At 63.7% G+C, this 57,671-nt stretch carries 50 protein-coding genes and 1 tRNA gene (1 of these 51 running past the window's edge); 34 read left to right on the forward strand and 17 right to left on the reverse strand.

The features are described 5' to 3' along the window. Positions 1–157: 157 nt before the first annotated feature. Positions 158–1,351, reverse strand: coding sequence for a M20 aminoacylase family protein (locus tag AWB80_RS26775; protein WP_061177793.1), 1,194 nt, complete (start codon positions 1,349–1,351; stop codon positions 158–160). Positions 1,352–1,512: 161 nt separating this feature from the next. On the opposite strand from AWB80_RS26775, the gene AWB80_RS26780 reads away from it, so the two are divergent. Next, the gene (locus AWB80_RS26780) at positions 1,513–3,594 is read left to right on the forward strand and encodes a molybdopterin-containing oxidoreductase family protein (RefSeq protein WP_061177700.1); all 2,082 of its coding nucleotides are present in this window, start codon (positions 1,513–1,515) and stop codon (positions 3,592–3,594) included. A 128-nt stretch (positions 3,595–3,722) separates the two neighbouring features. After that, positions 3,723–5,396, forward strand: a complete 1,674-nt coding sequence (locus AWB80_RS26785) for a long-chain fatty acid--CoA ligase (RefSeq protein ID WP_061177701.1) — start codon at positions 3,723–3,725, stop codon at positions 5,394–5,396. A gap of 149 nt (positions 5,397–5,545) precedes the next feature. Here AWB80_RS26785 and AWB80_RS26790 read toward each other — a convergent pair whose 3' ends face one another. Then, the gene (locus tag AWB80_RS26790; protein ID WP_061177702.1) at positions 5,546–6,712 is read right to left on the reverse strand and encodes a porin; all 1,167 of its coding nucleotides are present in this window, start codon (positions 6,710–6,712) and stop codon (positions 5,546–5,548) included. Positions 6,713–7,126: 414 nt separating this feature from the next. Between AWB80_RS26790 and coq7 the strand changes: the two genes are divergently transcribed. From coq7 to lpxC, 18 genes are all read left to right on the forward strand, one after another. After that, positions 7,127–7,777 (forward strand): 2-polyprenyl-3-methyl-6-methoxy-1,4-benzoquinone monooxygenase, encoded by a 651-nt coding sequence (gene coq7 / locus AWB80_RS26795; protein WP_061177794.1) that lies wholly within the window; start codon positions 7,127–7,129, stop codon positions 7,775–7,777. A 388-nt stretch (positions 7,778–8,165) separates the two neighbouring features. After that, the gene (gene mraZ / locus AWB80_RS26800; protein ID WP_061177703.1) at positions 8,166–8,594 is read left to right on the forward strand and encodes a division/cell wall cluster transcriptional repressor MraZ; all 429 of its coding nucleotides are present in this window, start codon (positions 8,166–8,168) and stop codon (positions 8,592–8,594) included. A gap of 16 nt (positions 8,595–8,610) precedes the next feature. Beyond that, on the forward strand, positions 8,611–9,564 hold the full coding sequence (gene rsmH / locus AWB80_RS26805; RefSeq protein WP_061177704.1) for a 16S rRNA (cytosine(1402)-N(4))-methyltransferase RsmH: 954 nt from the start codon (positions 8,611–8,613) through the stop codon (positions 9,562–9,564). Continuing rightward, on the forward strand, positions 9,561–9,905 hold the full coding sequence (gene ftsL / locus AWB80_RS26810; protein ID WP_061177705.1) for a cell division protein FtsL: 345 nt from the start codon (positions 9,561–9,563) through the stop codon (positions 9,903–9,905). The genes rsmH and ftsL overlap by 4 nt, the downstream gene beginning before the upstream one ends. After that, a complete protein-coding gene (locus tag AWB80_RS26815; RefSeq protein ID WP_061177706.1) occupies positions 9,902–11,758 on the forward strand; it encodes a peptidoglycan D,D-transpeptidase FtsI family protein in 1,857 nt (618 codons plus the stop codon). Before ftsL ends, AWB80_RS26815 begins: the two co-directional genes overlap by 4 nt. Next, positions 11,755–13,299 (forward strand): UDP-N-acetylmuramoyl-L-alanyl-D-glutamate--2,6-diaminopimelate ligase, encoded by a 1,545-nt coding sequence (locus tag AWB80_RS26820; protein ID WP_061177707.1) that lies wholly within the window; start codon positions 11,755–11,757, stop codon positions 13,297–13,299. The genes AWB80_RS26815 and AWB80_RS26820 overlap by 4 nt, the downstream gene beginning before the upstream one ends. Further along, a complete protein-coding gene (locus AWB80_RS26825) occupies positions 13,296–14,726 on the forward strand; it encodes a UDP-N-acetylmuramoyl-tripeptide--D-alanyl-D-alanine ligase (RefSeq protein ID WP_061177708.1) in 1,431 nt (476 codons plus the stop codon). Before AWB80_RS26820 ends, AWB80_RS26825 begins: the two co-directional genes overlap by 4 nt. A gap of 23 nt (positions 14,727–14,749) precedes the next feature. Continuing rightward, positions 14,750–15,919 (forward strand): phospho-N-acetylmuramoyl-pentapeptide-transferase, encoded by a 1,170-nt coding sequence (gene mraY, locus AWB80_RS26830; RefSeq protein WP_061177709.1) that lies wholly within the window; start codon positions 14,750–14,752, stop codon positions 15,917–15,919. A gap of 48 nt (positions 15,920–15,967) precedes the next feature. After that, positions 15,968–17,479, forward strand: coding sequence for a UDP-N-acetylmuramoyl-L-alanine--D-glutamate ligase (murD, locus tag AWB80_RS26835; RefSeq protein ID WP_061177710.1), 1,512 nt, complete (start codon positions 15,968–15,970; stop codon positions 17,477–17,479). Then, positions 17,476–18,753 (forward strand): putative lipid II flippase FtsW, encoded by a 1,278-nt coding sequence (ftsW, locus tag AWB80_RS26840; RefSeq protein ID WP_061177711.1) that lies wholly within the window; start codon positions 17,476–17,478, stop codon positions 18,751–18,753. Before murD ends, ftsW begins: the two co-directional genes overlap by 4 nt. Beyond that, the gene (gene murG / locus AWB80_RS26845; protein ID WP_061177712.1) at positions 18,750–19,868 is read left to right on the forward strand and encodes an undecaprenyldiphospho-muramoylpentapeptide beta-N-acetylglucosaminyltransferase; all 1,119 of its coding nucleotides are present in this window, start codon (positions 18,750–18,752) and stop codon (positions 19,866–19,868) included. Before ftsW ends, murG begins: the two co-directional genes overlap by 4 nt. A 2-nt stretch (positions 19,869–19,870) precedes the next feature. Beyond that, positions 19,871–21,271: a UDP-N-acetylmuramate--L-alanine ligase gene (gene murC, locus AWB80_RS26850; RefSeq protein WP_061177713.1), complete on the forward strand. Its 1,401-nt coding sequence runs from the start codon at positions 19,871–19,873 to the stop codon at positions 21,269–21,271. Positions 21,272–21,296: 25 nt separating this feature from the next. After that, entirely contained in the window at positions 21,297–22,238 is a 942-nt protein-coding gene (locus AWB80_RS26855) for a D-alanine--D-alanine ligase (RefSeq protein WP_061177714.1), read from the forward strand. Between the two features lie 34 nt (positions 22,239–22,272). Then, complete coding sequence (locus tag AWB80_RS26860; protein WP_061177715.1) at positions 22,273–23,025, forward strand: cell division protein FtsQ/DivIB; 753 nt, start codon at positions 22,273–22,275, stop codon at positions 23,023–23,025. Positions 23,026–23,052: 27 nt separating this feature from the next. Further along, positions 23,053–24,285, forward strand: a complete 1,233-nt coding sequence (ftsA, locus tag AWB80_RS26865; RefSeq protein ID WP_008342980.1) for a cell division protein FtsA — start codon at positions 23,053–23,055, stop codon at positions 24,283–24,285. Positions 24,286–24,395: 110 nt separating this feature from the next. Beyond that, complete coding sequence (ftsZ, locus tag AWB80_RS26870; RefSeq protein ID WP_061177716.1) at positions 24,396–25,604, forward strand: cell division protein FtsZ; 1,209 nt, start codon at positions 24,396–24,398, stop codon at positions 25,602–25,604. A gap of 272 nt (positions 25,605–25,876) precedes the next feature. Further along, positions 25,877–26,380, forward strand: coding sequence for a peroxiredoxin (locus AWB80_RS26875; protein WP_061177795.1), 504 nt, complete (start codon positions 25,877–25,879; stop codon positions 26,378–26,380). A gap of 263 nt (positions 26,381–26,643) precedes the next feature. Next, positions 26,644–27,561, forward strand: a complete 918-nt coding sequence (gene lpxC, locus AWB80_RS26880) for a UDP-3-O-acyl-N-acetylglucosamine deacetylase (protein ID WP_061177717.1) — start codon at positions 26,644–26,646, stop codon at positions 27,559–27,561. 51 nt (positions 27,562–27,612) lie between these two features. On the opposite strand, the gene AWB80_RS26885 is transcribed toward lpxC, so the two are convergent. After that, the gene (locus AWB80_RS26885; protein ID WP_061177718.1) at positions 27,613–28,098 is read right to left on the reverse strand and encodes a DciA family protein; all 486 of its coding nucleotides are present in this window, start codon (positions 28,096–28,098) and stop codon (positions 27,613–27,615) included. A gap of 288 nt (positions 28,099–28,386) precedes the next feature. On the opposite strand from AWB80_RS26885, the gene secA reads away from it, so the two are divergent. From secA to AWB80_RS26905, 4 genes are all read left to right on the forward strand, one after another. Continuing rightward, complete coding sequence (secA, locus tag AWB80_RS26890; protein WP_061177796.1) at positions 28,387–31,200, forward strand: preprotein translocase subunit SecA; 2,814 nt, start codon at positions 28,387–28,389, stop codon at positions 31,198–31,200. 157 nt (positions 31,201–31,357) lie between these two features. Beyond that, on the forward strand, positions 31,358–32,599 hold the full coding sequence (gene argJ, locus AWB80_RS26895; protein WP_061177719.1) for a bifunctional glutamate N-acetyltransferase/amino-acid acetyltransferase ArgJ: 1,242 nt from the start codon (positions 31,358–31,360) through the stop codon (positions 32,597–32,599). Positions 32,600–32,624: 25 nt separating this feature from the next. After that, positions 32,625–33,488 carry an ATP-binding protein gene (locus tag AWB80_RS26900; RefSeq protein ID WP_061177720.1) on the forward strand — a complete coding sequence of 288 codons (864 nt, stop codon included), beginning with the start codon at positions 32,625–32,627 and terminating at the stop codon, positions 33,486–33,488. Next, positions 33,485–33,928 carry an NUDIX domain-containing protein gene (locus AWB80_RS26905; protein WP_061177721.1) on the forward strand — a complete coding sequence of 148 codons (444 nt, stop codon included), beginning with the start codon at positions 33,485–33,487 and terminating at the stop codon, positions 33,926–33,928. Before AWB80_RS26900 ends, AWB80_RS26905 begins: the two co-directional genes overlap by 4 nt. A 13-nt stretch (positions 33,929–33,941) precedes the next feature. Here AWB80_RS26905 and AWB80_RS26910 read toward each other — a convergent pair whose 3' ends face one another. The 9 genes from AWB80_RS26910 to AWB80_RS26950 form a co-directional block, all read right to left on the reverse strand. After that, entirely contained in the window at positions 33,942–34,133 is a 192-nt protein-coding gene (locus AWB80_RS26910; protein WP_061177722.1) for a DNA gyrase inhibitor YacG, read from the reverse strand. A gap of 52 nt (positions 34,134–34,185) precedes the next feature. Further along, on the reverse strand, positions 34,186–34,941 hold the full coding sequence (gene zapD / locus AWB80_RS26915) for a cell division protein ZapD (protein ID WP_061164498.1): 756 nt from the start codon (positions 34,939–34,941) through the stop codon (positions 34,186–34,188). Positions 34,942–35,111: 170 nt separating this feature from the next. Beyond that, the gene (gene coaE / locus AWB80_RS26920) at positions 35,112–35,717 is read right to left on the reverse strand and encodes a dephospho-CoA kinase (RefSeq protein ID WP_061177797.1); all 606 of its coding nucleotides are present in this window, start codon (positions 35,715–35,717) and stop codon (positions 35,112–35,114) included. A gap of 17 nt (positions 35,718–35,734) precedes the next feature. Continuing rightward, positions 35,735–36,655, reverse strand: a complete 921-nt coding sequence (locus AWB80_RS26925; RefSeq protein WP_061177723.1) for a prepilin peptidase — start codon at positions 36,653–36,655, stop codon at positions 35,735–35,737. Positions 36,656–36,686: 31 nt separating this feature from the next. Further along, positions 36,687–37,883: a type II secretion system F family protein gene (locus AWB80_RS26930; RefSeq protein WP_061177724.1), complete on the reverse strand. Its 1,197-nt coding sequence runs from the start codon at positions 37,881–37,883 to the stop codon at positions 36,687–36,689. Continuing rightward, positions 37,883–39,100 carry a GspE/PulE family protein gene (locus AWB80_RS26935; RefSeq protein ID WP_061177798.1) on the reverse strand — a complete coding sequence of 406 codons (1,218 nt, stop codon included), beginning with the start codon at positions 39,098–39,100 and terminating at the stop codon, positions 37,883–37,885. Before AWB80_RS26935 ends, AWB80_RS26930 begins: the two co-directional genes overlap by 1 nt. A gap of 74 nt (positions 39,101–39,174) precedes the next feature. Next, on the reverse strand, positions 39,175–40,461 hold the full coding sequence (locus AWB80_RS26940; protein ID WP_061177725.1) for an HlyC/CorC family transporter: 1,287 nt from the start codon (positions 40,459–40,461) through the stop codon (positions 39,175–39,177). 144 nt (positions 40,462–40,605) lie between these two features. Further along, positions 40,606–40,682: transfer RNA gene (locus AWB80_RS26945), tRNA-Pro, on the reverse strand. Positions 40,683–40,722: 40 nt separating this feature from the next. Beyond that, positions 40,723–41,715: a polyprenyl synthetase family protein gene (locus AWB80_RS26950; RefSeq protein ID WP_061177726.1), complete on the reverse strand. Its 993-nt coding sequence runs from the start codon at positions 41,713–41,715 to the stop codon at positions 40,723–40,725. A 257-nt stretch (positions 41,716–41,972) separates the two neighbouring features. Between AWB80_RS26950 and rplU the strand changes: the two genes are divergently transcribed. From rplU to proB, 4 genes are all read left to right on the forward strand, one after another. Further along, positions 41,973–42,284, forward strand: coding sequence for a 50S ribosomal protein L21 (gene rplU, locus AWB80_RS26955; RefSeq protein WP_035511298.1), 312 nt, complete (start codon positions 41,973–41,975; stop codon positions 42,282–42,284). Positions 42,285–42,327: 43 nt separating this feature from the next. Continuing rightward, entirely contained in the window at positions 42,328–42,588 is a 261-nt protein-coding gene (rpmA, locus tag AWB80_RS26960; protein ID WP_008342952.1) for a 50S ribosomal protein L27, read from the forward strand. Positions 42,589–42,751: 163 nt separating this feature from the next. Further along, the gene (cgtA, locus tag AWB80_RS26965) at positions 42,752–43,837 is read left to right on the forward strand and encodes an Obg family GTPase CgtA (RefSeq protein ID WP_061177727.1); all 1,086 of its coding nucleotides are present in this window, start codon (positions 42,752–42,754) and stop codon (positions 43,835–43,837) included. A gap of 26 nt (positions 43,838–43,863) precedes the next feature. Further along, positions 43,864–44,982: a glutamate 5-kinase gene (proB, locus tag AWB80_RS26970; protein WP_061177728.1), complete on the forward strand. Its 1,119-nt coding sequence runs from the start codon at positions 43,864–43,866 to the stop codon at positions 44,980–44,982. A 69-nt stretch (positions 44,983–45,051) separates the two neighbouring features. Here proB and AWB80_RS26975 read toward each other — a convergent pair whose 3' ends face one another. Together AWB80_RS26975 and AWB80_RS26980 are read right to left on the reverse strand one after the other, a co-directional pair. Beyond that, positions 45,052–45,615: a CNP1-like family protein gene (locus tag AWB80_RS26975; RefSeq protein ID WP_061177799.1), complete on the reverse strand. Its 564-nt coding sequence runs from the start codon at positions 45,613–45,615 to the stop codon at positions 45,052–45,054. A gap of 144 nt (positions 45,616–45,759) precedes the next feature. After that, positions 45,760–46,410 carry an RNA pyrophosphohydrolase gene (locus AWB80_RS26980; RefSeq protein ID WP_061177729.1) on the reverse strand — a complete coding sequence of 217 codons (651 nt, stop codon included), beginning with the start codon at positions 46,408–46,410 and terminating at the stop codon, positions 45,760–45,762. Between the two features lie 260 nt (positions 46,411–46,670). Between AWB80_RS26980 and AWB80_RS26985 the strand changes: the two genes are divergently transcribed. After that, a complete protein-coding gene (locus AWB80_RS26985; RefSeq protein ID WP_061177730.1) occupies positions 46,671–48,407 on the forward strand; it encodes a proline--tRNA ligase in 1,737 nt (578 codons plus the stop codon). Then, the gene (locus tag AWB80_RS26990; RefSeq protein ID WP_061177731.1) at positions 48,407–49,006 is read left to right on the forward strand and encodes a MarC family protein; all 600 of its coding nucleotides are present in this window, start codon (positions 48,407–48,409) and stop codon (positions 49,004–49,006) included. The genes AWB80_RS26985 and AWB80_RS26990 overlap by 1 nt, the downstream gene beginning before the upstream one ends. Before the next feature lie 43 nt (positions 49,007–49,049). On the opposite strand, the gene AWB80_RS26995 is transcribed toward AWB80_RS26990, so the two are convergent. Both AWB80_RS26995 and ffh read right to left on the reverse strand, forming a co-directional pair. Next, a complete protein-coding gene (locus AWB80_RS26995) occupies positions 49,050–49,601 on the reverse strand; it encodes a hypoxanthine-guanine phosphoribosyltransferase (RefSeq protein WP_061177732.1) in 552 nt (183 codons plus the stop codon). Positions 49,602–49,725: 124 nt separating this feature from the next. Further along, positions 49,726–51,093: a signal recognition particle protein gene (gene ffh / locus AWB80_RS27000; protein ID WP_061177733.1), complete on the reverse strand. Its 1,368-nt coding sequence runs from the start codon at positions 51,091–51,093 to the stop codon at positions 49,726–49,728. Between the two features lie 110 nt (positions 51,094–51,203). Between ffh and AWB80_RS27005 the strand changes: the two genes are divergently transcribed. From AWB80_RS27005 to AWB80_RS27020, 4 genes are all read left to right on the forward strand, one after another. Beyond that, positions 51,204–52,118, forward strand: coding sequence for a cytochrome C assembly family protein (locus tag AWB80_RS27005; protein ID WP_061177734.1), 915 nt, complete (start codon positions 51,204–51,206; stop codon positions 52,116–52,118). Between the two features lie 27 nt (positions 52,119–52,145). Further along, the gene (locus AWB80_RS27010) at positions 52,146–52,484 is read left to right on the forward strand and encodes a PP0621 family protein (RefSeq protein WP_061177735.1); all 339 of its coding nucleotides are present in this window, start codon (positions 52,146–52,148) and stop codon (positions 52,482–52,484) included. After that, the gene (ampD, locus tag AWB80_RS27015; RefSeq protein WP_061177736.1) at positions 52,481–53,104 is read left to right on the forward strand and encodes a 1,6-anhydro-N-acetylmuramyl-L-alanine amidase AmpD; all 624 of its coding nucleotides are present in this window, start codon (positions 52,481–52,483) and stop codon (positions 53,102–53,104) included. Before AWB80_RS27010 ends, ampD begins: the two co-directional genes overlap by 4 nt. 573 nt (positions 53,105–53,677) lie before the next feature. Next, a complete protein-coding gene (locus tag AWB80_RS27020; protein ID WP_061177737.1) occupies positions 53,678–56,680 on the forward strand; it encodes a ribonucleoside-diphosphate reductase subunit alpha in 3,003 nt (1,000 codons plus the stop codon). A gap of 186 nt (positions 56,681–56,866) precedes the next feature. Here AWB80_RS27020 and AWB80_RS27025 read toward each other — a convergent pair whose 3' ends face one another. Next, positions 56,867–57,671, reverse strand: the 3' portion of a protein-coding gene (locus AWB80_RS27025; RefSeq protein WP_061177738.1) for an MFS transporter. It continues 593 nt past the right edge of the window; 805 of the gene's 1,398 nt are visible here — the last part of the coding sequence; the start codon falls outside the window, past its right edge; its stop codon occupies positions 56,867–56,869.

Consider the following 57,671-nt stretch of genomic DNA (forward strand, 5'->3'; position numbering starts at 1 on the left):
CCGATGATAGTGCGGAGCTCCCGTGTGAAAGTAGGTAATCGTCAGGCTCCTCATGCTACAAACAAAAACCCCACCCCGCAAAGGTGGGGTTTTTGCGTTTGGGCCGGCGATGCAAAGCGTATAGCTTCGAACGAAGCGGTAGCGTTCGCCGCCACGGTTATCCGCGCGTCAGGAATCGCTCGGCCAGACGCACCCAATACGACGCCCCGATCGACAGTAAGTCATCGTTGAAATCGTAGCTGGCGTTATGCAGCATGCACGGCCCCGCGCCGTGCCCCTGCTCGCGATGTCCCCCGTCGCCATTACCCAGGAACGCATAGCATCCGGGCTTCTCGATGAGCATGAACGAGAAGTCCTCGGCCCCCATCGTCGGTTCGACGGCGCTATCGACCTTATCTTTTCCCACAACTTCCGCCATGACTTCCGCCGCGAATCTCGCCTCCTCGGGTGCATTGATCGTCGGTGGGTAGTTTCTGTGGAAGTGCAACTCCACTTCGCAGTCATAGGCGGCTGCCGTCGCTTCGACGATCTTGCGCATGCGCGATTCGATCAGATCGAGCGTCGCCACCGTGAAGGTGCGTACGGTCCCGCCGAGCCAGGCCTGATCGGGCGATACATTCGCCGCCTCCCCCGCGTGAATCTGCGTAATGGACAGGACCGCGGTATCGATCGGCTTCTTGTTTCGCGTGATGATGCTCTGAAGTCCGTTCGCAATCTGGATCGCGGTGAAGATCGGATCGTGCCCGTTGTGCGGCAAGGCCGCGTGCGAACCGGTTCCGCGAATCATGATGCGAAACTCGTTGCTGGAGGCCATGATCGGTCCTGCGGTCACGCCAAAATGACCGGCCGGAATACCGGGCCAGTTGTGAATGCCGAAAACGGCGTCGACTGGAAAGCGCTCGAAAAGACCGTCCTTGATCATGGCCTTTGCGCCCGCGCCCCCTTCTTCCGCAGGTTGAAAGATGAAAACGATCGTCCCGTCGAACTTGCCGTGCGCGGCCAGATGCTTCGCGGCGCCGAGCAGCATCGCGGTATGACCGTCGTGTCCGCAAGCATGCATGCGACCGTCGTTCATCGACTTGTGGCCGAACGTATTCAGTTCCTGTATGGGCAGCGCATCCATGTCCGCGCGCAGCCCGATCGATGCTTTGCCAGTTCCCCGTTTCAACACACCGACGACACCCGTCTTGCCCAATCCCCGATGCACCTCGATTCCCCATCGTTCGAGGTTCTCGGCCACGAGTTTCGCGGTGCCGACTTCCTCATAGCGCAATTCGGGATGAGCATGGATCGTTCGTCGGAGCGTTTTGATTTCGTCGTGTGATGCTTCGATTTCCGGGATCAGATTCATTTGAACCGCTCTCACGTTTGAATTCGGATCGCGCGGATTGACCGCGCGTGACGCATTCATTCTACGCCGCCACTATTTGCTGCACCGGACGGTCGATCTCATAGCGCCCGTAATAGAATCCGTCATCTGCCGCTTTTTGTTTCGATTTACCGGACTTTCTGATGAACGCTCCAGCCGAGTTTGCCCGAGCCGTATGCCCCCACGATTGCCCCGATACTTGCGCGATGCGCGTAACCGTCAAAGACGGCAAAGCAGTGAAGATCAGCGGCGATCCCGATCATCCGCCGACGCAGGGGGTGCTGTGCACGAAGGTCACTCGATATGCCGAACGCACGCATCACAAGGATCGATTGCTGACTCCGCTGCGTCGCGTCGGCAAAAAGGGCGAAGACCGATTCGAACCGATAAGCTGGGACGCAGCGTTACAACTCGCCGCCGAGCGCCTCGGACCGATTGCACGACGCGCGCCCGAAGCCATCGTGCCGTATAGCTATGCGGGCACGATGGGTCTGGTGCAAGGCGAGAGCATCGCCGCGCGGTTTTTCAACGTGCTCGGAGCGTCGCGACTCGAACGCACCATTTGTGCCGCGGCGGGAGCGGCGGGGCTGCGCTACACGTACGGCGCGAGCATCGGCATGCACGCAGAGTATTACGAAGAGAGCGAGCTGATCTTGATCTGGGGAGCGAACCCGATCGCCTCCAGCCTGCATTTCTGGACTCGCGCGCAGGAAGCCAAGCGACGTGGCGCGAAGCTCATCGCAATCGATCCCTACAAGTCGCTCACGGCGGAAAAGTGCCATCAACACATCGCGCTGCGCCCGGGGACGGATGCAGCGCTGGCACTCGGCATGATCGATGTTCTCGTCCGTGAGAATTTCATCGATCACGAGTACGTACGCGCGCACACGGTAGGCTTCGACGAGCTCGCGGCGCGCGCCGCGCAGTATCCGCCGTCACGCGTGGCGCAGATCTGTGGCATCGACGAGAACGTGGTCGTCGAACTTGCGCGAGCGTTCGGATCGACGAAAAAGGCCGCGATTCGGCTCAACTACGGCATGCAGCGCGTGCGCGGCGGCGGCAACGCGGTCCGGGCGATCGCCTCGCTGCCGTCACTGACAGGGGCGTGGCGCGAGCGCGCAGGCGGCTTGCTGCTGTCATCGTCCGGATGGGCGCCAATCGACGGCAGCGCGCTCGAGCGTCCCGACCTGCTGCCCGACTGGCCGTCGAAGACACCGCGCGCGATCAACATGAACGCGATCGGCGACGCGCTGCTGCATCCGGGCGACGAAACCTTCGGACCGAAAATCGAAGCGATGATCGTCTACAACTCGAACCCGGTCGCGGTCGCGCCCGACTCGGCAAAGGTCGAGGCGGGTTTCGCGCGCGAGGATCTGTTCACGATCGTGCTGGAGCATTTCCAGACAGATACCGCCGACTACGCCGACCTGATCCTCCCTGCGACCACGCAACTCGAACATCTCGATGTCCATAAGTCCTACGGACACACGCATGTGATGGCGAACCTGCCGGCGATTCAGCCGGTCGGCGAGGCGCGCCCGAACACAGAAATCTTCCGCGGCCTCGCGCGCGCGATGGGCCTCGTCGAACCGGCGCTTTTCGAAACCGACGAACAGATCGCATCGAAGGCATTCCGCTGGGACGACCGCACGCTGCACGGCCAGAGTTGGGACACGCTGAAGGCGTCCGGCTGGCTGGAACTGGATATCGCCGAGGCGCCGCTTGCCGAGGGTGCGTTCCGGACGCCGTCGGGCAAATGCGAGTTCTACAGCGAGCGTCTGAGAAGCGAGGGTCTCGATCCGCTGCCGGACTACCTGCCGCCGTACGAATCCGCGGATGGCTCGCCGGAACTGGCTGCACGCTATCCGCTCGCGATGATCTCTCCGCCCGCGCGCAACTTTCTGAACAGCAGTTTCGTGAACATCGAAAGCCTGCGTGCGGCGGAGCGCGAGCCGCATCTGGACATTCATCCCTTCGATGCGAAAACGCGCGGCATCGGCGACGGCGCGCAGGTGCGCATCTTCAACGATCGCGGTTCGATGCAGGCCCGCGCGCGCGTAACGGAGCGCGCACGCGAAGGGGTTGTCGTCGGTTTGTCGATCTGGTGGAAGAAACTCTCGCCGGACGGCTGCAACGCCAATCAGGTGACGAGCCAGGCATTGACCGATCTCGGGCGATCGGCGACGTTTTACGATTGTCTCGTCGAAGTGGAGCCGATGCATTGACGGGTTTTGCAAGAGCCGGCTCGAACGAGTCTGGTGCATGGCGTCTAACCCAGTTGTCGGAGACCTGCCGAAAAGCTAGGATCTCGTTTCCGCACGACCATTCTAAAATCATATAAAGGAGACGCCGTATGGAAAAACCCTGGCTGAAGTCTTACCCGGCCGGCGTGCCTGCGGAAATCGACGCATCCGCGTATCGGTCCGTTTCCGAATTGCTCGTGGACAGTTTCCGTGCGAACCGCGACCGCCGCGCGTTTGTCTGCATGGGCCAGTCGATCACCTACGCCGAGCTCGACGCGATGTCGAGAAAGCTGGCCGCGTGGTTCCAGAAGAGGGGCATGCAGCCCGGCGCGCGCGTCGCGCTGATGATGCCCAACGTCCTGCAATATCCGGTCGCGATCGCCGCTGTGCTGCGCGCCGGTTACATCGTCGTCAACGTCAATCCGCTGTACACGCCGCGCGAACTCGAGCATCAGCTCAAGGACTGCGCAGCGGAAGCGATCGTCATCCTGGAAAACTTCGCGGGCACGCTGCAGGCTGTCGTCAGGAATACGGCCATCAAGCATGTGGTCGTTGCGTCGATGGGCGATCTCATGGGTCTGAAGGGCCTGTTGGTCAACTTCGTGGTCCGGCGCGTGAAGAAGATGGTGCCGGAGTGGAACCTGCCCGGCAGCATCCGCTTCAACGACGCGCTCGATGAAGGCGCGCGCGGCACGCTCCAGCCTGTCACCCAAAACCCCGACGATGTCGCGTTCCTGCAGTACACCGGCGGCACGACGGGCATCGCCAAGGGCGCGACGCTCACGCATCGCAATGTGATCGCGAACACCTTGCAGTCCGAAGTGTGGCTTGACCCGGCTCGCAAGCGCCGCCCAGATATCGACCAGTTCGTTTGCGTGGTTGCGCTGCCGCTTTATCACATCTTCGCGCTGACCGTGTGCGGGATGCTGACCATCCGGACCGGTGGCCTCGGCGTGCTGATTCCGAATCCACGCGACATCGCCGGGACGATCAAGGAACTGAAGGGCATTCCCATCAACACGTTCCCGGCGGTCAACACGCTCTATAACGCGCTGTTGAATCATCCTGATTTCAGCAAACTCGACTTTTCCAAGCTCATCGCGGCGAACGGCGGCGGGATGGCGGTTCAGGAATCCGTAGCGAAGCGGTGGTTTGCGGCGACCGGCGTGCCGATCATCGAGGGATACGGCCTGTCCGAGACCTCGCCGTGCGTCACCTGCAACCCGGTGACGGCGACCGAATACACCGGCACGATCGGCTTGCCGCTTCCGTCGACCGAAGTCTCCATCCGCGACGACGACAACAACGAAGTGCCGCTCGGCCAGTCCGGCGAAATCTGTATTCGCGGTCCGCAGGTGATGGCAGGCTACTGGAATCGTCCAGATGAAACGGCGAAGGTAATGACCGCCGACGGCTTTTTCCGCTCGGGCGACATCGGCGTGCTGGATGACCGCGGTTACGTGAAGATCGTCGATCGCAAGAAGGACATGATTCTCGTGTCGGGCTTCAACGTGTATCCGAACGAGATCGAGGACGTCGTCGCGATGTTGCCGGGCGTGTTCGAAGTCGCGGCGGTCGGCGTGAAGGACCAGACTTCGGGCGAAGCCGTCAAGCTTTTCATCGTACGCAAGGATTTGAGCCTGACCGAAGCCGATGTCATGGCCTACTGCAAGGAGCGGCTCACCGGCTACAAGCGTCCGCGCATGATCGAGTTTCGCAACGATCTGCCGAAGAGCAATGTCGGCAAGATCCTGCGGCGGGAATTGCGCGACGGGCGCGCGTAGCGTTCGCTTCGCCCGCATCGGGAAAAGCCTTCATGTCGTGAGACACGAAGGCTTTTTTGTTGGTCCCGCGCGACGCGGTTTCCCCGGCCAGAACGAAAAAAAGGCGCCCGGAGGCGCCTTTCAGGGAATACCGCTTTGTTACGATCTTATTAGAACTTGTGACGGATGCCGACCACAGCAGCAACCTGGTTCGACGTCGACGACGGCGACAGGCCGTTGATGTTCGCAACAGCCGAACGGTTCGTCGAGTCCGTGCCGGTCGCGTGCTGGTACACGCCGTCGATGTACACGTCCGTGCGCTTCGACAGGAAGTAGTCCGCGCCGAGCATGGCTTGGTGATACTTGGCGTCGCCCAGGCCGTAACCCTTCGTGTAGTCATACGCCACGCCCAGCAGCAGCGCCGGGGTCAGCTGATACTTGAAGTTGATTTCGGCGTTGTGGAACTTGCCCGTGCCGCCCGTGAAGCCGCCCGTCGGGGTCAGGCCGGTGCCCGGCTCCGAACCCAGATCCTTGAACTGCGTGTTGCTATACGTTGCGCCGACGGTCGCCGCGCCGAACGTGTATGCACCGCCAGCCGAGATCACTTGTTGCGTCTTCGCCGAAGCGTAGCCCGAGTACACGCGGCTGCCGGCCATGTTCGAGCCCGTCGTGCTCGACGACGGCGTGTTGCCGAAGAACGAGTAGTTCGGATCCTTGACGTTCAGGTAGCCGGCGCCCAACTGCAGGGGACCTTGCGAGTAGCCGAGACCAACCGACCAGATCTGGTTGCGGTTGAACTGGCCGGCGTTGCCGCCGAGGCTGTACAGGCCGCCGAACGTGAAGCCCGCGTAGTTCGCGCTCGTGAACTTGACCGCGTTGTTCACGCGATTCGAGTTGTTCATGTTGTCGAGGTCGCCCGGGTGCGCGCCGAAGTACGATGCCCACTGGCTACCGACTTCGAATGCGCCGGTGTAGTCAACCACGGAGTCGTACTGGCGACCGAGGGTGACCGTGCCGAATTGCGCCGTCGACAGACCGACATACGCTTGACGGCCGAACTCAGCGCCGCCTTGGCCCAGACGGCCATTGAACACGTTGAAGCCGTTTTCCAAAACGAAGATGGCCTTCAGACCGCCACCCAGATCTTCCGTGCCGCGCAGGCCCCAACGGCTGCCCTGCAGGTTGCCGCTGTTCATTGCATACAGCTTCTGGCCGCTGCTGTTGTTGTTATAGACAAAGCCAGCGTCGATGATGCCGTACAGCGTCACGCTGCTCTGCGCATGTGCGGCGCCTGCGAAAGTGCCCAATGCGGCGAGAGCGAGAAGCGACTTTTTCATTGAATAGATCTCCAGGGAGTGTTTGCGACTGTTTGGCAAGGTCACTGTTCTAGCGCCAGTGTGTTGACGGTCCCTGCCGGGCTTCTTAACGAAGTTGCCACGTAATGTAACAAAGAGCCTTTGATGGACAAAGGAAAAGGGGGCGGTCCGCCCAACGCATGTGACATTTACGCAACAGGCGCTAAAATGTTGGTTTTGCAGGATTTTTGCGACCCGTGTTTGCCCTAGTTACTAAAAAGGACTCCGTCGAAGGGCTGTTTTCCGTCCCTTTGGTCAGGTTCACGAGGGGGTGTTCGAGCGAGCCGACGCAGCCATCGACGCTCGGAGATGTGCGCTAAAATCCGCGTTTTCCGCCAAACGCCCGTACGGTTTGCAGACCGCGACGCGCCGGCGACCAAGATGAGAGGTGACAACATGACGCTCGATGAAGTCATCAGCGAGTTCGATCGAGGATTGCGGTCCATGACAGGCGTGAGCCGCATGTCGCGCCCCATTCCCGAAGCGACGATGTCCGGTGCGCAGGACGACGTCCTCTCCGACGAATCGCAACTCACCGAGAAAGAGCGCGCTCATTCGGCGGGCCTGATGCGCGTGAACCACGTCGGCGAAGTTTGCGCACAGGCTCTTTATCAGGCGCAAAAGCTCGCCACGCAGTCGCCCGAACTCAAGGCGAGCTTCGAGCAGGCGGCTCGCGAAGAGGAAGACCATCTCGCGTGGACATCGAAACGGCTTCAGGACCTGGAATCGCGGCCGAGTTTGCTGAACCCGCTCTGGTATGCGGGCTCGCTCGCGATCGGTTTCGTCGCGGGACGCTTCGGCGATCGCGCGAGCCTTGGCTTCATGGCCGAAACCGAGCGCCAGGTCGAGCAACACCTCGACGGTCACATGAAGACCTTGCCCGCGAACGATCACGCTTCTCGCGCGATCGTCGAGCAAATGCGTCTCGACGAAAGCGCGCATGCCGCTGCCGCGATCGGCGCGGGTGGGAGCGAAGTGCCTTTTCCGGTCCGCGCGTTGATGCGCGCAGCTTCGAAAGTCATGACCCGCACGGCGTATTACATATAGTGCGATGAACGTCCCGGCCGATCCGCACATGGTCGGCCGAGACCCCCGCGGCCGCATCCCACCTGTGGCCCACAAATCGGCCGTAAAGACCGTTACATTTCCCTCATTTTGACAGCTGATTTCACGTACTACCTTCACATCCGCCACTAGCTCTCTAATTCATAACGGTTTTCTCTTTTCGCGTCACTTCAAGCTCCTACGCTAAGTCCTTGTTCTAGCAAATAAAAATCGCTCGAAAAAAAGGTGCGCGTCTTGACCGAGGAAATACCTTCCTCTAAAGTGGGAGACAGTGTGAGAAAGTGGTCTTTTGTGTGATTCAGAGCCCATTTTCGAGCAAATCTGAGTGGGACGGACGTCACGGTGGGCGTCTGAAACGGGGAGAGGGCGAGTGTTCCAGGGGGCGTCGGCGCTGACGCTCGATGCGAAAGGACGGATGTCCATTCCGTCGCGCTATCGGGATGCGCTGCAAGGGCAGGCAGAAGGCCGGGTGACGCTCACAAAGAGCCCGGATGGATGCCTGTTGCTCTTTCCTCGTCCGGAGTGGGAAGTCTTTCGCGCGAAGGTCGCCGCGCTTCCGATGGAAGCCATGTGGTGGCGGCGCATCTTTCTCGGTAATGCAATGGATGTCGAACTCGACGGCAACGGGCGCGTGCTGGTCTCGCCCGAATTGCGCTCGGCCGCGTCGCTGGAAAAAGACGTGACGCTGCTCGGCATGGGCGCGCACTTCGAGTTGTGGGATTCGCAGACTTACGCGGCGAACGAAGCCGCGGCGATGGCGCAGGGCATGCCCGACGCGCTGAAGAACTTCACTTTCTGATGCGGCGCTGAAAAACATGGCGAAGTCGTCGGGAAATGAACTGCAGCATCGCACGGTGCTGCTGAAGGAAGCGGTGGACGGACTGATCACCCGCACGGACGGCATCTATATAGATGGCACGTTCGGACGCGGTGGTCATAGCCGGGCGATCTTGCAGCGGCTGGGAGAAGCGGGGCAGCTCATCGCCTTCGACAAGGATCCTCTCGCGATCGCCACGGCGCAACAGATTCAGGACGCGCGTTTTTCGATCGTGCATGACAGTTTCGCGGTGTTGCGCGACGCGGCGGCCGAGCGTGGGGTAGGGCGGGTGTCGGGCGTATTGCTCGACCTTGGCGTGTCGTCGCCGCAGGTGGACGACCCGGAGCGCGGCTTCAGCTTCCGCGCGCAAGGTCCGCTCGACATGAGGATGGACCCGACTCGCGGCGAGTCGGCAGCCGAGTGGCTCGCACGAGCCACGGTGCAGGAAATCACGGAGGTCATCAGAGATTATGGGGAAGAACGGTTTGCTTTTCAGATTGCAAAGGCGCTTGTTGCTCGCCGGGCAGAGTCCGACCGTCTTGGGCCTCTCGACAGCACGGGCGAGCTTGCCGAAATCGTGGGTCACGTCGTCAAAACCCGTGAAAAGGGCAAGGACCCGGCAACTCGCACCTTTCAGGCTATACGGATTCACGTCAATCAAGAGCTTGCGGAGCTGCAGGTAGTACTCGAATCGGCATTGGCATTGTTGGAGCAAGGGGGGCGGCTGGTCGTGATCAGCTTTCATTCACTCGAAGACCGGATCGTCAAGCGGTTCATGCAGGCGCACGCGAGCGCGCCAGCGGTGGATCGTCGCTTGCCGATCCGTGCGGTCGATCTTCCCAGCCCGCCGATGCGGGTGGTCGGCCGCGTGTTTCCGAGCGAAGCCGAAGTCGCCGACAACCCGCGCGCCCGGTCCGCGGTGATGCGTATCGCCGAGCGGATCGTGCCATGAACCGTCTCAATATCTTCCTGCTGATCGTCGTGCTCGGATGCGCGCTGTCGGTCGTCAGCTCCACCAATCAGCAACGGGAAATCTTCATCGAGTTGCAGCGGGCGCAATCGCAGGAGCGCCAGCTTCAGCAGGATTACGCGCAGTTGCAATACCAGCAGAGCGCGCTGTCGAAGACATCGCGTATCGAGCAGTTGGCCACTAACTCACTGAAGATGCAGCCCGTGACGACCGGCCGCACGCAATACCTCACTTACGACACGGCGACCAACAAGGCCGCCGACGCACCCATGCCGCCGCCGCTGCCGGCGTCGGCGCCGCCTGCACGCGGAGCCAAGCGATGAAAAAGTCCGCGAAGCAGAAAGACATCGCTCACGTACCGAACCCGCTCCTCGCCGTGCGCTTGCCCATGTGGCGCTCGAAGTTCGTCGTGTTCCTGCTATTCATGGCGTTTGTGGCGCTTGCCGCCCGCGCGTTCTGGATTCAGGGTCCGGGCAACGCCTTTTTCAAGAAGCAGGGCGAGAGCCGCTATCAGCGCACGCTCGAACTGCCGGCGACGCGCGGGCAGATCCGCGACCGCAACGGCCTCGTGCTCGCGACGAGCCTGCCGGTGAAGGCCATCTGGGCGATTCCCGAAGCCGTGCCGAACGATCTCGGCGCGGAAAAGTTCGCGCAGCTGTCGAAGTTGCTCGAGATGCCGGAAAAAGAGTTGCGCGCGAAGCTGTCGATGGACAAGACCTTCGTGTACGTGAAGCGCCAGGTGCCGCTCGAAGTCGCGCAGAAAGTCGCCGCGCTCGACGTTCCCGGCATTTATTCGCGCGGCGAATACAAGCGCTTCTATCCGGAAGGCGAAATCACCGCGCATCTGATCGGCTTTACTAATATTGAAGACAAGGGACAGGAAGGCGTCGAACTCGGCGATCAGCACGTCCTCGCCGGTACGCCGGGCATGCGGCGCGTCATCAAGGACCGCATGGGCCATATCGTCGAGGACGTCGACGAACAGGTCGTGCCGCACAACGGTGCGGATGTCGAACTCTCGATCGACAGCAAGATTCAGTACATCGCGTACACGAACCTGAAAGCCGCCGTCGAGAAGTCGAAGGCGAAGGCGGGCGCGGCGATCGTGATCGACACCAAGACGGGCGAAGTGCTCGCGCTCGTCAACTATCCCACGTACAACCCGAACGACCGCTCGCGCATGACCGGCGAGCAGTTGCGCAACCGCATTCTCACGGACACGTTCGAGCCGGGCTCGATCATGAAGCCGTTCACCGTTTCGCTCGCGCTCGATCTGCATCGCGTGACGCCGAACACGCTCGTGGAAACGGGCGGCGGCGTGTTCGTGCTCGACGGCGCGCGCATCACGGACGATTCCGGTTTCGGCACGCTCACTGTCGGCGGCGTGATTCAGAAGTCGAGCAATATCGGCGCGACCAAAATTGCGATGCAATTGCGTCCTGAAGAAATGTGGAACATGTACACGGGTCTCGGGCTCGGTCAGGCACCGAAGGTCGGTTTTCCGGGCGCAGTGACCGGCCGTTTGCGCCCGTGGAAAAGCTGGCGGCGCATCGAGCAGGCGACGATGTCATACGGCTACGGCCTGTCCGCCTCGCTGTTTCAGCTTGCGCGCGCGTACACGGCCATCGCGCACGACGGCGAGGTCATGCCGGTGTCGATTTTCCGCACGCCGGGCGATCAGCCCGTCATCGGCCAGCAGATTTTTTCGCCGACCACCGCGCGTCAAGTGCGCGCGATGCTCGAAACCGTCACGGCGAAGGGCGGCACGTCGCCGGATGCGGCGGTGCCGGGCTATCGCGTCGGCGGCAAGTCGGGTACGGCGTATAAGCACGGGGGCCACGGCTACGACAAGTCGAAGTACCGCGCATCGTTCGTCGGCATGGCGCCGATGCCGAATCCGCGCATCGTCGTGGCGGTTTCGGTCGACGAACCGACGGTCGGCAGCCACTTCGGCGGCCAGGTGTCGGGTCCGGTGTTCTCGGGCATCGTCGGCGATACGCTGCGCGCGCTCAACGTGCCGCCCGACATGCCGGTCAAGCAGATGGTCGTCACGGACGATTCGAATTCCGCAGCACAACCGGCCGCGCAGCAGCCGGCAAACCTGAACAACGCGAACGCCGCGAAGAAAGTCGCGGTGTCGAGCAATATGAAGACGCACCCGGGAGTCGTGCGATGAGCGCGCAAGCCCGACAGACCAAGATGCAGAAGGACGTTTCACATGCCGTTCAATGGCTGCGCGCGCGCGCGCAGCCCGAGGCGCACTTGCACGCCGACACGCGCTCGCTCAAAAGCGGCGACGTGTTCCTCGCCTATGCGGTCGACGGCGCGGACAACCGTCCGTATCTCGACGCCGCGCTGGCCGCCGGCGCGGCCGCTGCGCTGTATCAGCCGGAGAACTTCGCGGGCAAGCCGGACGCGTCGAAGGCGCTCGCCGTGAAGGCGCTCAACGAACTCGCCGGTCCGATCGCGTCCGCGTGGTACGGCGAGCCGACCGCGTCGATGCTGACCGTCGGCGTGACGGGCACGAACGGCAAGACCTCGTGCAGCCAGTGGATCGCCACGGCGCTGAGCGCGCTCGGCCGTCCGTGCGCGATTGTCGGCACGCTCGGCATCGGCATGCCGGGCAAGCTCGTGCATAGCGGCTTCACCACGCCTGACGCGCCGCAGCTTCAACGCAATCTCGCGCAACTGAAGACGCAGGGCGCGGAAGGCGTTGCGATGGAAGTGTCGTCGCACGCGCTGCATCAGGGGCGCGTGAACGGCGTCGATTTCGACATCGCCATCTTCACGAATCTCACGCAGGATCATCTCGACTACCACGGCACTTTCGACGCGTATGAGGCGGCGAAGGCGCGTCTGTTCGCGTGGCCGTCGCTCAAGACGGCGATCGTCAATCGCGACGATGCGGCCGGCCAGCGCCTGATCGAATCGCTGCGCGGCAAGGTGCGCACGATTGCGTACGGTGTCGACATGCCCGTCGACGCCGCGCCGCGCGCCGACGCAATGCTGCTCGCGACGCAGGTCCGCGCGACGGCAACGGGCACCGCGTTTCATCTGTCGTCCGACTGGGGCGAAGCCGATGTCGAAGTCGGCACGCTCGGTACGTTCAACGTAAGCAATCTGCTTTCGGTGCTCGGCGTGCTGCTCGAAGTCGGCGTGCCGTTCGCGGCCGCGATCACGCGCATCGAAAAGCTCGAATCGGTGAACGGCCGCATGGAGCGTCTCGGCGGCCGCGTTCAGAGCGACGAACCGCTCGTCGTGATCGACTATGCGCACACTCCCGACGCGCTCGACAAAACCCTCACCGCGCTGCGCCCGATCGCGGCGGCGCGTGGCGGCGAGCTCGTCTGCATGTTCGGTTGCGGCGGTGACCGCGATTCGACCAAGCGTCCGCTGATGGGCGAAATCGCCGAACGCCTCGCAGATCAGGTCGTCATCACGAGCGACAACCCGCGCAGCGAAGACCCGCAAGCCATCATCGACCAGATCGCCGCCGGCATGAACGACGCCGCGAAAGCGCGCCGTATCGAGGACCGCGCGAGCGCGATCCTGCAGGCGATCCGCTCGGCCGCGCGCGAGGACGTCGTCGTGCTCGCGGGCAAGGGGCACGAAGCCACGCAGGAAATCATGGGCAAGAAGCGCGCGTTCTCGGATCAGGATCACGCGCGCCTCGCGCTGGCCGCACGCGCCACACAACAGCGCGGAGGCGGCGAATGACGATGTTCACGTTGCGCGAAGCCGCCGCGATGATTCCCGGCGCAATTCTGAAGGGCGATGACGACGTGGCCATCGAGCGCGTCGTCACGGACAGCCGTGGCGTTCAGGCCGGTGACCTGTTCGTCGCGGTGAAGGGCGATCGCTTCGATGCGCATGATTTCCTTGATCAGGTGGCGAAGAGCGGCGCGTCCGCGGCGCTCGTGTCACGCGACCCGAGCAACGCTGATGCCTGGCCACTTCCTGTCATCAAGGTAAAGGACACGCGTGCCGCGCTCGGTGCGCTGGCGCACGGCTGGCGCGAGCGCTTCACGATGCCGCTCGTCGCCGTGACGGGCAGCAACGGCAAGACGACCGTCAAGGAAATGATCGCGTCGATCTTCGCCGCCGCGGTCGGCGAGGAAGCGCGTCTTGCGACCGCTGGCAACTTCAACAACGACATCGGCTTGCCGCTCACGCTGTTCCGTCTGAACGCGTCGCACAAGCTCGCGGTGGTCGAGCTCGGCATGAACCATCCGGGCGAAACGGAAGTGCTCGGCAAGATCGCCGCGCCGGATGTCGCCGTCGTCAACAACGCGCAGCGCGAGCATCAGGAGTTCATGGCGACGGTCGAAGCGGTCGCGCTCGAACACGCGTCGGTGATTCACGCGCTGGGCGAATCGGGCACCGCCGTGTTCCCCGCCGACGATCAGTACGCCGTCTTCTGGCGCACCGCCGCGACGGACAACGCGATCATCGACTTCGCATTGACGGACGACGCAACGAAAGCGGCTGTTACCGGCACGCTCGACGGCACGACGGTCCATATGCGCACGCCGCAAGGCGCGCTCGACGTCGCGCTGAACGTGCTCGGCGAACACAACGCGCGCAACGCGATGGCCGCCACCGCGGCCGCGCTCGCCGCGGGCGTTTCGCTCGACACGATCAAGCGCGGACTCGAAGCATTCCAGCCGGTGAAGGGCCGCCTGCAGGTGAAACGCGCGGTGCTCGGCGCGCTGAACGGCGCGACCGTCATCGACGATACGTACAACTCGAATCCCGATTCGATGCGCGCTGCCATCGACGTGCTCGCATCGCAAGCTTCACCCCGCGTGCTCGTGATGGGCGACATGGGCGAAGTCGGCGAGGAAGGCCCGGCGTTTCATCGCGAAGTCGGTGCGTATGCGGCCGAACGCGGCATCGATGCGCTTTACGCGCTCGGTGCTTCGAGTGGCGATTCGGTGAACGCATTCAACGCGCGCGCATCGAAGCAGACCGCACGGCATTTCGGCGACGTCGCCGAACTGATCGCAGCACTCGAACACGCAGGCTACGGCAACAAGGCCACGTATCTCGCGAAAGGCTCGCGCTTCATGAAGATGGAGCGCGTGGTGGACGCCCTGACGAGTCCACAACAACCCGCTGCGGGCAACGCGCCCGCCGCACATTGATTCACTGAAAGAGAAGGACCAGCATGCTACTCGCACTCGCGCAATGGCTTCAGAATGACGCCAGCTTCATGCGCGTGTTTACCTACATCACGTTCCGCGCCGTGGGAGCCACGGCGACGGCGCTTCTGATCGGACTCGTCTGCGGCCCGTGGGTCATTCGCAAGCTGTCGGCGCTCAAGGTCGGCCAGGCCGTGCGCAAGGACGGCCCGCAGACGCACCTCGTCAAATCCGGCACCCCGACCATGGGCGGCGTGCTGATTCTCATCGGCATCGCGGTATCCACGCTGTTGTGGGCGGATCTCACGAATCGCTTCGTGTGGATCGTGATGCTCGTCACCTTCGGCTTCGGCGTGATCGGCTGGGTGGACGACTATCGCAAGGTCGTGCACAAGGACCCGCGCGGCATGTCCTCGCGCGAGAAGTATTTCTGGCAATCGGTCATCGGCATCTTCGCGGCGGTGTATCTCGCGTTCTCCGTGTCCGAAGCGAACAACGCGCGCGTCTTCGACCTCTTCATGGCGTGGGTGCGCAGCGGCCTGTCGATGGGCCTGCCCGCGCGCGCCGATTTGATGCTGCCGTTCCTCAAGTCGATCACCTATCCGCTCGGCGTGTGGGGCTTCATCGCGATGACGTATTTCGTGATCGTCGGTTCGAGCAACGCGGTGAATCTCACCGATGGCCTCGACGGTCTCGTCATCATGCCCGTGGTGCTCGTGGGCGCGTCGCTCGGCGCGTTCGCGTACGTGATGGGCAGCTCGGTCTATTCGAAGTATCTGCTGTTCCCGCACATTCCCGGCGCGGGCGAGCTTTTGATCTTTTGTTCCGCAATGGGCGGCGCCGGGCTCGCGTTTCTCTGGTACAACACGCACCCCGCGCAGGTCTTCATGGGCGATGTCGGCGCGCTCGCGCTCGGCGGCGCGCTCGGCACGATCGCGGTGATCGTCCGTCAGGAGATCGTGCTGTTCATCATGGGCGGGATCTTCGTCGCGGAAACGCTCTCCGTGATGCTGCAGGTCTTCTGGTTCAAGTTCACGAAGCGGCGCTACGGCGAAGGCCGCCGTTTCTTCAAGATGGCGCCGCTGCATCACCATTACGAGCTGTCCGGCTGGACCGAGACGCAAGTGGTGGTGCGCTTCTGGATCATCACGTTGATGTTGTGCCTGTTCGGTTTGTCGACGCTCAAGTTGCGTTGATCCTTTTGTGTTTTCGCGGTTTTTCGGGCTTTTGGGAAAGGTAAAGAGATGTTTGGCGAGAAGTTTGTCGGTCGGCAAAGTCCGATGGTGCTCGTGCTTGGACTCGGTGAATCCGGTCTGGCGATGGCGCGCTGGTGCGCCAGGCACGGTTGCCGCCTGAAGATCGCCGACACGCGCGAAACGCCGCCCAATCTTTCCGAACTCGCGATTCACAAGATCGACGCCGATTTCGTCGGCGGCGCGTTCACGCCTGCATTGCTCGATGGCGGCATCGAACTCGTCGCGATCAGCCCGGGTCTTTCGCCGCTTGCGCCGGACCTCGCGCCCTTGATCGCCGCGGCGAACGAACGCGGCATTCCCGTGTGGGGCGAACTCGAACTCTTCGCGCAGGCGCTCGCCGGACTCGGCGTGAACGGCTATGCGCCGAAGGTCATCGCCATCACGGGCACGAACGGCAAGACCACGACGACCGCGCTTACCGGCCTTTTGTGCGAACGCGCGGGCAAGTCGGTCGCGGTCGCGGGCAACATCAGCCCGGCCATGCTCGACAAGCTCACCGAAGCCATCGATCAGACCGCTTTGCCCGATGTATGGGTGCTCGAACTGTCGAGCTTCCAGCTGGAGACCGCGCATACCTTCGCACCCGATGCCGCCGCGGTGCTCAACATCACGCAGGATCATCTCGACTGGCACGGCGGCCTCGACGCGTACGCCGCCGCGAAGGGCCGCATCTTCGGCCCGCGCACCACGCGCGTGCTGAATCGCGACGACGCCCGCACGATGGCGCTCGCGAAGAACATCGCGCAGGACCGCGTCGTGACGTTCGGGCTGAACGAGCCGTGTCACGTCGGCGATTACGGTCTGCTGCGTGACAACGGCATGGCGTGGCTGGCCGTCGGCGTCGACCAGGACGCAGCCGATGAACCCGCGCCGTCGCGTCGCCGCAAGCAGGACATCAGTGAGCCGAACGTCGTCTCGAAGCGGCTGATGCCCGTCGACGCGCTGCGTATCCGCGGCCTTCACAACGCGGCGAACGCGCTCGCCGCGCTCGCGCTGACGCGCGCGATCGACCTGCCGCTCGCCGCCTTGCTGCACGGTTTGCGTGAATATCGCGGCGAGCCGCATCGCGTGGAAGTGATCGCGCAGATCGACGGCGTCGATTACGTCGACGACAGCAAGGGCACCAACGTCGGTGCGACGGTCGCCGCGCTCGACGGTCTCGCGCAACGCATCGTGCTGATCGCCGGCGGCGACGGCAAGGGCCAGGACTTTTCGCCGCTGGAAGCGCCCGTCGCACGCTGGGCGCGCGCGGTCATGCTGATCGGCCGCGATGCGCCGCGCATCCGCGAAACGCTCGCATCGACGGGCGTCGCGCTCGAAGATCACGCGACGCTCGAAGCCGCGACGAACGCCGCCGCGCGCATCGCCGAAGCCGGCGACGCCGTCCTGCTGTCGCCCGCGTGCGCGAGCCTCGACATGTTCAAAAACTATGCACATCGCGCTGAGGTATTTCGCAGCGCGGTCGAAGAAATTGCCGCCGCGCGGGGAGTGATGCTATGAGCTGGTCGGAACGCTTCGGATCGAAACTCAGCGGCCAGCGCAACGCGATGCCGAGCGACTCGCTCGCGGGCCGTTCGGATTCCGGTACGCGCGGCGGCATTTCGAGCGCGGTGAACGGCGTGCGTCCCGCGCGCTCGCGCATGCTCGACTACGATTATTCGCTACTGTGGGTGATGATCTCGCTGCTCGGACTCGGCATCGTGATGGTGTACTCGGCGTCGATCGCCATGCCCGATTCGCCCAAGTACGCGAGCTACCGCGACTATCACTTCCTCGTGCGCCATCTGATCTCGATCACGACGGCGCTCGTCGGCGCGATCATCGCGTTCAAGATTCCGATCAAGACGTGGGAAAAATACGCGCCGAAGTTTTTTCTGATCGCACTGGTGTTGCTCGTCATCGTTCTGATTCCGCACGTCGGCAAAGGCGTGAACGGCGCGCGCCGCTGGATTCCGCTCGGCATCTCCAACATGCAGCCGTCGGAAATCATGAAGCTCGCGGTGACGATCTACGCCGCGAACTACACCGTGCGCAAGCAGGAATTCATGCACAGCTTCGGCAAGGGCTTTCTGCCGATGGCCGTCGCGGTCGGCGCGGTCGGCGCGCTGCTGCTGCTCGAACCGGACATGGGCGCGTTCATGGTGATCGCCGCGATCGCGATGGGCGTGCTGTTTCTCGGCGGCGTGAACGGCAAGCTGTTCGGCGGCCTCGTCGCTACGGCGGTCGGCACGTTCGCGCTGCTCGTGTGGGCGTCGCCGTGGCGCCGTGAGCGGATCTTCGCGTATCTCGATCCTTGGGACGACCGCTACGCGCAAGGCAAGGCCTATCAATTGACGCACTCGCTGATCGCGTTCGGGCGTGGCGAGTGGTTCGGCGTCGGGCTTGGAGGCAGTGTCGAGAAGCTCAACTATCTGCCGGAAGCGCATACCGACTTCATACTCGCGGTGATCGGCGAGGAGCTCGGTTTCGTCGGCGTGATCTGCGTGATTCTGCTGTTCTACTGGATCGTGCGCCGCGCGTTCGAGATCGGCCGTCAGGCGCTCGCGCTCGACCGCACGTTCGCCGGTCTGATGGCGAAGGGCGTCGGCATCTGGTTCGGCGCGCAGACATTCATCAACATGGGCGTGAACCTCGGTCTTCTGCCGACAAAGGGTCTCACGTTGCCGCTCGTCAGCTACGGCGGCTCCGGTATTTTGCTGAACTGCGTCGCGCTGGCTGTGTTGCTGCGCGTCGATTACGAGAATCGTGTGCTGATGCGCGGAGGAAAGGTATGACCGCGCAAAGCAACCGCACGCTGATGGTCATGGCGGGAGGCACCGGGGGCCACGTGTTCCCGGGGCTCGCGGTCGCGCACTGGATGCAGGCGCATGGCTGGCGCGTGGTATGGCTCGGCAACGCGAGCGGCATGGAAGCGACGCTCGTGCCGAAGCACGGTATTCCGATGGAATACGTGCGCTTCGGCGGCGTGCGCGGCAAGGGTATCAAGACCAAGCTGATGCTGCCGGTCAATCTGTTGCGCGCGTGTTCGCAGAGCCTTGCGGCGCTGCGCCGCGTGAAGCCGGACGTCGTGCTCGGCATGGGCGGCTACATCACGTTTCCGGCGGGCATCATGACGAAGCTCGCGGGCTGCCCGCTCGTGCTGCACGAACAAAATTCGATCGCCGGACTCGCGAACAAGATGCTCGCGCATCTCGCGAAGCGCGTGCTGGTGGCGTTCCCCAATGCTCTGCCGAATGCCGAATGGACCGGTAATCCGATCCGTGCGGAACTAACGGGCGCATTGCCACCCAAAGAACGCTACGCCGCGCGTTCCGGACGCCTGCACGTGCTCGTCGTTGGCGGCAGTCTCGGTGCGGCGGCATTGAACGAAACCGTGCCGAAGGCGCTCGCGATGCTCTCGCCGGACGAGCGTCCGCGCATCGTGCATCAGGCGGGCGCGAAGCATATCGAGGCACTGGAAGCGAACTATGCGGCAGCGGGTTTCGCGCGGGGCGTTGACCTGCAACTCGTGCCGTTCATCGAGGACATGGCGAGCGCGTATGCATCGGCGGATCTCGTCATCTGCCGCTCGGGCGCGATGACCGTTTCGGAGATCGCGGCGGTCGGCGTGGCAGCGCTCTTCGTGCCGTTCCCGTTCGCCGTCGACGATCACCAGACGACCAACGGCGCATTTCTCGCAAAGAACGGCGCGGCTGAATTGATACAACAACGCGATTTGTCGGCGCAAAAGCTCGCCGACTGGTTACGCGCACAGACGCGCGACACGCTCGCCGGGATGGCCGAGCGCTCGCGCGCATTGGCAAAACCGGATGCGACCGAAAGGGTCGCGAGCGTTTGCGCCGACGTGGCCGGCGCGCGTGTGAACGCGCAAGCTCGGGAGGCACACTGAACATGAAACATATCGTCAAGCATATTCATTTCGTCGGGATCGGCGGCGCGGGCATGAGCGGCATCGCCGAAGTGCTGCTCAATCTCGGCTATCACGTGAGCGGCTCGGATCTCTCGAACGGCGCGGTCACGGAGCGCTTGCGTGCGCTCGGCGCGCGTGTCGAGATCGGCCATCACGAGCAGAACATCGAAGGCGCGAATGCGGTCGTCGTGTCGACGGCCGTGCGCGCGGACAATCCCGAAGTGCTCGCCGCGCGCCATCGCCGCGTGCCGATCGTGCCGCGCGCCGTGATGCTCGCGGAGTTGATGCGTCTGAAGCAGGGCATCGCGATCGCCGGCACGCACGGCAAGACCACGACGACTTCGCTCGTCGCGAGCGTGCTCGCGGCGGGCGGGCTCGATCCGACCTTCGTGATCGGCGGGCGCCTGAACAGCGCGGGCGCGAACGCGCGGCTCGGCACGGGCGATTTCATCGTCGCGGAAGCGGATGAATCGGACGCGTCGTTCCTCAATCTGTTCCCGGTGATCGAAGTCATCACGAACATCGACGCCGATCACATGGACACCTACGGCCACGACTTCGCGCGGCTGAAGCAGGCGTTCATCGAATTCACGCATCGGCTGCCGTTCTATGGCATCGCCGTGCTGTGCGTCGACGATCCGAACGTGCGCGAGATCCTGCCGTTCGTGTCGAAGCCGATCATCCGTTACGGACTCGGGGCCGAAGCGCAGGTGCGCGCGGTCAACGTCGAGGCGCGCGATGGCCGCATGCATTTCACGACCTTGCGCGAAGACGCGCCGTCGCTCGACATCGTGCTGAACCTTCCGGGCACGCACAACGTGCAGAACGCGCTCGCGGCGATTGCGATCGCGACTGAACTCGAAGTTGCCGATGCCGACATCCAGCGTGCGCTCGCCGAATTCAACGGCGTGGGCCGGCGCTTCCAGCGTTACGGCGAAGTGAGCGCGAGTGACGGCGCAGGCGCGTACACGCTGATCGACGACTACGGCCATCACCCGGTGGAAATGGCCGCGACGATCGCGGCGGCGCGCGGCGCGTTTCCCGGCCGGCGTCTCGTGCTCGCGTTCCAGCCGCATCGCTATACGCGCACGCGCGACTGCTTCGAGGATTTCGTGCGAGTGCTGTCGACGGTCGATGCACTCGTGCTCACCGATGTCTACGCCGCAGGCGAAGCGCCCATCGTCGCGGCGGACGGCCGCGCGCTCGCGCGTGCGATTCGCGTCGCGGGCAAGGTCGAGCCGGTGTTCGTCGACACGGTGGATGAAGTGCCCGACGCGGTCACGACGATCGCGCGCAACGGCGACGTGGTGATCACGATGGGCGCTGGTTCCATCGGCGGCGTGTGCGGAAAGCTGGCGAATGTGGCCAACGGCCAGAACTGAAATGACAGACGTAACGAGCAATCAAGTGAATCAAATCGATCCGGCCGTGTTCGGCAAAGTCGCGGTGCTGCTCGGTGGTAACTCCGCCGAGCGCGAGGTCTCGCTCAATTCGGGACGGCTCGTGCTCGAAGGTCTGCGCGACGCGGGCATCGACGCGCATCCGTTCGATCCGGCGCGGCATCCGCTTTCGGATCTGAAGGCCGAAGGTTTCGTGCGCGCGTTCATCGCGCTGCATGGCGGTTACGGCGAGAACGGGCAACTGCAAGGCGCGCTCGACTTCTACGGCATTCGTTACACCGGCAGCGGCGTGCTCGGCTCGGCGCTCGGCATGGACAAGCTGCGCACCAAGCTCGTGTGGCAGCAGACCGGCATTCCGACGCCACCGTTCGAGACCGTTTTCCGCGGCGAAGACTATGCGGCGCGCGCGCAGGAGATCATCGCGAAGCTCGGCCTGCCGCTCTTCGTGAAGCCGGCGAGCGAAGGTTCGAGCGTCGCGGTCATCAAGGTGAAGAGCGCGGAAACGCTCGTGCCGGCGCTCGCGGAAGCGGCGAACTTCGACAAGATCGTGATCGTCGAGAAGAGCATCGAGGGCGGCGGCGAGTTCACGTGCTGCATCGCGGGCGATCTCGACTTGCCGGTCATCAAGATCGTGCCGGCGGGCGAGTTCTACGACTATCACGCGAAGTACGTCGCCGACGACACGCAGTACCTGATTCCGTGCGGCCTGACGGACGCCGAGGAAGCGCGCATGAAGGCGCTGACCAAGCGCGCGTTCGAGATTCTCGGCTGCACCGACTGGGGCCGCGCCGACTTCATGCTCGATGTGGACGGCAACCCGTACTTCCTCGAAGTGAACACGGCGCCGGGCATGACGGATCACTCGCTGCCGCCGAAGGCCGCGCGCGCGGTCGGCATCAGCTACAAGGATCTCGTCGTGAAGGTGCTGTCGCTCACGCTGAAGAATTAGGTCGATCACACACAGGACACGAAGCAGCGAAACCATGTGGAACAACGTTCGCCAACTCAACCTCGCCGCCAACGCGCTGCACATCGTGCTCGTGCTGCTGCTTCTGGGCGCCGCGGGTTACTGGGCGATCCAGCGTCCCGAGTTTCGCCTGCGCCAGATTCAGATCGACGGCGACACCACGCACGTCAGTTCGCCGGTCGTGCGCGCGAGCGTGGTCGGTCACCTGAAGGGCAACTTCTTCACCGTCGATCTGGATGCCGCGCGCGCGGCGTTCGAGCAGGTGCCGTGGGTGCGTCATGCAAGCGTGCGCCGCGTGTGGCCGAACGCGCTCGCGGTGACGCTGGAAGAGTACAAGCCGCTCGGCACGTGGGGCAACGATCAACTGGTGAGCGTCGACGGCGATCTCTTCACGGCGAATCAGGGCGAGCTCGACGACGATCTGCCCGCGTTCGACGGCCCCGAAGGCACGGCGAAGGAAGTGGTCGCGCGGTACCGCGATTTCCAGAAGTGGTTCGCGCCGCTCGATGCGCAGCCCGAGGAAGTGACGCTGTCGCCGCGTTTCGCGTGGACGGTCAAGCTCTCGAACGGCACGCAGATCGAACTGGGCCGCGAGCGCAACCAGGACACGCTGAATGAGCGCTGCAAGCGTTTCGTCGCTTCGTGGACGTCCGTTACGGGACGATGGGGGAAGGACATCGAATATGCAGATTTGCGTTACCCGAACGGCTTCGCGATACGCGCGGCTGGCATGCGCTTCATCAACGACACCGACAAGGCCAAGAAGTAAGCAGACATCACAGGCAATGAGCACGCTATGAGCAAAGACTACAAAGACCTGCTGGTTTCCCTCGACATCGGAACGTCGAAGGTGGTCGCGATCGTCGCCGAACTGAAGGGCGAAGGCCACTACGAGGTGATCGGACTCGGTCAGAGCGACTCGAAGGGGTTGAAGAAGGGCGTCGTGGTCAATATCGAGGCCACGGTGCAATCCATCCAGCGCGCGCTGGAAGAAGCCGAGCTGATGGCGGATTGCAAGATCACCAACGTCTTCACCGGCATCGCGGGCAGCCATATCCGCAGCTTCAATTCGAGCGGCATGGTCGCGATCAAGGACAAGGAGGTCACGCAGGCGGACGTCGCGCGCGTGATCGAAACGGCCAAGGCGATCAATATCCCGACCGATCAGCAGGTGCTGCACATCCTGACGCAGGAATTCATCATCGATGGTCAGGAAGACGTGCGCGAGCCGATCGGCATGAGCGGCATCCGCCTCGAAGTGAAGGTGCACATCGTGACGGGCGCGGTGAGCGCGGCGCAGAACATCGTGAAGTGCGTGCGCCGCTGCGGCCTCGAAGTGAACGACCTGATTCTGCAACCGCTGGCGTCGTCGCTCGCGGTGCTGACCGAGGACGAGAAGGAACTCGGCGTGGTGCTCGTCGATATCGGCGGCGGCACGACCGACATCGCCATCTTCAGCGAAGGCGCGATCCGCCATACGGCGGTGATCCCGATCGCGGGCGACCAGATCACGAGCGACGTCGCGATGGCGCTGCGCACGCCGACGCCCGACGCGGAAGACATCAAGGTGAGCTACGGCATCGCCAAGCAGGCGCTCGCTGATCCGGACGAAATGATCGAAGTGCCGGGGCTCGGCGAACGCGGCCCGCGCACGCTGTCGCGTCAGGCGCTGGCGGCGGTGGTGGAGCCGCGCGTCGAGGAGCTGTTCTCGCTGGTGCAGCAGGTCGTGCGCGAGTCGGGCTACGAAGAGCTGCTGTCGAGCGGCGTCGTGCTGACCGGCGGCGCGGCGATGATGCCCGGCATGGTCGAGCTCGGCGAAGACATCTTCTTGAAGCCGGTGCGCATCGGCGTGCCGGAGTACGCGGGCGGTCTCGCGGACGTCGTGCGCAATCCGCGCTACTCGACGGCGATGGGCCTGCTCGCCGAAGGACGCTCGCAACGCATGCGCGGCCGCAAGGTCGCGGTGCAAAACGGTTCGATGGGACAAGTGTTTTCGAGGATGAAGGACTGGTTCCTCGGAAACTTTTAAGCAACAAGCAACAAAAAGAATTACGCGCCGGTACCGGCGGCTGGTGCGCGACGAAAGGTTGCCCGATCTTTCATCGAATAACGCCGATCTTCATTCTTGACGGAGGCAACATGGATTTCGAAATGCTGGAAACGGAAACCAACGGAACGATCATCAAGGTCGTGGGCGTTGGTGGTGCTGGCGGCAACGCGGTTCAGCACATGATCACGCGCGGCGTGCAGGGTGTCGACTTCATCGTGATGAACACCGACGCGCAGGCGCTCGCCCGTTCGCGCGCGCCGACGGTGCTGCAACTGGGCATGACGGGTCTCGGCGCGGGCGCGAAACCGGAGAAGGGCAAGGAATCGGCGGAAGACGCGCGCGAACGTATCGCCGATGCACTGCGCGGCGCGCACATGGTGTTCATCACCGCGGGCATGGGCGGCGGCACGGGCACGGGCGCGGCGCCGGTGGTCGCGCAGATCGCCAAGGAAATGGGCATTCTGACCGTCGGCGTGGTGAGCAAGCCGTTCGAGTTCGAAGGTGGCCGCCGCATGCGCGTGGCGGAAGCAGGCTCGCAGCAACTGGAGGATCACGTCGACTCGCTGATCGTCGTGCTCAACGACAAGCTGTTCGAGGTGATGGGCGATGACGCCGAGATGGACAAGTGCTTCCAGTGCGCGGACGACGTGCTGAACAACGCTGTGGCCGGGATCGCGGAAATCATCAACGTCGATGGCCTCGTGAACGTCGACTTCGAAGACGTGAAGACGGTGATGGGCGAGCAGGGCAAGGCGATGATGGGCACGGCGACGGTCGCCGGCGTCGATCGCGCGCGCCTCGCTGCAGAACAGGCGGTCGCGAGCCCGCTGCTGGAAGGCGTGGATCTGTCGGGTGCGCGCGGCGTGCTGGTGAACATCACGTCGAGCCGTTCGCTGCGTCTGTCGGAAACGCGTGAAGTGATGAACACCATCAAGAGCTACGCGGCCGACGATGCAACCGTGATCTTCGGCGCCGTGTACGACGACGCGATGGGCGACGCACTGCGCGTGACGGTGGTGGCAACGGGTTTGGGCCGCGCGGCGAAGAAGCAGCAGCAAGCGCCGATGACCCTGCTGCGCACGGGCACCGACAACCAGCCGATCGCGCACGGCCATCAGCCTTCGCACAATACGTACGGTGCGCAGCACGGCCAGTCGACGACGGATTACGGTCAGCTCGACACCCCGGCTGTGTGGCGTTCGACCCGCGAAACCGCGGCATCGCACGTGCAGGCGCTGCAGGAAAAGGGCGTCGATACGTATGACATTCCGGCGTTCCTGCGCAAGCAGGCGGACTGAGCGAAGCGCAGTTTATTTGCTGCTTGCAGCACACCGCGTGCACGCGCTGAACGTTTTGCGCGGATGATGAAGGTTTCGCGTGGGGCGACTGTCCAAGGCCGCGTCCTGATTCGAAATGGACGCCGGGCCGTGGCCAGCCGACCTCCACGAATCTGCTCCTGACGTCGAGGGAGGCAGAGTGAAGCCGACATGACCGCAAAAAGGCGTCGGCGCGGTTGCGGGACGATGCAATCGCGAGGATGTCGCGAGCACTGATCAGGGAAGGACCGAGCATGATCAAAGTAGGTGAAGCGTTGCCCGATACGCGCCTTTTCGAGTTCATCGACGAGGCGACCGAGGGCTGTGCCGTGGGACCGAATGCGTTCCAGGTGCGCGAGCGGTGCGCCGGCAAGCGCGTGGTGATCTTCGGATTGCCGGGCGCGTTCACGCCGACGTGCTCCGCCAGACACGTGCCCGGCTACATCGATGCGGCGGCGGACCTGTCCGCTGCGGGCATCGATGAAGTCTGGTGCGTTTCCGTCAACGACGCGTTCGTGATGAGCGCGTGGGGACGCGATCTTCAAGCCTCGGGCAAGGTGAAGATGATCGCGGACGGCAGTGCGCGTTTCACTCAGGCACTCGGACTGGATCAGGATTTGTCCGAGCGTGGCATGGGAATCCGTTCCCAGCGCTACGCGATGGTGGTCGACGACGGCGTGGTCAAGACGCTGTCTGTGGAAGCGCCCGGCAAGTTCGAAGTCAGCGACGCTCAAAGCATCCTGGCGACGTTGCGCTGATTGCAGCGGCGTCGCGTTGCCCGCGCGCAACGCTTCAGACGCCCTCGCAATCAGCCGTAACTTGGGGCCGATGACCGGAAATGCCTCCATTCCGGGCATCGGCCCGTTCTACTTCTCAGTTGGGCCGTCGCGACGTAACACAGGGAAACGTTTGATACCTCACGGATCAGGACGGCGTGCAACGAATGGAGTATAATTCGACCTATTAGAATTTAATGCACGATTGATTCTCTTTATAGGGATCGTAAATCGGAAAGAACATCATGTTGAAGCAGCGAACAATCAAGACCGTCGTCAAAACCGTGGGGATCGGGCTCCATTCCGGCAGCAAGGTCAACCTGACTCTGCGCCCCGCACCGATTGGCACGGGCATCGTATTTTCGCGCATCGACTTGCCGGAACCGGTGGATATACCGGCGTCGGCAATGGCGATCGGCGACACCCGGCTCGCGTCCGTGTTGCAGAAGGACGGCGCGCGGGTTTCGACCATCGAGCACTTGATGTCGGCATGCGCCGGCCTCGGCATCGACAACCTGTATGTCGATGTGACCGCCGAAGAAATCCCGATCATGGACGGCAGCGCGGCTTCGTTCGTGTTTCTGATTCAGTCGGCGGGTATCGAGGAGCAGAACGCGCCGAAGCAGTTCATCAAGGTGACGAAGCCTGTCGAAGTGCGCGACGGCGACAAGTTCGCGCGTCTCGAACCGTATTTCGGCTTCAAACTGAGCTTTACCATCGATTTCCGCCATCCGGCCGTCGACAAAACCGGTCAGGCGCTCGAAGTGGATTTCGCGACCACGTCCTACGTGCGTGAGATCGCTCGCGCCCGCACGTTCGGTTTCGCGCATGAAGTCGAGATGATGCGCGAACTGGGCCTCGCGCGCGGCGGCAGCATGGACAACGCGATCGTGCTGGACGAATACCGCATCCTGAACAATGACGGCCTGCGCTACGACGACGAGTTCGTGAAGCACAAGATGCTCGACGCGATCGGCGATCTTTACGTGGTCGGCCATCCGTTGCTGGCGTCGTACAAGGCGTACAAGGGCGGCCACGCGATGAACAACATGCTGCTGCGCGAGTTGCTCGCAACCGAAGACGCCTACGAGATCGTCACGTTCGAGGACACGCAGAAGGCGCCGCGCGGTTTTGGTTTCGACACGCAGACGGCGTTCGCCTGATGTAACGCAGCGATTCGGCAATCAGAGAATGAGCGGCAGCGAAAGCGCCGCTCATTTTTTTTGCGCGCGTGCCTGGTGGCGCGACGCCATGCGCGCGAGCGCTTCCTGCAGCGGCGACGGCTCCAGCGTTTCCGCGAGTTCCTGCAATGCCGACGCACCCGCCGGCGACATGCGCGCCTGCTTCGGCGGCGCGGCTTCCTTCATCGGCTGCGGACGCACGCGGATTTTCAGCGCATCGACCGCCCAGCCGCGCTGCTGAAGGTCCGAGAGCAGACGCGGCTCCAGATGCCGCAGCCGTGCCGCGAGCGCGTTGTGCGCGGCAAAGAGCGCGAGCACGCCATCCTTGATGAACCCTGGCTCCACGTTCGACGCCAGATAATCCGGTAAAAGCGCGCCGAGATCGCGCTGCAGCGCCGCCACTTGCTCGACGCCCGCCCGCAGCGCTCGGAACGCATCGGTGCGATCGAGCACGTCGGCGACGGCTTGCGGCCGGCGCGGATCGAAACGCGACCTTGAATTTGTAGAAAAGCGGCTCATTTTTATCCAGGCGGACGCCCGATGGAACGGGTCGATTGTACGCGAGACGAGACGTTGTTCCCGGTCGCGAGCCTTTTCGGGCGTTGCTTGCAGGCAAGCTTTCAACCCGTTGACTGTCGCGCAGCACCGACGCGCGGGCGGGCACGCTGACACAAGGTCTGCCAGACTCGCGTGCTAAAATTCCCGATTCGAATTTCACCTTATGGACTTAAGTCGCCGAGGTTCCCCGAGGCCGGACGCAGCTCGATGCTGCCGCCCGTCCGAAGCCGCGACGCAGACACTGATCCGATGACGACCGGTTTCCTTCAGAAGATTTTTGGCAGCCGCAATCAGCGGCTGGTCAAGCAATATCAAAAGACCGTTGCGGCGATCAATGCCCTCGAGCCGACCGTCGAGAAGTACTCGGACGACCAGCTGCGCGCCAAGACCGATGAGTTCCGCCAGCGTGTGGCGGGCGGCGAATCGCTCGACGTGATCCTGCCCGAAGCGTTCGCCGTCTGTCGCGAAGCGAGCAAGCGCGTCCTGAAGATGCGCCACTTCGACGTCCAGCTGATTGGCGGCATGGTCCTGCACTACGGCAAGATCGCTGAAATGCGTACCGGCGAGGGCAAGACGCTCGTCGCGACGCTCGCGGCGTATCTGAACGCGTTGTCGGGCCGCGGCGTGCACGTCGTGACGGTGAACGATTACCTCGCCCAGCGCGACGCCGAATGGATGGCGCGCCTATACAACTTCCTCGGGCTCTCGTGCGGCGTGAATCTGTCGCAGATGGAGCACTCGCAGAAGCAGGAAGCGTACGGCGCGGACATCACCTACGGCACGAACAACGAATTCGGCTTCGACTACCTGCGCGACAACATGGTCTACGAGACCAACGCGCGTGTGCAGCGGCCGCTCAATTTCGCGATCGTCGACGAAGTGGACTCGATCCTCATCGACGAGGCGCGCACGCCGCTCATCATCTCCGGCCAGGCGGAAGATCACACCGATCTCTACGTGCGCATGAACGCGCTGCCGCCGTTGCTCGAACAGCAGATCGGCGAGGAAAAGGCGGATGGCACCGGCGTCGAGAAGCCCGGCGACTACACGCTCGACGAAAAAGCGCGCCAGGTGTTCCTGACGGAATCGGGCCACGAAAAGGCCGAGCGCCTGCTCGCCGAGTGGGGTCTGATCGGCGAGGGCGAAAGCCTTTACGCGCCGCAGAACATCACGCTGATGCATCACATCTATGCCGCGTTGCGCGCGCATACGCTCTTCCTGCGCGACCAGCATTACGTGGTGCAGAACGGCGAAGTCGTGATCGTCGATGAATTCACGGGCCGCATGATGACCGGCCGCCGCTGGTCGGACGGTCTGCATCAGGCCGTCGAAGCGAAGGAACACGTCCAGATTCAGGCCGAGAACCAGACGCTCGCGTCCATCACGCTGCAGAACTACTTCCGCATGTACGCGAAGCTGTCCGGCATGACCGGCACGGCGGACACGGAAGCGTACGAATTCCAGGAAATCTACGGCCTCGAAACCGTCGTGATTCCGACCAACCGTCCGCCGAAGCGCGTCGACAAGCAGGACCAGATCTACAAGTCGTCGAAGGAGCGTTACGACGCGGTGATTCGCGACATCCGCGATTGCGTCGAACGCGGTCAGCCGACGCTGGTCGGCACGACATCGATCGAAGCGTCCGAGTTGCTGTCCGGCCTGCTCGCGCAGACGGGCGTGAAGCACGAAGTGCTCAACGCGAAGCAGCACGCGCGCGAAGCGGCGATCGTCGCCGAAGCGGGCCGTCCGGCCGCCGTCACCATCGCGACGAACATGGCCGGCCGCGGCACGGACATCGTGCTCGGCGGCAACGTCGAGAAGCAGGCGTCGTTCATCGAAGCGGATCTGTCGATTCCCGAGAACGAAAAAGCCGCGCGCATCCAGAAGCTGCACGACGAATGGCAGGCGCTGCACGATCACGTGAAGGCCGCCGGCGGTCTGCATATCATCGGCACCGAGCGTCACGAGTCGCGCCGTATCGACAACCAGTTGCGCGGCCGCGCGGGCCGTCAGGGCGATCCGGGTTCGTCGCGCTTCTATCTGTCGCTGGATGATCCGCTGCTGCGCATTTTCGCGGGCGACCGCGTGCGCGCGATCATGGATCGCCTGAAGATGCCGGAAGGCGAGCCGATCGAAGCAGGCATGGTCACGCGTTCGATCGAAGGCGCGCAGCGCAAGGTCGAAGCGCGCAACTTCGATATCCGCAAGCAGCTGCTCGAATACGACGACGTCTCCAACGATCAGCGCAAGGTGATCTATCAGCAGCGCAACGAACTGCTCGAAGCGAACGACGTGCAGGAAACCATCGCCGCGATGCGCCAGAGCGTGATCGGCGACGTGGTGCGCACGTTCGTGCCGGCGGGCAGCATCGAAGAGCAGTGGGAAGCGCCGGAGCTGGAAGAAGTGCTGCGCAACGAATGGTCGCTCGACCTCGCCGTGCAGGAGATGATCAACGAGTCCAACTCGATCGACGCCGAAGAGATCTGCGAAGCCGTGCTCTCCGCCGCCGACGAAGCGTACGAAGCAAAGGTCACGCTGGTGGGCCGCGAATCGTTCAGCGCGTTCGAACGCTCGATCATGCTGCAGACGCTCGACAGCCGCTGGCGCGAGCATCTCGCCGCGCTCGATCATCTGCGTCAGGGCATCCATCTGCGCGGCTATGCGCAGAAGAACCCCAAGCAGGAATACAAGCGCGAGGCGTTCGAACTCTTCGCCGCGATGCTCGACGCCGTGAAGCAGGAAGTCACGCGCGTCGTGATGAACGTGCAGATTCAGTCGCCGGAACAACTCGAAGAGGCCGCCGAGCAGTACGAAGAGAAGGGTAGCCATCTCGAGAACGTATCGTTCACGCACGCGGACTTCAACGCGCCGGCCGCCGAGCCGACGCCGGCCGCAGCGGCGGCGAGCGCAACGGCGCAGATGGTCAGCCAGGCGATGTCCGCCGGCGACGACATCAGCGTCGCGACCCGTCCCTCGGACGACGTGCCGAAGGTCGGCCGCAACGATCCGTGCCCGTGCGGCAGCGGCAAGAAGTACAAAAACTGTCACGGCAAGCTGGCTTAATCGGCTGTCGACCAGATCCAAGCGACGCAGCGATGCGTCGTTTGTCTTTGCAGGTCTCTATTCACGGCGCCGGCCTCGAAGATCGGAGCGGGCGTCAGTCTTCCAAAGCGTGCCGGTCCGATAAACCGGCACTCGCCACCTTCAGCGAGACGCGAACATGGCCGTCAACTTTCCCTCGATCGATCCCGCAGCGCTTCATCCCGTCGCCGGCGTCACGCTAGGCTGGGCCGAGGCGAATATCCGCAAGCCCAATCGCAAGGACGTGCTCGTCATTCGCGTCGATGAAGGCGCGAGCGTCGCGGGCGTGTTCACGCAGAATCGCTTTTGCGCCGCGCCCGTCACCGTGTGTCGCGAGCATCTCGCGGCTGTCAGCAAGGGCGGCAAGGGCATTCGCGCGCTCGTCGTGAACACCGGCAATGCGAACGCCGGTACCGGCGAGCCGGGCCTGTCGCACGCGCGCGCGACGTGCGCGGAACTGGCGCGCCTCGAAGGTCTCGATGCGCAGCAGATCCTGCCGTTTTCGACCGGCGTGATTCTGGAGCCGCTGCCGATCGATCGCCTGAAGGCCGGTCTGCCCGCCGCGCTCGCGAACCAGAAGGCCGCGCACTGGTTCGACGCCGCGCAAGCCATCATGACCACCGACACGCTGCCGAAGGCGGTGTCGCGTCAGGTGACGATCGACGGACACGTCGTCACGCTGTCGGGCATCAGCAAGGGCGCGGGCATGATCAAGCCGAACATGGCGACGATGCTCGGCTTCCTCGCCTTCGATGCCACCGTCGCGCAGCCGGTGCTGGATCAGCTCGTGAAGCATGTCGCGGATCGCTCGTTCAACTGCATCACCATCGACGGCGATACGTCGACCAACGATTCGTTCATCCTGATCGCGTCGGGCAAGTCGAGCCTGCCCGCGATCACGTCGACGGATTTGCCCGCGTACGCCGCGCTGCGCGATGCCGTGACGGAAGTCGCGCAGGCGCTCGCGCAACTCATCGTGCGCGATGGAGAAGGCGCGACCAAGTTCATGACGATCACGGTGGAAGCCGGCAAGGACGCGGCGGAATGCCGTCAGATCGCCTACGCGATCGGCCATTCGCCGCTCGTCAAGACGGCCTTCTACGCCTCCGATCCGAACCTCGGCCGCATTCTCGCGGCGATCGGCTATGCGGGCGTGACGGATCTCGACGTCGGCAAGATCGATCTCTATCTCGATGACGTGCTCGTCGCGAAAGCGGGCGGACGCAATCCCGAGTACAAGGAAGAAGACGGCCAGCGCGTGATGAAGAAGAGCGAGATCGCGATTCGCGTGCTGCTCGGACGCGGCGACGCACAAGCGACGATCTGGACGTGCGACCTCTCGCATGATTACGTGAGCATCAACGCCGACTACCGTTCCTGAACCAGCGGCGCGCATCGATACCCATATGGACAAGCTCGAACAATTTCTCACGCGCGCCGAGGCGGTCCTCGCGCGCATCGAAGGCATGTTGCCGCCCGCGGCGCCGGATATCGACTGGGCATCGGCGGTGGCGTTTCGCTGGCGCAAGCGTCAGGGGCGCGGATTCTTGCAACCCGTGCCGGCCATTTCGCAGATCACGCTCGATGATCTGCAGAACATCGATCGCCAGAAAGGCCTGATCGAGCAGAACACGCAGCAGTTCGTGAAGAAGCTGCCGGCGAACAACGTGCTGCTGACGGGGGCGCGCGGAACGGGCAAGTCGTCGCTGATCAAGGCGTGCCTGAATGCGCATGCGAAGGACGGCCTGCGTCTCATCGAAGTCGACAAGGACGATCTGCACGATCTCGGCGATATCGTCGACCTGATTTCGGCGCGGCCCGAACGTTTCATCGTGTTCTGCGACGATCTGTCGTTCGAGGAAGGCGAGTCGGGCTACAAGGCGCTGAAGGTGGCGCTCGATGGTTCGGTCGCGGCGCAATCGGACAATGTGCTGATCTACGCGACGTCGAACCGCCGCCATCTGTTGCCCGAATACATGAGCGACAACGAGACGTACAAACACACGTCCGACGGCGAGATTCATCCGGGCGAAGTGGTCGAGGAGAAGATCTCGCTGTCCGAGCGCTTCGGTCTGTGGGTCAGCTTCTATCCGTTCAAGCAGGACGACTATCTTTCGATCGTCGGTCACTGGCTGAAGCATTTCGGCTGCGATGAAGCGGAAGTCGAAAGCGCGCGCGGCGATGCGCTCGTGTGGGCGCTGGAGCGCGGCTCGCGCTCGGGGCGCGTCGCATGGCAATTCGCGCGCGACTGGTCGGGACGCAAGCAATGAGCGAGTCGAACACCAGCTCGCAGAAAGACCTTGCGCCCGATGGACGCAAGGTGACCGAAGTTGCCGTCGGCGTGATGGTGCAGCACGACGGACGCTATCTGCTCGCGCAGCGCCCCGAAGGCAAACCGTATGAAGGTTACTGGGAATTCCCCGGCGGCAAACTCGAAGCGGGCGAGAGCGTCGAGGCGGCGCTGGGACGCGAACTGCACGAAGAGTTGGGCATCGACGTCACCGCGTGCCAGCTCTGGCGCACGCTGGAGCATGACTATCCGCACGCGTACGTGCGTCTTTTTTTCTGCAAGGTGACGGACTGGCAGGGCACGCCGCGCGGGCGCGAAGGTCAGGCGATCGCGTGGCAGACGCTGCCGGTCGACGTCGAGCCCTTGCTGCCCGCAGCCATTCCGATTCTCGAATGGCTCGAAGAGGAAGAGCGCGAATAGAGCCGGAGACGGCTCAGTTCAGGCCGCCGCGCGTATCGTCGTCAGGCGGCGTTTCCTGCGAATTGCCCGCGATCTTGTACTTCTCGGTCGCCCACGCGCCGAGATCGATTTGCTTGCAGCGCTCCGAGCAGAACGGGCGAAAACGGTTTTCCGGAACCCAGCGAACGTCTTTGTCGCAGGTCGGGCATTTGACGACAGTGCTCATAACGGTAAGGCGTGAAATATCGCGCAGGCTTCGATCGACATGCCGATTCGATTCAAAGGCTGCAAAGCGTCAGATGAAAGGGCACATCGACATCGACGGCGCGCGGCTTCAGATCGCCATCCTGCACCGTGAAGCGCACCCACAGCATGTACTTGTTCGCGCTCGCTTCCGGAATCACGCGTGTGTCGGGCGAAACGCGCACCTGCATCAGCTGATACGTGCGGCCCGATAGCATCTGCTGATAGCTGCCCTGCATCGCCATGACTTTCGACGCCTGACCGGATTCGCGCGCGAGCCGCAACACGATGGCCGCCGCGTCGCGCAGCGCGAGCATCGGCATGACCCACTTCGCAATGTCCTGACGCCGCTCCTCGACCGGCAACTGCTGCCAGGCATAGTACGACGGCAGATCGAACTTGCACGTTCCGCCGGGGATGATCGTGCGGCTGCGAATGCTCGCGAGCCACTCGTTGTCGGCGAGATGCTGGCCGGTCTTGCCGTGCATGTCGGTGAGCCCGGTGAGCGTCTGCTCGATTTCGCCGAGCACGGCTTCGAGCGCTTCCTGCTCGATGCCCGGATTGCCGCGGAACGGCGCCAGCGTCTGCCGCTGCCGCTCCAGTTCCTTCATGAGGTCGGCCTTGAGATCCGTGCGGCCAGCGACTTCGGCGATCTCGAAGAGTGTCGTGAGCGCGACGTGATGTTCCCGCGCGTCTTCCTGAGTCAGAAAGAACGTGAAGCGCTCGAACAGGTCTTCGAGGCGCAGCAGCGTCCGGATTCGCTCGTTGAAGGGATACTCGTAAAGGATCAAGCGCGCTCGCCTCGGCGTGGGTCGGTTGCTTCCTTGAGCGGAAGTGAGCACATTCTAATGCCGCATCCTCACCCTAGCAAATCGGGGCATATTCGCGCGTCAAGCTGCCGGTTTCACCGCAAATCCGGGAACTTTTCGTCGATTTGGCAAACTCAGGCGATTGCGTTGCGTCAGACGGATGCGAGCGACACATAACGCGCGTGCAGTGCGTCGACCTGCTGCGCGAGTGATTCGAGCGTGGCGGTTTCATCGTTGACGACGATATCGTCCGCTGCCGCGACGCGCGCTTCGCGAGACGCCTGCTTCGCGATGATCGCAAGCACCTGTTCACGCGTGAAGCCGTTGCGCCGCATGACACGCGCGATCTGCGTCTCGACGGGACAATCCACGACCAGCACGCGCGACACGCGGCTCGCCCATTCGCCGGACTCCACGAGCAGCGGCACGACGACGATGTGATACGCGCCCGACGCCCCGTGCCGCTGGCGCTCCGTTTCGGCGCGAATCAGCGGATGCACGATGCCTTCGAGACGGGCTTTCGCGGTGTCGTCGGCGAAAACCAGCGTGCGCATCCTGGCGCGATCGAGGGAGCCGTCGGCGGCGACGAAATCGTCACCGAACTCGCTCGCGATGAGCGGCATCGCGACACCGCCCGGCGCGGTAATCCGATGCGCGATCAGGTCCGTGTCGATCAACGGCACGCCGCGCTGCGCGAACAGATCCGCGACCGTGCTCTTGCCGCTGCCGATGCCGCCGGTGAGACCAATGCTGAACATCCGTTGCGCTCCTTCGTTCATCCGAACAATGCGTAAAGCGGCGTGCCGGCGAACAGCGTGACGGCGCCGCCCGCTGCGAGAAACGGCCCGAACGGCAGCGGCTCTTCGAAACGCATGTGTTTGCGCCACGTCGCGACGATCCCGAACGCCGCGCCCGCGACGGCCGCGATGAGCACCACTTGCGCCAGCGCCGCCCAGCCGAGCCACGCGCCGATTGCGGCGAGCAGCTTGAAGTCGCCATATCCCATGCCTTCCACGCCGCGTACGAGCTTGAAGAGCCAGTACACGCACCACAGGAAAAGATAGCCCGCGATCGCGCCGGTGACGGCATCGTGCAGCGTCGCGAATCCGCCTTCGCCGAAGTTGACGATCAGCCCCGCCCACAGCAGCGGCAGCGTCAGCACATCGGGAAGATAGCGCGTGTCGTAGTCGATGAGTCCTGCGGCGAGCAAGGTCGCGCACAGTCCGAACGCAGCGAGCGCGGGCCAGTCGGGACCGAAGGCGTAGAGCGAGAGCGCCGCGAGCGCGCCGGTCGCGAGTTCGATCAACGGATAGCGCGGGCTCACACGCGCGCCGCATGCCGAGCAGCGCCCACGCAAGGCGAGATAACTGACGACGGGAATGTTCTCCCACGCGCGCAGCACATGCTTGCAATGCGGACAGGCGCTGCGCGGCACGGCGAGGTTGAAGCGCGCGGGATAGGAATCGGCGGCGGATTTCAGCGAATCGGGCGCATCGGGGAGCGCCGCATCGACTTCGGCGCGCCACGCGCGTTCGAGCATGACCGGCAGCCGATGCACGACGACGCTCAGAAAGCTGCCGATCACGAGGCCGAACACGACGACGAAGCCGTACTGCATGGCGACGGGAAGCATGGCGAACGCGGCCGCATAGCGGTCCGCGAAGTGCGCGGTGGACGGATCGAACGAAGGCTGCATGATGAACGAACGGTTGCTTTGGCCCGCGATGCTACACCACGTTGCCGAGCTGAATGATAGGAAGATACATCGCGATGACGAGTCCGCCCACCAGCGCGCCGAGCACGGTGATGACGATCGGCTCGCACAGGCTCGCGAACGCGCCGAGACGCTCGTCCACTTGACGATCCGCGAGGGTGGCGAGATCGAGCAGCATCGCGTCGAGCGAGCCCGATTCCTCGGCGACCGCGATCGGCTGCACCACGTCTTGCGGAAAGCATCCGCTGGCGCGCATCGCGGCCGCGAGGCGTTCGCCGTTGCGCAGGCGCGCGGCGATATCGACGGTCGCGCGGTCGAACACGCGGTTGCCGGTGGCGTGCGCGAGCGAGTCGAACGCGTCCGACAGCGGCGTGCCGGCGGCCAGCAGCGTGCCGAGCGCGCGGCTCCAGCGCGCCACGGCCAGCGCGCGCAGCAGCCTGCCCGCGAGCGGCAGACGCAGCGCCAGGCGGTCGGCGGACTCGCGCGCAGCGGGCGAGCGCCTGATCCAGCGCGACACGACGAGCACCGCACACGCGCACGCCACGACGAAAGGCACGCCGATATTCGCGACGCCGTCCGAGAGCGCGAGCACGAAACGCGTGGGCGCGGGCAGCGCGGCGCCGAAGCCGTCGAAGATCGTCTTGAAGGTCGGCACGACACCGATCAGCAAACCCGCCGTGATCGCGAGGGAAAGCAGCAGAACCATGACCGGATAGGTGAGGGCGGCGCGCAATCGGGCCCGCTGCGACGCGGCGCGCTCGCGATCGTCGGCGAGACGGGCGAGCACGGACGCCAACGCGCCCGCCACTTCGCCGACCGCGATCAACTGGCAATACAACGCGCCGAATGCCGCGGGATGCTGCGCGAGCGCCGCCGAGAACGGCACGCCGCGCGTGATATCGCGTGCAAGAGCGCGCACGATGCGCGGCAATCCGCCGCCCGTCGCGCTGCCGGCCAGCAATTCGAGCGCGCCCGCGAGCGGCAGGCCCGCGCGCAGCAGGCCGGCAAGCTGACGCGTGAACAGCGTGACTTCGCCGGCCTTCGCCTTGGGCGGCGGCGCGGCGCCGAGCGCTTCGAGCCAAGTGACGATGACGCCTTCGCGCCGCAGCGTCGCACGCGCCGAAACCGCGTCGGTTGCGATGATCTTTCCGCGCTTTTGCCGGCCTTCGGCATCCAGGCCGCGCCACGCGAAGCGCATCTCGATTGCCATCACTCGATCTCCGTCGCTTCGGCCGCCTCGGCGACGCTCGTCACGCCCTCACGTACGCGCGCGAAAGCCGCATCGCGCAGTGCGGGCATGCCTTGCGTCTGCGCGGTGCGCGCGATCGCGTGCGTCGCCGCGCGCGAGACGATCAGCTCGCGTATCTCGTCGGAGACCGGCATCACCTGATGCACGCCGACGCGCCCGCGATAGCCGATGCCATGGCACGCCGGACAGCCGCGCGCCTCGAACGGATGAAAGCCGTCCTCGAGCGGCAGCGCCGATGGCGCGCGGCAGTGCTCGCACAGCTTGCGCACGAGCCGTTGCGCGGTGACGAGCCTGAGCGCCGACGCGAGGTTATAAGGCGCGACTCCGATATCGATGAGCCGCGCGATCGCGGCGGGCGCGTCGTTCGTGTGCAAGGTCGAGAGCACGAGGTGTCCGGTCTGCGCGGCCTTCACCGCGACGTCCGCGGTTTGCGCGTCGCGAATCTCGCCGACCATGATGACGTCGGGGTCCTGGCGCATGAACGCGCGCAGCGCCACGGCGAAGGTCAGCCCGGCCTTCTCGCGCACGCTGACCTGATTGATGCCTGCAAGCTGAATCTCGACCGGATCTTCGACGGAGCACACGTTGCGCGCTTCGGCGTTGAGCATCTGCAGGAAGCAATAGAGTGACAAGGTTTTGCCGCTGCCGGTCGGGCCCGTCACGAGCACGAGACCGTGCGGCGCGCGAATCGCCGATTCGACCGTGCGGCCTTGCGCGTCGTCGAGACCGAGCGCGGCGAGCGACAGATCGGGCGGCAGCGCGTCGAGTCGACGCAGCACGAGCTTTTCGCCGAAGAGCGTCGGCAGCGAATTCACGCGATAGTCGCCGACTTTCCCGCCCGGCAGATTCAGCCGCAAGCGGCCGTCCTGCGGCACGCGCCGCTCGGCGATATCCATGCGCGCCAGCACCTTGATGCGCGTGACGAACGCGTCGCGCAAATGGGGCGGCGGACGCCTGAGCACATGCAACGCGCCGTCGACGCGCAGGCGGATGCGCCAGTCGTGCTCGGAAGGCTCGACGTGAATATCGGATGCGCCGCGTTCGGCGGCTTCGCGCAGGGTATCGGCGAGGAGCGAAACGGCGGGCGTTTCGTTTTCGGATGCGGCTTCGAGCGCTGGATCGGCGGAGCGCGCCGGGCGCGCGAAAGTGTCGAATGCGTCGCGGGAGGGAGCAATCATGGGCATCGTGCGGTCGGAGTCGAGATGACCCGATCATCTCCCCCGCAACCGCCGACGCCCAGTCGTCCGAATGGCTAACGCAGCGCGCGCTGCGGCCCGAGCGGGCGGAAAATCTTCACGGTGCGGATCGCCTGATCGTCGCTGCGCATGACTTCGAAGGTCACGTCCGCGATGCGGATCGACACGTCGCCGTCCGGAATGTCTTCGAGCGTTTCGAGAATCAGGCCGTTGAGCGTTTTCGGGCCGTCCGTCGGCAACGTCAGATGCAGCCAGCGGTTCAGCTCGCGCAGCGGCATGCTGCCCGCCACGATGCACTCGCCGTTCTCGTTCCAGCCGCCGCGCGAACCGGCGCCGCGCGGAATCGTCGTCGTGAACTCGCCGATCAGTTCCTCGATGATGTCCTCGGGTGTGACGAGCCCCTGCAACTCGCCGTACTCGTCGACCACGATCGCGATGCGATGGCCGCTTTCCTGGAAGTACTGCAGTTGCTGGAAGACGGGCGTGCCGGCCGGCACGAAGTACGGCTCGGTGAGCAGTTCGCGCAGCGTCTCGCGTTCGAGTTCCTGGTTATGCAGCGCCGACAGCGTCTTGCGCACATGCAGGATGCCCATCACGCGATCGATATCGCCCTGAAACACCACGAGCTTGTTGTGATAACAGGTCTCGAGCTGATGCAGGATCTGCTCGAAAGGAGCTTCGAAGTCGAGCGCTTCGATGCGTCGGCGCGGAATCATCACGTCATCGACGGTGATGTTCTCCAGATCGAACAGATTGAGCAGGATGCTGCGGTGTTTGGTCGGCATGAAGCTGCCGGTTTCCAGCACGATGGTGCGCAGTTCTTCCGGCGAAATGCGCTGATCGCGCTTGTTTTTCGTATTGATGTGCAGCGCCGCGAGAATCGCGTTGGCGAACAGATTGACGAACCAGATCAGCGGCCGCGCGATGCGCATGAGCGGCGCGAGCACGAGGCTCGCGGGCAGCGCCACTTTCTCGGGATAGGTCGCGCCGACGATCTTCGGCGCGATCTCCGCGAACACGATGATCAGAAACGCGATGACGCCGGTGGTGACCGACAGGACGAGGTTGTTATGGCCGAACGTGCGCAGCGCGATCGACGTGGTGAGCACCGGAATGATCGTGTTGATCAGGTTGTTGCCGATCAGGATCACGGAAAGAAGCTGGTCGGTTTTTCCGAGCAGCCCTTGCGTCGTACGGGCGCGCAGCGATCCCTGGCTCGCCAGATATTTCAGCCGATGGCGATTGAGCGCCATCATCGATGTTTCGGAGATCGAGAAGAAGCCGGAAAGGAAGAGAAGCAGAAAAATGGCGCAAATTTGCGCCCATAAGGGAAGGTTGTCCACGCGGTGATCGAGTAGGGGCGGAGATGGGAGGCAATATAACAGACGGGCGGGCATGCCCGCCCTCGGCCTTTTGGTCAGCGTACGCGGTTTCGTGCGCCGGAAATAAAAAACCCGCATGGCGGACCATGCGGGTTTTTGCAATTCTGGTCGGGGTGAGAGGATTCGAACCTCCGGCCTCTACGTCCCGAACGTAGCGCTCTACCAGGCTAAGCTACACCCCGAATTCGACCAACTTGGACTCTTACGCTGTTTCAGTCTCGTTCAAGACTGCCGTGACGTCGAGTAAGAACATAATTCTAGCAGGCTCTCTTTGTAGATGGAAGGGGGAAATGCAGAAATCGCATTCGCCGCCGCCTGAGCTTCCTTGCGCGCGCACTCCAGCGTGTGGTCGAGCGCGCCGGACTTCGTGATCGCGTGGAAGATCGTGTCGAAGCGATCCGTGCCGCCTTGCTCGATGGCCTCGCGTGCGAGCGCCGCCTGTTCCGGCGTGCCGTGCTCCATCAGAAAGATGAGCGGAAGGGTGGGTTTGCCTTCGCGCAGGTCGTCGCCGGCGTTCTTGCCCATCGATTCGGGCGTGCCGGTGTAGTCGAGCCAGTCGTCCATGATCTGGAAGGCCGTGCCGATGCGCCGGCCGAACTCCGCCGCAGCCGCTTCGGTGCGCGCATCCGCGCCCGACAGCACCGCGCCCAGTTGCGCGGCCGCCTCGAACAGTTTCGCGGTCTTGTAGCGGATCACCTGCATGTAGCGCGCTTCGTCGACGTCCGGGTCGTGCATGTTGAGCAACTGCAGCACTTCGCCTTCGGAAATGACGTTGGTCGCGACCGAAAGAATCTCCATCACGCGCATTTTGCCGACGCTCACCATCATCTCGAACGAGCGCGAATACAGGAAGTCGCCGACCAGCACGCTCGCCGCGTTGCCGAACAGCGCGTTCGCCGTCTTGCGGCCGCGCCGCAGGTCGGATTCGTCGACGACGTCGTCGTGCAGCAGCGTCGCCGTGTGGATGAACTCCACCACGGCGGCCAGTTCATGGCGATGTCCGGTCGTGTCGCCCAGTGCGCCGGAGACCAGCAGCAGCAGCGCCGGACGCAGCCGCTTGCCGCCCGCGCCGATGATGTACTCCGAAATCTGGTTGATCAGCATCACTTCTGATGCCAGGCGCTGCCGGATGACACGATTGACGTGCTGCATGTCCTCGGCGATCGGGGCGAGCAGCGCGGCGGCGTTGGGAGGGGAAGTGGCGGTGGACGACATGTTCGGCAGGAAAGGTAATCCGGCGGATTATAAGGCGAATCCGACAGACGACGGGGTTTCGGCTGTGCCGATTCGCGCGACGTGCGCGAAATTCGGACAGGATTCGCTGCGTTTCGCCGGGGTTTGCCTGCGGATCGCGCGCTCGCGCCGGGCGTGCGGGAAACGTCGACGCACTTTGACGTCGAGCGTAACCCTATGTATAATCGCGTGTTTTCCCCGCGTGGTGCGTGGAAAAAGAATTCTGAGTGAGGTTCTCAATGTACGCGGTCATAAAAACCGGCGGCAAGCAGTATAAGGTTGCCGTTGGCGAAAAATTGAAAGTAGAACAGATACCGGCAGACATTGACGCTGAAATCACGCTCGACCAGGTTCTCGCAGTAGGCGAAGGCGAATCGATTAAGTTCGGTACGCCGCTGGTGGGTGGGGCTTCCGTCAAGGCTACCGTCGTGTCGCAAGGTCGTCACAAGAAAGTGACCATCTTCAAGATGCGCCGCCGGAAGCACTACCAAAAGCACGCTGGCCATCGCCAGAACTACACCGAACTGCGCATCGACGCGATCAACGCCTAAGGCGTGATCGTTCCGCACAGATATCGGTTAAGGAGCTAATCAAATGGCACACAAAAAAGCAGGCGGGTCTTCCCGCAACGGCCGCGACTCCGAGTCGAAACGCCTCGGCGTGAAGGTGTACGGCGGCCAGGCAATCAACGCAGGCGGCATCATCGTTCGCCAACGCGGCACGCGCATGCACCCGGGTGAGAATGTCGGCATCGGCAAGGATCACACGCTGTTCGCGCTCGCCGACGGTCACGTCAAGTTCGTGACCAAGGGCGCTGCGAAGAAGCACACGGTCGTCGTCGTCCCGGCAGCGTAAATTTTACGCACGGGCTTCAGGACCGAAAAAAGGCCCCGCGAAGTTCGCGGGGCCTTTTTCGTTGGTGCGCGGGGAACGCGCATCGGCGGAATTCAGAGATATCGGTGACCGGCAACGCCGGGTCACGGCAAAATAGCTGCAAATACACGGGACGGAGCAACGCATGAAGTTCATTGACGAAGCGAAGATTGAAGTCATCGCCGGCGACGGAGGAGATGGCAGCGCGTCGATGCGCCGCGAAAAGTTCGTCCCATTCGGCGGGCCGGACGGCGGCGACGGCGGCCGCGGCGGCAGCGTCTACGCGATCGGCGATCGCAATATCAACACGCTGATCGACTATCGGTTTTCCAAGAAGCATCAGGCGCGCAACGGCGAGAACGGCCGCGGCGCGGACTGCTACGGCAAGGGCGGCGACGACATCACGCTGCGCATGCCGGTCGGCACCATCATTTCGGATCAGGAAACGGGCGAGATCATCGCCGATCTGACCGAACACAATCAGCAAGTGTTGATCGCGCAGGGCGGCGCGGGCGGCCTCGGCAACCTGCATTTCAAGTCGAGCACGAACCGCGCGCCGCGTCAGAAAACCGACGGCAAGCCGGGCGAGCGCAACATGCTCAAGCTCGAACTGAAAGTGCTCGCCGATGTCGGTCTGCTCGGCATGCCGAACGCGGGCAAATCCACGTTCATCTCGTCGGTGTCGAACGCGCGCCCGAAGATCGCGGATTATCCGTTCACGACGCTTGCGCCGAATCTCGGCGTGGTGCGCGTCGGGCCTAGCAAGAGCTTCGTGATCGCGGACATCCCCGGCCTGATCGAAGGCGCGGCGGAAGGCGCGGGGCTCGGGCATCGCTTTCTGCGTCACTTGCAGCGCACCGGCGTGCTGCTGCATCTCGTCGACATGGCCCCGTTCGACGAAAACGTCGATCCGGTCGCCGAAGCGAAAGCGATCGTCAACGAACTGCGCAAGTACGACGAGTCGCTTTACGACAAGCCGCGCTGGCTCGTGCTGAACAAGCTGGACATGGTGCCTGAGGACGAGCGCGAAACGCGTATCGCCGATTTCGTCGAGCGTTTCGAGTGGGACGGTCCGGTCTACGAGATTTCGGCGCTGACGGGCCAGGGCTGCGAGGCGCTCACGTACGCGATCTACGACTACATCTCGCAGCATTCGGACGCATCGCGCGCGGCGGAGGCGGAAGATCTCGCCGCCGACGTGCGTTTCCGCGACGACGCAGCGAAGGAATAAACGCAACCACGAGGAGAAAGCGCACGATGCGTTCGGTCATCGCCGCTGCGAAGCGAATCGTAGTGAAAGTAGGGTCCAGCCTCGTCACCAACGACGGGCGCGGGCTCGACCATGCGGCAATCTCTCGCTGGGCGGCGCAGATCGCGGCGCTGCGCGAGCAGGGCAAGGAAGTCGTGCTCGTGAGTTCGGGCGCGATCGCGGAAGGCATCCACCGGCTCGGCTGGACCAAGCGGCCGCGCGAGATCGACGAATTGCAGGCGGCCGCCGCCGTCGGCCAGATGGGCCTCGCGCAGGTCTACGAGAGCAGCTTCGGCGCGCACGGCATCCGCACCGCGCAGATTCTGCTTACACACGCTGATCTCGCGGATCGCGAGCGCTATCTGAACGCGCGCTCGACGCTGCTCACGCTGTTGCGCCTGGGCGCGGTGCCGATCATCAACGAGAACGACACCGTCATCACCGACGAAATCAAGTTCGGCGACAACGACACGCTCGGCGCGCTCGTCGCCAATCTGATCGAAGGCGATGCGCTCGTTATCCTCACCGATCAGCGCGGTCTCTTCACCGCCGATCCGCGCAAGGATCCGAACGCGACGCTCGTCGAACAGGCCGACGCCGGCACGCCCGAACTCGAACGGATGGCGGGCGGCGCGGGCTCGAGCCTCGGACGCGGCGGCATGCTGACCAAGATTCTCGCGGCGAAGCGCGCGGCGCACAGCGGCGCGAACACGGTGATCGCGAGCGGCCGCGAAGCCGACGTGCTCACGCGTCTCGCATCGGGCGAAATGATCGGCACGCAGCTCATCGCGCGCACCGCGCGTATCGCGGCGCGCAAGCAGTGGATGGCGGATCATTTGCAGGTGCGCGGGCACGTCGTGATCGATGACGGCGCGGTGCGCAAGCTCACGGCTGACGGCAAGAGCCTGTTGCCGATCGGCGTGATCGACGTGAAGGGCGCGTTCGCTCGCGGCGAAGTCATCGCGTGCGTCGACGCTCAAGGGCAGGAGGTCGCGCGCGGCATCACGAACTACAGCAGTTCCGAAGCGCGCCTGATCCATCGGCGGCCCAGCGGCGAGATCGAAATCGTGCTCGGCTATATGCTGGAGCCCGAACTGATTCATCGCGACAATCTCGTGCTCGTCTGAGCCGTCGTCGAAAAAAAGAAGCCCGCCGGGCCGCAAGGCCAGCGGGCTTTTTCACGACCAGAGCCGCGTTCAGCGCAGGTTGATCGAGCTTTGCGTGCGCTTGTACTGGATGTTGTTGACGATCTGCGCCGCCGTGCCGACAGTCAGCTTGCTCGCGCAGAAGTAGTCCTGATAGAGCGCCGCCTGATACGCGTTCAACTCGCCGTTCTCGATGCGCTTGAAGTCGAACGCGGAACCCTGATCCCAGCCGTTCTGATCGTCGTTGATGCTCGCGTAGCGGCGCCATTCGTAGGTGTCGCAACGAATGCCTTCATAGTTGACGTTGCGCGCGCCCGCCGGACTCGTCACGACGACCACATAGCGCACGACGCCGTCCTTGCCGACCGTGAGCGAGGACTTGTCGACGGCGAAAGTGAGCGGCGTGTTCTGCGAAACATTGAACGCCAGCAGATTCGATGCTTGCGGCAGAGGCGGCAGCGTCTCGATCTTCTCCTCGGTCCAGTTCGGCTTGCGGTCGAGCAGATAGGTGAACACGCCGTCGTCCTGGGTGGACGGGGTTTTATTGCTGGAGCAGCCGGCGAGCACGGCAAGCGCTGCCGCAGATGCCGCGATTACCGCGAGTGAGGCATTCACTTTCAATTGGATCTTCCCGGAAACATGCGCGCGGGGCTCGATGCGCCCGCCCGGCGGAACAAAGCGAAATGGCACGGCGAGTGAATCGCCGTGCCATCGATCGAAGTCGTGCTGAGTATCGACGTGTGCGAGGAACCGCGATGATCAGTCGCACGATGAGCGGTGCGCGATCACATGCACTTCTTCGCTGACCGTGCATTCTGCCTGAACCGCCGCGCCGGAGGCAGTAACAGCAGGTGCTTCGATCGTCATCGTCTGGACCACGCGTGGATAGCGTAGTCCATGATGCGCGGCTCGCTCGCCGCGCTCGGCGCGGGAGTTGGTTCGCCGCAGGAACCGGGACAGCTCGGTGAGAGCCATTTGATAAACGTCGCGCTTGAACTCGATGACCGCATCAAGCGGCACCCAATACTCGTTCCAGCGCCAGGCATCGAACTCCGGATGGTCCGTCGCACGCAGGCAGATGTCGCAATCGCGTCCCACCATGCGCAGCAGAAACCAGATTTGTTTCTGACCGCGATAATGTCCGCGCACCTCGCGCTTGATGAACTTGTCCGGCACCTCATAACGCAGCCAGTCGCGCGTGCGACCGACAACTTTCACATGCTCCGGAAGCAGACCGGTTTCTTCGTGTAACTCCCGATACATCGCTTGCACAGGGGTCTCACCGTATTTGATGCCCCCTTGCGGAAACTGCCAGGAATGTTCACGCAGCCGCTTGCCCCAAAACACTTCGTTGCGCGCGTTCAAGAGGATGATGCCGACGTTCGGGCGAAAGCCTTCACGATCCAGCATACAGCCACCTTCAAATCCTTTAAAATTGCTTTGATTATAAACAGTTAACGGAGCCCGCGCATCGGTTCGAACCCGCGGCACGAAGCCGAATGCGGGGCACGTTTGCCGAGCCGGGTGCAGGACGCTTTGCCAGACCATGCGGAAGGCGGCAAAATCTTCTTCCCTGCGAAAGCCGTAGACCGTTTCCGTCGTTCACCTTCGATACGCCTGCTCCGGCGCCACAACGGCTCCGAAGCGCGCGACGCTTTTGGAAAATTTGAATGAAAGCATCCCGTTTCTTCATCGGCACCCTGAAAGAAGCTCCCGCCGACGCCGAGATCGTCAGCCACAAGCTGATGATGCGCGCCGGCATGATCCGCCGCGTCGCGGGCGGCATCTACGATTACATGCCGATCGGCCTGCGCTCGGTGCGCAAGGTCGAAGCCATCGTGCGCGAAGAGATGAACCGCGCGGGCGCGCTCGAACTGCTGATGCCTGCCGTGCAGCCCGCCGAACTGTGGCAGGAGTCGGGCCGCTGGGAGCAATACGGTCCGGAACTGCTGCGCTTCAAGGATCGCCACGAGCGCGATTTCGTGATGGGCCCGACGCACGAGGAAGTCGTCACCGACATCGCGCGCCGCGATATCAAGAGCTATCGCCAGTTGCCGGTGAATTTCTATCAGATTCAAACCAAGTTCCGCGACGAGATCCGTCCGCGCTTCGGCGTGATGCGCGGCCGTGAGTTCATCATGAAGGACGCCTATTCCTTCGATAAGGACCGCGACGGCCTCGCCGAGTCGTATCGCAAGATGTACGAAGCCTACGTGCGCATCTTCACGCGCATCGGCCTGGAGTTCCGCGCGGTCGCGGCGGACAACGGTTCGATCGGCGGCAGCGGCTCGCACGAGTTTCACGTCATTGCCGATACCGGCGAGGACGACATCGCGTATTGCCCGGACTCGGACTTCGCCGCGAACGTCGAAGCCGCGGACGCGCTGCCGCTCATCGCGCAACGCGCCGCGCCCACCGAGGAACTGAAGAAGACGCCGACGCCGGGCGCCGCGAAATGCGAGGCCGTCGCGCAGCTTCTGAACATTCCGCTTGAAAAGACCATCAAGTCGATCGTGCTGGCAACGGAGAACGAAGGCGCCGAGCCCACCATCTGGCTGCTGATGCTGCGTGGCGATCACTCGCTCAACGACATCAAGACCGGCAAGCTGCCGGGCCTCGCGGGTTATCGCTTTGCGTCGGAAGCCGAGATCATCGAATGGTTCGGCACGCCGCCGGGCTATCTCGGCCCGATCGGCACGAAGAAGCCGGTGCGCGTGATCGCGGACCGCACGGTCGCGAACATGAGCGATTTCGTCGTCGGCACGAACGAGGTCGATTACCACACGACCGGCGTGAACTGGGGCCGCGATCTGCCCGAGCCGGAAGTCGCGGACATCCGCAATGTCGTCGCGGGCGATCCGTCGCCGGACGGCAAGGGGACGCTCGAAATCTGCCGTGGCATCGAAGTGGGCCACGTGTTTCAGCTCGGCACGAAGTACTCCGATTCGATGGGCGCGACCTTCCTCGACGAAAACGGCAAGCCCGCGCGGATGCAGATGGGCTGCTACGGCATCGGCGTGACCCGCGTGCTGGGCGCGGCGATCGAACAGAATTTCGACGACCGCGGCATCATCTGGCCGGAAGCCATCGCGCCGTTCGAGGTCGTGATCTGCCCGATGGGCTACGACCGCAGCGACGCGGTGCGCGAGCAGGCCGACAAGCTCTACGCGACGCTGCAGGAAGCGGGCATCGACGTGATCCTCGACGATCGCGGCGAGCGTCCGGGCGTGATGTTCGCGGACTGGGAACTGATCGGCGTGCCGCATCGCATCGTGATCGGCGATCGCGGGCTGAAGGAAGGCAAGCTGGAATATCAGGGCCGCCGCGATACCGAAGCCACGCTGCTGCCGGTCGATGAAGCCGCCGGCGCGGTGACAGCGAAGGTGCGAGCGGCGCTCGGGAAGTAATGCAGTACGACTTCCTGTCGGCGACGATCCTGCTGCTGCTGATCACCGATCCGCTCGGCAACATTCCGATCTTCATCAACGCGCTGCGCGGCGTTGCGAAAGAGCGGCGCCGCGTCGTGATCCTGCGGGAAGTGGCGATCGCGTTCGGCATCCTGCTGCTGTTCATGCTGGCGGGCGACCGCTTCCTGCGCGCGATGAATCTGACGGATTTGTCGTTGCGCATCGGCGGCGGGATCGTGCTGTTTCTGATCGCACTGCGGATGATCTTCCCGCATCCCGATGGCGCGATGGGCGGCGACGCGCGCGGCGGCGAGCCGCTGATCGTGCCGCTCGCGATTCCCGCGCTGGCCGGGCCGTCCGCGCTGGCGACAGTGATGCTGCTGACCTCGCAGGCGCCGGGCAAGATGCTCGAATGGGTCGGCGCGCTGTCGGTGACGATGATCGTCTGCGCGATCGTGCTGATTCTTGCGGAAAAGATTCAGCACTGGCTCGGCGAGCGCGCGGTCACGGCGTTCGAGCGCTTGATGGGGCTGGTGCTGGTCGCGATTTCCGTCGAGATGATACTGACGGGGATACGCACTTTCGTGCATCAGTTGTGAAAAAAGCGGCCGAGGCCGCTTTTTTCATGTCGCCGGAAAATGCTCAAGCGCCTTCGGTCAGCGCGCGAATCGTCGGCAAATTCCGCCAGTAACCCTTCGCATCCATCCCGCAGCCGAACACGTAACGATCCGGCACCTCGAATCCACAGAAATCCGGACGCAGCGGCTTCGCCTTCGGGATGATCTTCTCGCACAGCACCGCCGAGAGAAACGTCTTCGCGCCCATCGCCATGATGCGATCGCGAATTGCCGCCATGGTTTCGCCTTCGTCGAGGATATCGTCGAGCACGAGCACCACGCGGTCCTTCACCGATTCCGCCGGCGCCACGCGCCACTGCATCTCGCTGCCGCCTTTGATGGCGTTGCGATAGCGCGTCAGGTGGATGTAATCGAACTCGAGCGGGAAGTCGAGATGCGGCAGCAGCATGCCGGTGAATACGGCCGCGCCCCCCATGACCGAGAGCACGAGCGGGAAGTCGTCTTGCGTCGCCGCCTTGATGGCCGTGGCCATCTTGCCGATCGATGCATTGACTTCGTCAGCCGTCACGATTTCTTCGGAGTGGCTGAAAATATGGAGAGCTTCTTCGCGATTCATAGGGAAAGCGGGGGAGAGGCTGACTTCTTAGTGTGGAAAAAAACGGCGGCGTGCGCCATATGATAAACCCGCGCTTCCTTCGCGTCGGGCGACGCGCGCAAACGCGGGTTCGACGTGCTGCGTTTCAGCGCATGCCGGGCAGCATGCCCTTCATGCCGCGCATCATCTTCTGCAGATTGCCGCCCTTGAGCTTCTTCATCATGCCGCGCATCTGCTCGTACTGATTGAGCATGCGGTTCACTTCCTGAACGTGCACGCCCGCGCCCGCGGCGATACGGCGTTTGCGCGCGGCCTTGATGAGTTCGGGCTTCGCGCGTTCCTGAATGGTCATCGAGTTGATGATGCCTTCCATGCGGCGCATCTGCTTTTCCGCGTTGTTCATGTCCGCGCCTTGCGCGGCTTGCTGGAACTGCGCGGGCAGTTTGTCCATGAGCGACGAGAGGCCGCCCATCTTCTTCATCTGCGAGAGTTGCGCCTTGAAATCGTTCAGGTCGAAGTCGCCGCCTTTCTTGACCTTGTCGGCGAGCTTCTGCGCGGCCTGGCTGTCGACGCCGCGCTGCGCTTCCTCGACGAGCGCGAGAATGTCGCCCATGCCGAGAATCCGGTTCGCCATGCGATCCGGATGGAAGACTTCGAGGCCGTCGAGCTTTTCCGCGACGCCGACGAACTTGATCGGCTTGCCGGTGACGTGGCGCACGGAGAGCGCCGCGCCGCCGCGCGAATCGCCGTCGAGCTTGGTGAGCACGACGCCGGTGAGCGGCAACGCGTCGTTGAACGCCTTCGCGGTGTTGACCGCGTCCTGACCGAGCATGGCGTCGACGACGAACAGCGTTTCAGCGGGCTTGAGCAGCGTGTGCAGCTCGCTGATCTCGTTCATCATCGCTTCGTCGATGCCGAGGCGGCCGGCCGTATCGACGATCACGACATCGTGATAGTGCCGCTTCGCCCAGTCGATCGCCGCGCGCGCGATGTCCGCAGGTTTCTGGTTCGGCTCCGACGGGAAAAAGTCCGCGCCGACCTGCTCGGTCACCGTCTGCAACTGGCGGATAGCGGCGGGGCGGTACACGTCGACGGAAACGGTGAGCACCTTCTTCTTGCTCTTTTCGCGCAGGAGTTTGGCGAGCTTGCCCGTCGTGGTCGTTTTACCCGCGCCCTGCAAGCCGGCCATCAGGATGACGGCGGGCGGCGTGACAGCGAGATTCAGCTCGGCGGCCTTGCCTTCGTAATCGCCGCCGATCACGGCCGTCAGTTCCTTCTGGACGACGCCGACGAGCGCCTGGCCCGGCGAGAGGCTCGACACGACTTCCTCGCCGAGCGCCTTCTCCTTCACCTTCGCGATGAACTCGCGCACGACCGGTAGCGCCACGTCCGCTTCGAGCAGCGCAAGCCGCACCTCGCGGAGCATTTCCTGCGTGTTGGCCTCGGTGAGCCGGGCCTCGCCGCGCAGCGTCTTGACGACGCGCGCCATCCGTTGAGTGAGGTTATCGAGCATGGGGGAGCGGTAGGGAATGCGGCCCTTTTTCAGCGCAGAACGACTCGACGCCCCGCGTTGCCGCAAGGGGGAAAACGTCGCGATTCAGGGGCCTAGTGTAAACTTCGAACATGGATATTGTACTGTATGCCCTCACTGCGCTTCTCTACGGCGGACTGGCCGTAGCGGGGTGGCGCGCGCATCGTCACACGGCCGTGGAGCCGGCGCTGGCCGGTGTGCCTTCGGGCATGGCGCAGGCGGCGCCGAAAGTGTCGCGGGGCATGGGCGCGATGGGTGCAACGGGCCGCGCTCTATTATTAATAGCGTTGCTCGTGCACGGCATCCTGCTGCACACCACGATCTTCCCCCAGAACGCGATGATCTTCGGCTTCGCGTTCGCGCTCTCCGCGATGTTCTGGCTCGGCGCGGGCATCTACTGGATCGAAAGCTTTTTCTTTCCGCTCGACGGCCTGCGTCTGCTCGTGCTGCCGCTCGCGTGCATCGCGTCGCTTATGCCGCTCGTGTTCGGCGGCGTGCGCGTGCTGTCGTACTCCGCCGCGCCGATGTTCAAGCTGCATTTCCTGATCGCGAACATTGCGTACGGACTCTTTGCGATCGCCGCGCTGCACGCCGTGCTGATGCTGATGCTCGAACGCCGTTTGCAACGCATGCGCGGCATGGCGACGCGTCATACCGGCAACACCTGGCTCACGAGCTGGCTCGACGCGCTGCCGCCGCTCCTGACGCTCGAAAAGCTGCTGTTCCGTCTGATCGCGGCGGGCTTCGTGCTGCTCACGCTTACGCTCGTGTCGGGCATCGCGTTCAACGAACAACTGGTCGACCGCGCGCTGCGCTTCGATCACAAGACCATATTCGCTTTCATCTCCTGGCTGATGTTCGGCGCGTTGCTCACCGCGCGCCGCATCTCCGGATGGCGCGGACGCGCCGCGTTGCGCTGGGTGCTCGCTTCGTTCGTCGCGCTGCTGCTCGCGTATGTGGGCAGCCGCTTCGTGTTCGAAGTGCTGCTGCATCGCGCGGTGGTCTGAGCGCGTACTTTCTATCGGCATGAATCGATGCGAAATTTCATCTTTCTGATCGTTCTATTCTTCGTGAGCCAGTGGCTCCTGAAGAAGCTGCGCCGCGCGAACGAGCGCGCGCAGCAGGGCGAGGCCCAGGGCGGCGGTGCGACCGCGGGCGGCGCCAGTGGCGCGCAGCGCGCGCGTAATGGCAATGGCAATGGTAATGGCGCGTCGAACGGCGCGCCGCAACTCGCCGATCCGCTGATCCGTTGCGCGCAGTGCGGCGTGCACACGCCGCGCAGCGAGTCGATCGTCGTCGCGGGCGAGCGCTTTTGCTGCGCCGATCACGCGCGCCACTACGCGAGCCGTCCGACCGGTCGCGACGCGCGATGACCCCACAGCACGTCCCGCACGTCCAGCCTGTCGTCAGGCAAGGCGATCCGCATATCGACGCGCAAGGCTGGTTCACGCACGCGTCGCGCCGGCCGTCGCCGAACTTCGAGGCGCGCCCCGGCGACGCCGTGCCGACGCTCATCGTCGTGCACAACATCAGCTTGCCGCCCGACGATTTCACGACCGACGCGATCGCCGATTTCTTTCTCAACAAGCTCGATCACGACGCGCATCCGTACTTCGATCATCTGCGCGGCATGCGCGTGTCGGCGCACTTCGTGATTCGCCGCGATGGCGCGATCCAGCAGTTCGTCTCCTGCGATGAACGCGCGTGGCACGCGGGCGTCTCGTCGTTTTGCGGGCGCGAGCGCTGCAACGATTTCTCGATCGGCATCGAGCTCGAAGGCAGCGACCGCATGCCGTTCGAAGACGCGCAGTACGCCGCGTTGAGCGCGCTCGTGCGCATCATCGTGAAGCGCTATCCGATCGATGCCGTGGCCGGCCACTCCGACATCGCGCCTGGCCGCAAGACCGATCCCGGCCCGCATTTCGACTGGCAGCGCATGCGTCACGACAGCGCCTTGCCGCCTTCGTTTTTCCCCTTCCAGCCCAGCATCTGAGCGCCGCGTAAGGTCTTTCTCGCTGCGGCGCAACAGCGTTGCGCGCGAGGCCTTGCCGCGCTTTGCGATAGCAAAAGTCAACCCCGTTTCGCCAGACGTCAGGCAAATAAACCTTTTTGAGACTGCGCGGATGTCCACTATACTTGGTGCCGAAAGACGTAATTGGCACTAGATCTTGTGTTGTTGTGGCGGCGCCCGCTCCGATGAGCCGGCGCCGCCGGCTTTCCGGCGTAAGAGAAGTTTGGCTGGCCCGGGGCGATGCGCGAGACCGTTTCTCTTTGCGAGGAGGGAGACGTCGGGCGCATCGAGCGCCAGCGAGCAGCACCGTGAAGAAGGCAAGCAAGTGAGCGCGAGTTGCGTCGACCGACACCGCGCGCCAACGCGGGCACCGCATGAGACGCCAAAGACAATGCGGGCCGTAAGCGCCGCGAATCGTGTTTCCAGCCTGCTGCATTCACAGCCCGCTTGACCGCCAAAACACCGCGCAATCTTCATGACGATGTCCTGACGCGCGCGGCATAAGTGATAAATCCGCGGACCATCCGCACCATTCGAACACCAGGAGTTTTGCACATGCAAACCACCGAGAACGCCGCGACTTCCTTCGAAGGCGCATCCGCACAGCCGATGGGCGGTGCCCAGTCCACGAGCGCAGCGCAAGCGCTCGCGCCGGACACGACGTTTGCCGACTACAAGGTCATCCGTCGCAACGGAAGCGTGGTGTCGTTCGAGCCGACGAAAATCGCGATCGCGGTGACGAAGGCATTCATCGCCGTGAACGGCGGGCAGGGCGCAGCTTCCGCGCGTGTGCGCGAGCTCGTCGAGCAACTGACGCAAGCCGTCGTGCGCGCGCTCGTGCGCAGCCGTCCGCATGGCGGCACGTTCCATATCGAAGACATTCAGGATCAGGTCGAACTCGCGCTGATGCGCGGCGGCGAGCACAACGTCGCGCGTGCATACGTGCTGTATCGCGAGAAGCGCACGCAGCAGCGTACGCAAGAGCGCGCGCAGACGCAGGACGCGCAGGCGCACGAAGGCGTCATCAACGTGACGGACAATGGCGTCACGCGCCCGCTCGATCTCGACGCGCTGAAGGCGCTGATCGTCTCCGCGTGCGCGAACCTCGGCGACGCGGTGTCGGCCGAGCCGATCGTCGCGGAAACGGTGAAGAATCTGTACGACGGCGTGCCGATGTCGCAGGTCTACGAGTCGTCCATCCTCGCCGCGCGCACGATGATCGAAAAGGACCCGGCGTACAGCCAGGTCACCGCGCGCATCCTGCTGCACACGATCCGCCGCGAAATTCTCGTGGACGAAGTGACGCAAGCCGAAATGGGCGAGCGCTACGCCGAATACTTCCCGCTGTTCATCAAGCGCGGCGTCGAAGCCGGCCTGCTCGACGACAAGCTCCAGCAATTCGATCTGAAGCGCCTCGGCGCCGCGCTCGACGCGAACCGCGATCTGCAATTCGGCTACCTCGGCCTGCAGACGCTGTACGACCGCTACTTCCTGCACGTCGAAGGCGCGCGCATCGAGCTGCCGCAGGCATTCTTCATGCGTGTCGCGATGGGCCTGTCGCTCAACGAAATCGACCGCGAAGCGCGCGCCATCGAGTTCTACAACGTGCTCTCGTCGTTCGACTTCATGTCGTCGACGCCGACGCTGTTCAACTCGGGCACGCATCGCTCGCAACTGTCGTCGTGCTATCTGACGACCGTCGCCGACGATCTCGACGGCATCTACGAAGCGCTCAAGGAAAACGCGCTGCTCTCGAAGTTCGCGGGCGGCCTCGGCAACGACTGGACGCGCGTGCGCGCGCTCGGCTCGCACATCAAGGGCACCAACGGCAAGTCGCAAGGCGTCGTGCCGTTCCTGAAGGTCGTGAACGACACGGCCGTCGCCGTGAATCAGGGCGGCAAGCGCAAGGGCGCGGTCTGCGCGTACCTGGAAACGTGGCACCTCGACATCGAGGAATTCCTCGAACTGCGCAAGAACACGGGCGATGACCGTCGCCGCACGCACGACATGAACACGGCGAACTGGATTCCCGACCTGTTCATGAAGCGCGTCGTCGAAGGCGGCGACTGGACGCTGTTCTCGCCGTCGACCTGCCCGGACCTGCACGACCTGTTCGGCGCGGACTTCGAGAAGGCCTATGTGGCTTACGAAGAGAAAGCAGCGCGCGGCGAGATCAAGCTGTTCAAGAAGCTGCCGGCGGCGCAACTGTGGCGCAAGATGCTCGGCATGCTGTTCGAGACCGGCCATCCGTGGATCACGTTCAAGGATCCGTGCAATGTGCGCTCGCCGCAACAGCACGTCGGTGTCGTGCATTCGTCGAACCTGTGCACGGAAATCACGCTGAACACGAGCGAGACGGAAATCGCGGTGTGCAATCTCGGCTCGGTGAACCTGGTCGCGCACATGGTGAAGCAGGCCGACGGCAGCTACGCGCTGGATCACGCCAAGCTCAAGCGCACCATCAGCGTGGCGATGCGCATGCTCGACAACGTCATCGACATCAACTACTACGCGGTGCCGAAGGCGCGTAACTCGAACCTGAAGCATCGTCCGGTGGGCATGGGCATCATGGGCTTCCAGGACTGCCTGCATCTGCTGCGCACGCCGTACGCGTCGGGCGATGCGGTCGAGTTCGCGGATCGTTCGATGGAAGCCGTCTGCTACTACGCGTACTACGCATCGACGGAACTCGCGGAAGAGCGCGGCCGTTACGCGACGTATCGCGGCTCGCTGTGGGATCGCGGCATTCTTCCGCAGGATTCGCTGAAGCTGCTGGCCGACGCGCGCGGCGGGTATGTGGAAGTGGATTCGTCCGAGTCGATGGACTGGCCCGAACTGCGTTCGCGCATCTCGACGTACGGCATGCGCAACTCGAACTGCGTGGCGATCGCGCCGACGGCGACGATCTCCAACATCATCGGCGTGTCGGCGTGCATCGAGCCGACCTTCCAGAACCTGTACGTGAAGTCGAATCTGTCGGGTGAATTCACGGTCGTCAACGACTACCTCGTACGTGACCTGAAGGCGCGCGGGCTGTGGGACGAAGTGATGGTGTCGGATCTGAAGTACTTCGACGGCACGCTCTCGCGCATCGACCGCGTTCCGGCCGATCTGCGCGCGATCTACGCGACCGCGTTCGAAGTCGATCCGAAGTGGCTGGTGGAGGCGGCGTCGCGCCGTCAGAAGTGGATTGATCAGGCGCAGTCGCTGAACATCTACATGGCGGGCGCGTCGGGCAAGAAGCTCGATGAGGTCTACAAGCTCGCGTGGATTCGCGGCCTCAAGACCACGTACTACCTCCGCACGATGGCGGCGACGCACGTCGAGAAGTCGACGGTCGCGCACGGCGCGCTGAACGCGGTGCCGTCGGGCGATGGTGGTAGCGGCGCCTCGGGTGCGCAAGGTGGCTTCGGTGGCGTGTCGGGTGGTGCGTCGTCGGGCGCGGGCGGGTTCAATGCTGCGGCGGTCGAGGCAGCGCCGGCTCAGGAAGCCGATGGTCCGGTCTGCATGATGCGTCCGGGCGATGCGGGTTTCGACGAGTGCGAGGCTTGCCAGTAAGCGTCGAGTGAGCCGGTCGGGCGGGCCGGCATCGGAGCGGTTTCTTTTATGCTCCGGTGCTGGTCCGTTTTTTTTTGCCGGATCCCGTTGGCGTGTCGGTCTATTGGTGTTGCCCCTGTGCGGGGCGGCAGTGCTCATAGACCGACACGAACACGGGATCCGGCGAAAGCCGCAGAAGAACCAGACTCAGCCGCGCGTCCCACGCGAGATCTCCGTGCCGGCATCGTGCGCAAGACGCGCAGTAATCGGCATCGAAAGAAAAGAGAACAGCCCGACGACGACAAACGCAGGCCAGAAGTCGGACCATTGCACGCTCGCATGACCGTTCAGATATTGCGAGAGCTCGAGCGTGATGCCCGCGACGGTCACGCCAAGCCCAAGCGACACCTGCTGCACGAAGCTCGCGAGACTGGTCGCGCGGCCGACATCGCGCGTTTCGATCTCGGCATACGCGAGCGAGTTGAGGCTCGTGAACTGCAACGCAGGAAAGAAGCCGCCGAGCAGCACGACAGCCCAGATCACCCAGGTCGGCGTGCCGGGGAAAAACGCGCCGCACGCCGCGATGGCGATGCCCGACAGCGCGGCGTTGTAGAAGAGCGTCTGACGGAAGCCGAAGCGATGCAGCACGCGCGATGCGAGCGAGCGCATGAACATTCCGCCGAACGCGGACGCACAGGTGATCGCGCCGGACTTGAACGCAGTCATGCCGAGACCTTCCTGCAACGCGAGGGGCAGAAGGAACGGCACCGCGCCGAGTCCGATGCGAAACATCGAGCCGCCGAGCACGCTCGCCTGAAACGTCGGCACGCGGAAGAAGCGCAGATCGAGCAGCGGCTTCTCCGCACGGCGCGCGTGGATGCAGTACAGCACGACCATCAGCGCGCCGGCGACGCACATCGCGTAGGCGGTGCCTTGCGGAATCAGTTCGCCGCCGACGAGCGAGAGCCCGAGCAGCAGCAACACGCCCGCGCTCGCGGAGAGGAAGAAGCCG

The organism is Caballeronia pedi, from assembly GCF_001544915.2.
GTDB classification, from domain to species: Bacteria; Pseudomonadota; Gammaproteobacteria; order Burkholderiales; family Burkholderiaceae; genus Caballeronia; species Caballeronia pedi.

What these genes read in the sequence shown, in the direction of transcription:
- AWB80_RS26775 (WP_061177793.1), bottom strand. Translation starts at nt 1,351, where the DNA reads ATGAATCTGATCCCGGAAATCGAAGCATCACACGACGAAATCAAAACG.
- AWB80_RS26780 (WP_061177700.1), top strand. Translation starts at nt 1,513, where the DNA reads ATGAACGCTCCAGCCGAGTTTGCCCGAGCCGTATGCCCCCACGATTGC.
- AWB80_RS26785 (WP_061177701.1), top strand. Translation starts at nt 3,723, where the DNA reads ATGGAAAAACCCTGGCTGAAGTCTTACCCGGCCGGCGTGCCTGCGGAA.
- AWB80_RS26790 (WP_061177702.1), bottom strand. Translation starts at nt 6,712, where the DNA reads ATGAAAAAGTCGCTTCTCGCTCTCGCCGCATTGGGCACTTTCGCAGGC.
- coq7 (WP_061177794.1), top strand. Translation starts at nt 7,127, where the DNA reads ATGACGCTCGATGAAGTCATCAGCGAGTTCGATCGAGGATTGCGGTCC.
- rsmH (WP_061177704.1), top strand. Translation starts at nt 8,611, where the DNA reads ATGGCGAAGTCGTCGGGAAATGAACTGCAGCATCGCACGGTGCTGCTG.
- ftsL (WP_061177705.1), top strand. Translation starts at nt 9,561, where the DNA reads ATGAACCGTCTCAATATCTTCCTGCTGATCGTCGTGCTCGGATGCGCG.
- AWB80_RS26815 (WP_061177706.1), top strand. Translation starts at nt 9,902, where the DNA reads ATGAAAAAGTCCGCGAAGCAGAAAGACATCGCTCACGTACCGAACCCG.
- AWB80_RS26820 (WP_061177707.1), top strand. Translation starts at nt 11,755, where the DNA reads ATGAGCGCGCAAGCCCGACAGACCAAGATGCAGAAGGACGTTTCACAT.
- AWB80_RS26825 (WP_061177708.1), top strand. Translation starts at nt 13,296, where the DNA reads ATGACGATGTTCACGTTGCGCGAAGCCGCCGCGATGATTCCCGGCGCA.
- mraY (WP_061177709.1), top strand. Translation starts at nt 14,750, where the DNA reads ATGCTACTCGCACTCGCGCAATGGCTTCAGAATGACGCCAGCTTCATG.
- murD (WP_061177710.1), top strand. Translation starts at nt 15,968, where the DNA reads ATGTTTGGCGAGAAGTTTGTCGGTCGGCAAAGTCCGATGGTGCTCGTG.
- ftsW (WP_061177711.1), top strand. Translation starts at nt 17,476, where the DNA reads ATGAGCTGGTCGGAACGCTTCGGATCGAAACTCAGCGGCCAGCGCAAC.
- murG (WP_061177712.1), top strand. Translation starts at nt 18,750, where the DNA reads ATGACCGCGCAAAGCAACCGCACGCTGATGGTCATGGCGGGAGGCACC.
- murC (WP_061177713.1), top strand. Translation starts at nt 19,871, where the DNA reads ATGAAACATATCGTCAAGCATATTCATTTCGTCGGGATCGGCGGCGCG.
- AWB80_RS26860 (WP_061177715.1), top strand. Translation starts at nt 22,273, where the DNA reads ATGTGGAACAACGTTCGCCAACTCAACCTCGCCGCCAACGCGCTGCAC.
- ftsA (WP_008342980.1), top strand. Translation starts at nt 23,053, where the DNA reads ATGAGCAAAGACTACAAAGACCTGCTGGTTTCCCTCGACATCGGAACG.
- ftsZ (WP_061177716.1), top strand. Translation starts at nt 24,396, where the DNA reads ATGGATTTCGAAATGCTGGAAACGGAAACCAACGGAACGATCATCAAG.
- AWB80_RS26875 (WP_061177795.1), top strand. Translation starts at nt 25,877, where the DNA reads ATGATCAAAGTAGGTGAAGCGTTGCCCGATACGCGCCTTTTCGAGTTC.
- lpxC (WP_061177717.1), top strand. Translation starts at nt 26,644, where the DNA reads ATGTTGAAGCAGCGAACAATCAAGACCGTCGTCAAAACCGTGGGGATC.
- AWB80_RS26885 (WP_061177718.1), bottom strand. Translation starts at nt 28,098, where the DNA reads ATGAGCCGCTTTTCTACAAATTCAAGGTCGCGTTTCGATCCGCGCCGG.
- secA (WP_061177796.1), top strand. Translation starts at nt 28,387, where the DNA reads ATGACGACCGGTTTCCTTCAGAAGATTTTTGGCAGCCGCAATCAGCGG.
- argJ (WP_061177719.1), top strand. Translation starts at nt 31,358, where the DNA reads ATGGCCGTCAACTTTCCCTCGATCGATCCCGCAGCGCTTCATCCCGTC.
- AWB80_RS26900 (WP_061177720.1), top strand. Translation starts at nt 32,625, where the DNA reads ATGGACAAGCTCGAACAATTTCTCACGCGCGCCGAGGCGGTCCTCGCG.
- AWB80_RS26905 (WP_061177721.1), top strand. Translation starts at nt 33,485, where the DNA reads ATGAGCGAGTCGAACACCAGCTCGCAGAAAGACCTTGCGCCCGATGGA.
- AWB80_RS26910 (WP_061177722.1), bottom strand. Translation starts at nt 34,133, where the DNA reads ATGAGCACTGTCGTCAAATGCCCGACCTGCGACAAAGACGTTCGCTGG.
- coaE (WP_061177797.1), bottom strand. Translation starts at nt 35,717, where the DNA reads ATGTTCAGCATTGGTCTCACCGGCGGCATCGGCAGCGGCAAGAGCACG.
- AWB80_RS26925 (WP_061177723.1), bottom strand. Translation starts at nt 36,655, where the DNA reads ATGCAGCCTTCGTTCGATCCGTCCACCGCGCACTTCGCGGACCGCTAT.
- AWB80_RS26930 (WP_061177724.1), bottom strand. Translation starts at nt 37,883, where the DNA reads ATGGCAATCGAGATGCGCTTCGCGTGGCGCGGCCTGGATGCCGAAGGC.
- AWB80_RS26935 (WP_061177798.1), bottom strand. Translation starts at nt 39,100, where the DNA reads ATGATTGCTCCCTCCCGCGACGCATTCGACACTTTCGCGCGCCCGGCG.
- AWB80_RS26950 (WP_061177726.1), bottom strand. Translation starts at nt 41,715, where the DNA reads ATGTCGTCCACCGCCACTTCCCCTCCCAACGCCGCCGCGCTGCTCGCC.
- rplU (WP_035511298.1), top strand. Translation starts at nt 41,973, where the DNA reads ATGTACGCGGTCATAAAAACCGGCGGCAAGCAGTATAAGGTTGCCGTT.
- rpmA (WP_008342952.1), top strand. Translation starts at nt 42,328, where the DNA reads ATGGCACACAAAAAAGCAGGCGGGTCTTCCCGCAACGGCCGCGACTCC.
- cgtA (WP_061177727.1), top strand. Translation starts at nt 42,752, where the DNA reads ATGAAGTTCATTGACGAAGCGAAGATTGAAGTCATCGCCGGCGACGGA.
- proB (WP_061177728.1), top strand. Translation starts at nt 43,864, where the DNA reads ATGCGTTCGGTCATCGCCGCTGCGAAGCGAATCGTAGTGAAAGTAGGG.
- AWB80_RS26980 (WP_061177729.1), bottom strand. Translation starts at nt 46,410, where the DNA reads ATGCTGGATCGTGAAGGCTTTCGCCCGAACGTCGGCATCATCCTCTTG.
- AWB80_RS26985 (WP_061177730.1), top strand. Translation starts at nt 46,671, where the DNA reads ATGAAAGCATCCCGTTTCTTCATCGGCACCCTGAAAGAAGCTCCCGCC.
- AWB80_RS26990 (WP_061177731.1), top strand. Translation starts at nt 48,407, where the DNA reads ATGCAGTACGACTTCCTGTCGGCGACGATCCTGCTGCTGCTGATCACC.
- AWB80_RS26995 (WP_061177732.1), bottom strand. Translation starts at nt 49,601, where the DNA reads ATGAATCGCGAAGAAGCTCTCCATATTTTCAGCCACTCCGAAGAAATC.
- ffh (WP_061177733.1), bottom strand. Translation starts at nt 51,093, where the DNA reads ATGCTCGATAACCTCACTCAACGGATGGCGCGCGTCGTCAAGACGCTG.
- AWB80_RS27005 (WP_061177734.1), top strand. Translation starts at nt 51,204, where the DNA reads ATGGATATTGTACTGTATGCCCTCACTGCGCTTCTCTACGGCGGACTG.
- AWB80_RS27010 (WP_061177735.1), top strand. Translation starts at nt 52,146, where the DNA reads ATGCGAAATTTCATCTTTCTGATCGTTCTATTCTTCGTGAGCCAGTGG.
- ampD (WP_061177736.1), top strand. Translation starts at nt 52,481, where the DNA reads ATGACCCCACAGCACGTCCCGCACGTCCAGCCTGTCGTCAGGCAAGGC.
- AWB80_RS27020 (WP_061177737.1), top strand. Translation starts at nt 53,678, where the DNA reads ATGCAAACCACCGAGAACGCCGCGACTTCCTTCGAAGGCGCATCCGCA.